This window comes from Sphaerisporangium siamense, from assembly GCF_014205275.1.
Classification (GTDB): Bacteria; Actinomycetota; Actinomycetes; order Streptosporangiales; family Streptosporangiaceae; genus Sphaerisporangium; species Sphaerisporangium siamense.
Map to the genome: position 1 here is coordinate 742,103 of NZ_JACHND010000001.1, position 57,671 is coordinate 799,773.

A 57,671-nucleotide genomic window follows, 5' to 3' on the forward strand; every position below is an offset into this window, starting at 1 on the left:
GAGCCCGGTCCCAGTACACCCGGGGAACTGGGATGTGGCCGAGCGGGCGGCGGCTGGACAGTTGGATCTGGTCGAGCCCGGATGGATGGTCTCGTACGGCGTGGGCACGCGGCGTTACTTCGCGATCGCGACGTGGCCTGCACCTGCTCCGCTGATCGTCGAGGCTCCCACCACCGACGAACTGCGCGCACGAATGCGCGAGGCCGAGCGCGAGGTCGTACATCACATCACCGAGCAGCGGTCGCCGGGCGCGTCGGCCGCAGGGTCATTTCGAGGAGCGGCCATGCCAGAGACGCCGGAGGACCTGCGTACCGTCTGCTGGGACGTGCCGCATGACCTGGCCGTGGTCGGGAGGGTCCGCGGCGAGGCCGCCGAGGTTCTCCGGACGTGGGTGCCGCCGGATCTGGCCGCTGACGTGGTGCTCGTCGTCGGGGAGTTGCTGGCCAACGCGATCGGTCATGGGCTGCCGCCGGTCAGGGTGTCTCTGTGGCTCACGGCCGGGGAGCTGTGCGTGCGGGTGACCGACCACGGGCCCGAACGGCCTCGTCAGCTGAACCTGGGGCTCGAAGCGGTCCACGGGCGTGGCCTGGCCATCGTCGATGCCCTCGCGCACGACTCCGGGACCAACCCGCTCCGCGACTCCCCGGGCAAGACGGTCTGGGCCCGCTGGCGCCTCGCCCGCCCGGAGACCCGCGTTCAGGTGGCCCGTCCGTGAGGGTTCGCGGTTCCGGTCGGGCATCCCCGCGTCGCTTTCACGCACTCGCGCGTCCCTGCGGCCGGTCGTTCACCGGAGTGTCGTCAGCAGGTAGTCCCAGTCGGTGAGGAAGCGTTTCAAGCCGTATCTGGACAGGGCGGCGGTGCGGGCCTGGTGGCCGGTGTGGTGGGCGTGGGCGGGGTCGGTGGTGAAGGTTTCGAGGGCGGTGCGCAGGGTGGTGGGGTTGGTGGAGAGGACGCCTGCGTCGGGGGGGACGGCCTCTACCGCCTCGGTGGTGGCGAGGGCGACCACGGGGAGGCCGAGGAGCATGGCCTCGATGAGGGACAGGCCGAGGGATGTCCAGCGGTAGGGGTGCAGGTAGACGCGGCGGCGGGCCAGTTCGGCGTGCATGGCGGCCTGCGGGAGGTCTTCGTGGACGGTGATCCGGCCGGGTGGCGTGGCCAGGTGGGACGGCAGATCGGTCACGCCCATGCCGAAGACGTCGAGGGGGACGACCTCGGCGAAGGCGGAGAGGAGGTCGGTGCCGGCGACGCGGGTGCGCCGGATCGGCTCGTTGACCACGACTCCGGCGCGGGGCAGCTCGCCCGTGTAGTGGTGCCCCGGGTCGACGACGCCGTGCTCGATGACGTGGACGGGCGCGCGGCCGGAGTCCCAGAAGAGGGCGTTGAAGTGGGTGACGTGGACGAGGGGGAGGTCGTCGCGGCTGGCCAGGGGGTGGCGGGTGCGGGGGACGTCGCCAGTGGGGGTGTTGTGCTCGACGTAGACGGCAGGGACGTCCCGGCCGGGGCGGCGGCCGGTCCAGCGGTGCGCCAGCTCGATCTCGTGGGGCCGCTGTAGGACGACGACGTCGATGTCTTCGGCCGCGAGCCGGTCCGCGGACACCTCGCGGACGCTCGCGGGCCATGGATACGTCCGCGCCCGTCCGCGCCCGTCGGGGCCGCGGTCCGGGACCACCGGAACCAGGTAGTCGTGGGCGCCCTGGACGAACGCCGTGGCCCATGACCCGTGCACATGCCAGAAGAGGATCCTCACGCGGGCCCCGGCGACCGGGAGGAGCGGAAGGTCGTACGGCGCCGTGAGGCTTCCGCGCGGATGGCCCGCCGCCGGGAACCGGATGCTGCCGGCCCCGTGGCGGGATCCACCTCATCGGCGATGCCCTCCGCACCTGGCCAGGCGGAACGACCGGCGACCTCCCTCTCGTCCGGGGAAGCAGCACGGCCCAAGACGGCCGCCACATCAGGGGGCGGGAGACGACCGGCGACATCCTTCTCGTCCGGGGAAGCAGCACGGCTCTGGACGGCCGCCACATCAGGGGACGGGAAACGACCGGCGACATCGCTCTCGTCCAGGGAGGAAGCATGGTCGAGGGCGGCCGCCGTATCAGGGGACGGGAGGTGGCCAGTGGCGTCCTTGCGGTCTGGGCAGGGAGGGCAGGTCGGTGGGGGCGGGGTCGGGCGGGGGGTCAAGGCCATTTCGACGGCGAGGGGGAGGTCGGCGGCGACCTCGGCGGCGGAGGTCACCTCGGGGGGGAGGGTTTCGGGGGTGGGGACGAGGATTCCGCGGGCGCCGGCGGCGTGGGCGGCGTTCATGTCGCGGGCGATGTCGCCGATGACCACGCAGTCGCGGGGGGCGACGCCGAGGACGGCCGCCGCGCGGAGGATCAGGCCGGGGGCGGGCTTGCGGCAGGGGCAGCCGTCGCCGTCGTCGTGGGGGCACACGGCCCAGATGGCGAACGGGCCGAGCAGGTCCTCCACGCGCCGGTTGACGGCGTCGAGCTGGGCGGGGGTGATGAGGCCCTTGGCGACGCCGGACTGGTTGGTGACGACGCCGACGGGCACGGACGCGGCGCGCAGCCGGTCGAGGGCGGCGCGGGCCCCGGGCATGGGTTCCACGCGGGCGGGGTCGGTGTTGTAGGGGACGTCCTTGACGAGCGTCCCGTCTCGGTCGAACAGCACGGCGGCCGGCAGATCGACTCCCATGGCCCTGGGCTACCCGGCCCCCCAGGCGACAAACACCCCCGTCCGCTACTTAGCGTGACAAAGCTCAAGATTACCGCCTCTCTACCTCGACGTATGCGCAAAGCCGCGTTTGCGAGCCGCTTCGCTCGGTAACCAGACTCCCGCGGCCCTACGGAGGTAAGCCGATGCGGTTTCTGGGGATCAACGCCATATTCCACGACCCTGCCGCGGCCCTGGTCGTGGACGGAGAGATCGTGGCGGCGGCCGAGGAGGAACGGTTCAGCCGCCGCAAGCACGGCAAGCGCCCGGTGCCGTTCTCGGCGTGGGAGCTGCCCGAGCAGGCCGCCGCCTGGTGCCTGGAGCAGGCGGGACTGCGGCCCGAGGACCTGGACGGCGTCGCGTACTCCTACGACCCGGAGCTGACCCGGGACGCCGTCCCCGCCGAGGACCCGCGCATGGCCGCGCGGGACCTCGGGGCGGCCTCCAAGGGGATGGCCGGCGAGGACCGCGACATGGCCGCGTACTGGGAGGACCTGCGCACCACGTACGCCAGGCGCGCCCCGTCCTTCCTGGCGACCGCGCTGCCCGGCCTGGACACCGCGCAGGTCAAGTTCGTGCCGCACCACATCGCGCACGCCGCCTCCGCGGGCCTCGCCGCGCCGTACCGCGACTCGGCGGTGCTGGTGTGCGACGGCCGGGGCGAGGCCGTCTCGCACCTGGCCGGGCACTACCGCGACGGCGAGCTGACCGTCCTCGCCACCCAGGAGCTGCCGCACTCGCTCGGCCTGATGTACGAGGAGGTCACCGAGCACCTGGGCTTCCTGCGCTCCAGCGACGAGTACAAGGTCATGGCCCTGGCCTCCTACGGCGAGCCGCGCCACCTCGGCGAGCTGCGCGAGCTCATCCGCACGACCGGCGACGGCGGCTTCCGCGTCGAGCCGATCGACTGGCGGGGGTACGCCAAGCCGCTGCGCCGCGGCGAGGCGTGGACGGCCGACCACGCCGACCTGGCGGCCAGCGTGCAGCGGCGTCTTGAGGAGGTGCTGCTGGAGCTGGCCGGGTGGCTGCACGAGCGCACCCGCGAGCGGTGCCTGACGATGGCGGGCGGGGTCGCGCTGAACTGCGTCGCCAACACCCGGCTGCTGGCCGAGGGCCCGTTCGACGGCATCTGGGTGCAGCCCGCCGCGGGCGACGCGGGGACGGCGCTCGGCGGCGCCCTGCACCTGGCCCGCGCGCACGGCGACACCGTGGCGCCGATGTCGGGCGCCGACCTCGGCAGGAGCTGGACGGACGCGGAGCTGGCCGCCTGGCTGACCACGGCCCGCGTGCCGTACACGCGTCCGGCCGACCTGGCGGACGCGGTGGCCGCCGAGCTGGCCGCCGACCGGATCGTGGCCTGGTTCCAGGGACGGTCGGAGTACGGGCCGCGCGCGCTCGGCCGCCGCTCGCTGCTGGCGCACCCGGGCCACGCCGCCAACACCGACCGGCTGAACGCCGTGAAGGGACGCGAGCGCTTCCGGCCGATCGCCCCCATGGTGCTCGCCGGGCGCGCGCACGAGGTCTTCACGCACGGCCCGCTGCCGAGCCCGTACATGACGTTCGTGCACGACGTGCGGGCCGAGTGGCGCGACAGGATCCCGGCCGTGGTGCACGTCGACGGGACGGCGCGCGCGCAGACCGTGGACCCGGTCAGGGAACCGCTGCTCGCCCGGATGCTGGAGGCGTTCGCGGCGCGCACCGGCCTGCCCGTGGTGGTCAACACGAGCCTGAACACGGCGGGACGTCCCATGGTGGACGACCCGCGCGACGCGCTCGAATGCTTCGGGTCCGCGCCGGTGGACGTGCTGGCCATCGGCCCGTACCTGGTGCGGCGGCAGGAGGTGCGCGCCTCATGATCACCGTGGTGATCCCGACCATCGGACGGCGCAGCCTGCACCGCCTGCTCGCCGCGCTCGGCACCGGCCTGGAGACGATCGTGGTGGACGACCGGCCGCGGTTCTGCCCCGCGCTGCGCGTCCCCGGGCACGTCCGGGTGCTGCGCACGGGCGGGCGCGGTCCCGCGGCGGCCAGGAACGCGGGCTGGCGGGCCGCGGGCACGCCGTGGATCGCGTTCCTCGACGACGACGTTCTGCCGCCGCCCGGATGGATGGACGCGCTGGTCACGGATCTGCGCGGGCTGGGCGCGGACGTCGCGGGCTCGCAGGGCCGCCTGGAGGTCCGCCTGCCCGCCGGGCGCAGGCCCACCGACGCCGAGCGGAACACCGCGGCGCTGACCCGCGCGGGCTGGGCGACCGCCGACATGGCCTACCGCCGGGCGGCGCTCGCGGCCGTCGGCGGGTTCGACGAGCGCTTCCCCCGCGCCTACCGGGAGGACGCCGACCTCGCGCTGCGCCTGATGAAGGCCGGGCACCGGCTGGTGAAGGGCCGGCGCGTCACCGAGCACCCGGTGCGGGACGACGGGTTCTGGGCGAGCGTGCGCGCCCAGCGCGGCAACGCCGACGACGCGCTGATGCGCCGGGTGCACGGCCCGCGATGGCGGGCGGCCGTCGGCGGCGTGCCGGGACGCCTGCCGCGCCACGCGGTGACGAGCACGCTCGGCCTGGCCTCGTGCCTGCTGCTCCTCCTGCACGGCGTCCGTCCGCCCGAGGGCGTGGCCCGGGGCCCGGGAGGGCTGATGGGGCTCGCCGCGGCGGCGGGGTGGCTGGCGATGACGGCCGAGTTCGCCTGGGCGCGGCTGGCTCCCGGCCCCCGCACGCCGGGTGAGATCCTTCGCATGGCCGTGACCAGCGTGTTCATCCCGCCGGTGGCCTGCGCGCACCGGCTGCGCGGCGAACTGCGAGCGCGCCGGTGACGCGCCGCACCACCGTGCTCGTGGCGCGGCTCGACAACGCCGGGGACGTGCTGCTGGCCGGGCCCGCCGTCCGGGCCGTCGCGGCGGGCGCCCGCAGGGTGGTGCTGCTGACCGGGCCGAACGGCGGGCAGGCGGCCAGGCTGCTGCCCGGCGTGGACGAAGTCCTGGAGTGGCACGCGCCGTGGATCGACCCCGACCCCCGCCGGCTCACCCGCGCCCACTCCGAGGAACTGATCTCCCTGGTGGAGGCCGCCGCTCCCGGCCAGGCCCTGATCCTCACCTCGTTCCACCAGTCGTCGCTGCCGCTGGCGCTGCTGCTGCGCCTGGCCGGCGTGCCGTGGATCGCCGCGATCAGCGAGGACTACCCCGGCTCGCTGCTGGACGTCCGGCACATCGTCGACGAGACCGAGGACGTGCCGGAGGCCGAACGCATGCTCGGCCTGGCCCGCGCCGCCGGGTTCGCGCTCCCGCGCCGCGACGACGGCGCGCTCGCGGTGCGCCGTCCGCTGCCCGACGTGGAGCGCTTCACCGGCCCGCCCGGGTACGTGGTGGTGCACCCGGGCGCGTCCGCGCCGGCGCGCGCCTGGCCGGCCGAGCTGCATGCACGGGCGGTGCGCGACCTCGTCCTGGCCGGGGTGCGCGTGGTCGTGACCGGGGGGCCCGACGAGCAGGCGCTCACCGCGCGCGTCGCCGGGGCCTACGGCCACGACCTCGGCGGGGTGACCACGTTCGCGGAGCTGGCCGCCGTGCTGGACGGCGCGGCGGCGGTCGTGGTCGGCAACACCGGCCCCGCGCACCTGGCCGCCGCGGTCGGCACGCCGGTGGTGAGCCTGTTCGCCCCGGTCGTGCCCGCGACGCGCTGGGCGCCGTACCGGGTGCCGGTGACGCTGCTGGGCGACCAGGAGGCGGCCTGCCGGGGCAGCCGGGCGCGGGTGTGCCCCGTGCCCGGGCATCCGTGCCTGTCGTCGGTGCCGAGCGAGGAGGTCGTGCGGACCGTGCTCGGCCTGGTGGAACCGCTCCCCGACGCGCCGCTGGACGACGTCGCCGGGGTGAGGGAGGGGGCGCGATGAGGATCGCCATGGTGTCCGAGCACGCCGACCCGCTCGCCGCGGTCGGCGGCGTCGACGCGGGCGGGCAGAACGTCCACGTCGCGGGGCTCGCCGCCGCGCTGGCCGCGCTCGGCCACGACGTGACCGTCTACACGCGGCGCGCCGCCGCCCACGACCCGGCGACGATCGCGATGGCGCCGGGCGTGACGGTCGAGCACGTGCCCGCGGGGCCGCCCGTCCCGCTGGCCAAGGACGACCTGCTCCCCCACATGCCCGCCTTCGCCGACCATCTGCGGCGCCGCTGGCGGGCGAGCCGCCCGGACGTCGCGCACGCGCACTTCTGGATGAGCGGCGTGGCCGCGCTCGCGGCGGCCGAGGACCTCGGGGTGCCGGTCGCGCAGACCTTCCACGCCCTCGGCACCGTGAAACGGCGCTGGCAGGGTTCGGCGGACACCAGCCCGCCCGAACGCCTGGCGATCGAGCGCGACGTCGGGCGCCGCGCCGCCGCGGTGATCGCCACCTGCTCCGACGAGGTGCGGGAGCTCACGGCCATGGACGTGCCGGTCGACCGGATCACGGTCGTGCCGTGCGGGGTGGACCTGGGGCTGTTCCGCCCGGACGAGGCGATCACGCACAGCGAGCCCGGCGTGAGGATCCTCAGCATCGGCAGGCTGGTGCCGCGCAAGGGCGTGGACACGGTCATCGAGGCGCTGTGCCACGTCCCCGGCGCGCGGCTCGTCATCGCGGGCGGCGAGCCGGGCGACGAGGACACGCCGAGGCTGCGGGCGCTCGCCGCGGCGCGGGGGCTGGCCACGCGGGTGCGGCTGGCCGGCGCGGTGGCGCGGGAGGACGTGCCGGCGCTGATGCGGTCGGCGCAGGTCGTCGTCACCGTCCCCTGGTACGAGCCGTTCGGGATGGTGCCGGTCGAGGCGATGGCCTGCGGGGTGCCGGTGGTGGCGTCCGCCGTCGGAGGACACCTGGACACGGTGTCCGGCTGCGGCATGCTCGTCCCGCCGCGCAGGCCCCGCCTCCTGGCCGCCGTGCTGCGCGACCTGCTGGCCCGGCCCGAGCTGCGCGCCGCGCTCGGGGCGAGCGGGGTGCGGCGCGCACGTTCCCGGTACGGCTGGCCGCGGGTGGCCGCGCAGACCGAGTCGGTGTACCGCAGCCTGATCGGCGACCGGCTCGGCCGGCTCGCCGCGGCGGGAGGGTGAGCCATGCATCCGCATCTGTCCCAGCTGCGCGCCGCGCTGACCGCCGTCGACCCCGACACCCCGAAGATCCACGCCTGGGGGCGCATGCTCGGGCGGGTGCTGCGTGCGGGAGGCCGGCTGCTGGCCTGCGGCAACGGCGGGTCCGCCGCCGAGGCGCAGCACCTGACGGCCGAGCTGGTGGGCCGCTTCCGCGCCGACCGCCGCCCGTACGCGGCGATCCCGCTGCACGCCGACACCTCGACCTCCACGGCGATCGTCAACGACTTCGGCGCCGAGGAGCTGTACGCGCGCCAGGTGCGGGCGCACGGGCGGCCCGGCGACATCCTGATCTGCCTGTCCACCAGCGGCGCGAGCAAGAACGTGCTGGCCGCGGTCGAGGTGGCGCGGGAGGCGGGCCTGGCGACCTGGGCGCTGACCGGGCCGGCGCCGAACCCGCTGGCCGGGCTGTGCGACGACGCGCTGGCCGTGCCCTCCGACGACCCCACCACCGTGCAGGAGGTCCACCTGGCGGTCATCCACATGCTGTGCGACGTGATCGAGGCCGCGGAGCCCGGGACATGACGGCCGGGCCGATCGTCGTCGTCGGCGACTCGCTGCTCGACGTGGACATCGAGGGCGACGCGGAGCGGCTGTGCCCGGACGCCCCGGTGCCGGTGGTGTGCGGGCGCGCCGAGCACCGCAGGCCGGGCGGCGCCGGGCTCGCCGCCCTGCTCGCCGCCCGCGAGGGCGCCGAGGTCGTGCTGATCACGGCGCTCGGCGAGGACGCGCCCGGGCGGGGGCTGCGTGCGCTGCTGTCGGGGTTCGCCGAGGTCGTGCGGCTGCCGCTGCGCGGCACGACCTCCCGCAAGACGCGGGTGCGCGCCCGCGACCAGACCCTGCTGCGGATCGACACCGGCGACGGGCGTGCCTGGCGCGGCCCCGAGGGGAACCGGGCGGCGCGGGCGCTGCGCGGCGCGGGCGCGGTGCTGGTGGCCGACTACGGCCGCGGCACGGCGGAGACCGTCCGCGACCTGCTGAACCGGCCGGCCGTGCCGCTGGTGTGGGACCCGCACCCGGCGGGGTCGATCCCGGTGCCGGGCTGCGCGCTGGTCACGCCGAGCCTGGTCGAGGCGGCCGTGCTGTGCGGGCAGGCCGACCCGCAGGGAGCCGGGAGCGAGCGGCCGGGCGCGACGCCGGAGGCCGCCGCGCGCCACCTGGCGCGCGCGTTGCACGCCGAGGCGGTCGCGGTGACGCTCGGCGGGCGCGGGGCCGTGCTGTGCGACGGGAACGGGCGCACCACCCGGGTGCCGCCGCCCGCGCGCGTGCTCGGCCGCGACTCCTGCGGGGCCGGGGACCGGTTCGCCTCGGCGGCGGCGCTCGCCCTGCGCGACGGCGCGCCGGCCGCGGAGGCGGTGGCGGCGGCCGTGCGGGCGGCGACCCGGTTCGTCGAGGCGGGCGGCGCCGCGGGCATCCGCCTTCCCGAGGCCCCGGCGGCGGACCGTCCCCGCACGGCCATCGAGCTGGCGGCGCTGGTGCGGGCGACCGGGGGCAGGCTCATCGCGACGGGCGGGTGCTTCGACCTGCTGCACGCCGGGCACGTCCGGCTGCTGCGGCAGGCCAGGGCGCTCGGCGACGCGCTGATCGTCTGCGTCAACGCCGACGAGTCGGTGCGCCGCCTGAAGGGGCCGGGACGCCCGGTCGTCCCGGAGGAGGACCGGATGGAGGTCCTGCGGGCGCTCGGCTGCGTGGACGCGGTCGTCCTGTTCGCCGAGGACACCCCGACCCGGCTGATCGAGCACCTGCGGCCGGACGTGTGGGTGAAGGGCGGCGACTACACCGGGCTGGACCTGCCCGAGGCCGAGGCGGTGCGCCGCACGGGCGGGGAGGTCGTGGTGCTGCCCACCTTCTCCGGCCACTCCACCACCGGTTTGATCGCCGCCGTCCAGGAAGTCAGGTGACCCGGGCTCCACGGCACTTCACGGCTCTTCACGGCCCTCAACGGATCGAAGCCCCCCTGGACCAGGAGGTACATCGATGCTTGGGAACATCCTGATCACCGGCGGGGCGTCGGGCCTGGGGAAGGCCACCGCGCGCGCCGTCGCCGAGGCGGGCGGCCGGCCACTGGTGATCGACGTCACGGCGCCGGACGCGGCGCCCGCGTACGCGGCGTACGAGCCGGGCCACGCGGCCGGCGGCGCCACGCGTCCGGGGTCCGGCGCAGGGCGCACGGCACGGTCCGGCGGCGGAGCGCGCCCGGGGTCCGAGGCAGGGCGCACGGCACGGTCCGCCGCGGACGGAGCCGCGCACGCCGCGTCGTCCAACGGCGCGCGCGGCGGCGTCAGGTCCGGCGACCACGCGGTGGCCGACCTGGCCGACCGGGGGCAGGCCGAGCGCGCCGTGCGCGAGCTGGCCGAGCGGGCGGGCGGCCTGGACGGCGTGGTGACCTCCGCCGGCATCGACCGGTGCGGCCCCCTGGCGCGGGTGGACGCAGAGGAATGGGAGCGGGTGGTCCGCGTCAACCTGCTGGGCACCGTGTCGGTGATCCGGGCGGCGCTGCCGTACCTGACCCGCTCGCACGGCCGGGTGGTGACGGTGGCCTCGACGCTCGGGCTGCGCCCGCTGAGCGACGCGACGGCGTACTGCGCGGCCAAGGCGGGCGTCGTCGGCTTCACCCGGGCGCTGGCGCTGGAGCTGCGCGGGCAGGTCGGGGTGACGCTGCTCGTGCCCGGCGGCATGCGGACGCCGTTCTTCGACGGCAGGGACGAGCAGTACACGCCCGGCCCGGAGGCCGACCTGAACGCGCCCGAGGACGTCGCGGCGACCGTGGTGTTCGCGCTGACCCGCCCGCCGGGCTGCGAGGTCCGCGAGCTGGTCGTGTGCCCCGCGCGGGAGACGTCATGGCCGTGAACGACCGCCCCCCGGACACCCCCGCCTCGCGCCGCTCCGCCGCCGGGCCGGTCGGCGAGGCGCAGACGGACCGGCGGGCGTACGGCAGGCGTCCCGCGCCGCGGCGCATCGTCCCGCGCGAGCCCGCGCCCGAGCGCCGCGTGCTCACCGGCCGCCGCCTCCCGGGCGGGCGGGCCGGGGCGCCGGTGCTGCTGGCGCTGCGCGGGCTCGGTTTCGGCGACCTGCTCACGGCGGTGCCGGCGCTGCGGGCGCTGCGGAGCGCCTACCCGGGCCACCGCCTGGTGCTGGCCGCGCCCGCCGCGCTGTCCGGCCTCGTCTCGCTGATCTCCGCGGTGGACGCGCAGCTCGACGTGTCCGGGCCGGGGCCCGTGCCGCTCGAACGCCCCGACATCGCGGTCAACCTGCACGGCAGCGGCCCGGAGAGCATCGTGGCGCTGTCGCGGATCCGCCCCGGGCGGCTGCTCAGCCACGCCCACCCGGAGTTCCCCGGGCTCGACGGCCCGATGTGGGACCCCAAGGCGCACGAGGTGCACCGCTGGTGCGACCTGCTGGCGTGGTACGGCGTCCCCGCCGACCCGGCCGACCTGCTGCTGCCCGCCACGGCCGTCACGCCCGTCACGCCCGGCGACGTCGTGGTCCACCCGGGCGCGGCCTCACGGGCCCGGTGCTGGCCGGTGGAGCGGTTCGCCGAGGTGGCCGCCGCGCTGGCCGAGCGGGGCCACCGCGTCGTGATCACCGGCAACGCCGCCGAGCGGTCGCTGGCGTTCCGGGTGGGCACGCTGGCCGGGCTGCCCGTGGAGTCGGTGCTGGCCGGGCGCACGGACCTGCGCGACCTCGCCGGGCTGGTCGCCGGGGCGCGCCTGGTGATCTGCGGGGACACCGGCGTCGCCCACCTCGCCACCGCCTGCGCCACCCCGTCGGTCGTGCTGTTCGGCCCGGTGTCGCCCGACCAGTGGGGGCCCCCGCCCGACCCCCGCCACATCGCCCTGTGGACGGGCCGTTCGGGCGACCCGCACGGCAACCGGCCCGACCCCGGGCTGCTGGAGATCGGCACCGAGGTCGTGCTGGACGCCGCGGCGAACCTGCTGCAGGCGGAGGCCGTCCGGTGACCGCGCGCCGGGTGGTCGTGACCGGGGGCGCCGGCTTCCTCGGCTCGCACCTGTGCGAACGCCTGCTGGCCGGCGGCGCGAGCGTCATCTGCATGGACAACTTCCTGACCGGCGCGCCCGCCAACGTGGAGCATCTCATGGGACGGCCCCGGTTCCGCCTGGTCGAGTGTGACCTGACCGGGTTCGTCCACGTGCCCGGCGAGGTGGACCTGGTGCTGCACTTCGCCTCGGCCGCCTCCCCCGCCGACTACCTGCGCCATCCGATCGCCACGCTCAAGGTGGGCAGCCTCGGCACCCTGCACGCCCTCGGCCTCGCCCGCGAGAAGGGGGCCCGGTTCGTGCTGGCCTCCACGAGCGAGGTGTACGGCGACCCGCTGGAGCACCCGCAGCGGGAGACGTACTGGGGCAACGTCAACCCGGTCGGGCCGCGCAGCGTGTACGACGAGGCCAAACGGTTCTCCGAGTCGCTGACCACGGCCTACCGCGACTCCCACGGCGTCGACACGGGCATCGTGCGCATCTTCAACACCTACGGCCCGCGCATGCGGCCCTTCGACGGCCGGGCCATCCCGACGTTCATCCGCCAGGCGCTCGGCGGCGAGCCGATCACCGTCACCGGGGACGGCTCGCAGACCCGGTCCATCTGCTACGTCGACGACACGGTGGAGGGGATTCTCGCCCTGGCCGACGCGGACTTCGAGGGGCCCGTCAACATCGGCAACCCGTCGGAGCTGTCGATGCTGCGGCTGGCCACGACGATCCGCGACCTCGCCGGCTCGTCCTCGCCGATCCGGTTCGTGGCCCGCCCGGTGGACGACCCGGCGGTGCGCCGCCCCGACACCTCGCTGGCCGCCCGGCGGCTCGCGTGGCGGGCCCGCGTGGACGTGGACTCGGGCCTGCGCCGCACGATCGCCTGGTTCCGCCGTGAGCTGCTGGAGAAGACCCGTCCGGCGTCCTGACGCGGTCAGCCGACGTGGACGCGGGGCCGGCGTTCCGGGTCGGGCTCGGCCCTGCGGAGGATCTCGCGGGTCATCGGGGCGACGTCCCCGCCGCCGAGGATCACGTAGCCGACCAGGGCGAGCATCGGGTTGCCCTCGGCCCAGTGGAAGTAGACGTCGGGGATCACGCCGGTCTCGTCGCGCAGGTGCAGCAGGATGGCGGCGACCGCGTTCGCGACGGACGGGCTGCGGGCGGTGAGCAACCGGCAGCCCTGCCTCTCCCGGCCCTTGACCTCGACGACGCTGAGGAACTCCGAGGCGTCGCCGATGGTGATCTCCAGGAACAGCATGGGCCGGTCCGGCGGCAGGTGGTGCAGCTCGCAGGCCTGCCGCTCCTTCTCGGGGAAGCCGACGCGCCGACGGTCGTCGGGGTTGGACGCGACCAGCGGGAGGTGGCCGGACTCCGCCACGTCCCGGACGAAGCGGCGGGCCCGCGCGTCGAGCCGCACCCCTTCCACGCGCAGCTCGAAGGAGCGGGTGGCGCGGGACACGAACGAGGTCACGATGATCGTGCCGATGAAGAACGAGGCGATCTTGATGCCTTCCGGGCGCTCGAAGATGTTGGCGATGGTGGTGTAGGTCAGCACCGCCGTGATGACGACGTAGAAGGGGAGCCTGCGCCGGGAGCGGGTGCGGTGGGCCGACAGGGTCACAGCCAGCGCCGCGGAGAGGATCACGACGAGCACGCCGGTCGCGTACGCGCCGCCCTGGGCGTCCACGTCGGCCCGGAACAGGATCGTGATGCCGAAGGCGACGGCGGTGAAGATCAGGACGAGCGGGCGGGTGGCCGCCGCCCAGTGCGGGGCCATGCCGTACCTGGGCGCCTCAAGGAACCACCGGGAGAACCCGCGCCACCAGGTCGCGCCCCCGCTGGCTCCGTCCCCGGCCGCGCCCGTCCCCACTGGCGTCGCTCCCGTCACCGCCCCCCGGACGTTCCGGGCCCCGTCTCCCCCTCATTCCCCGCCCGCGGGCCCGCCCGGTGGAACCGGTGATTCAATACGTTTCTTTACCGCCACGGCACGGAACCGACATTTCTTAGCGAGCGGAAATCTGCCACGCGTACTTCTTTGGAGTAATGGCGGGTCAGCGTGCCATCGCCGGGGAACCTCCCGTGAGGTAGAAAGTGGTGCCGTCGTCGCGGGCGTCGAGGGCGGCGTGCAGCCTCCTCACCAAGTAGGCGGGCATCAGGCGGGTGGCCTCCCGGAGGTCGAAGAACCCGTGCGCGTCCAGTTCCTCCTCCTGCAGGACGATGCCCGTGCCGTCCGGCAGCGTGCCGCAGTCGAACAGGAAGTGGATCAAGGGAATCGGGCGGTCGCCGAAGGGGGGGACCCAATGGACGCCGAGCAGGCGCCCCACCGGCAGGAAGAGCCCCAGTTCCTCGGTGATCTCGCGGGCGCATGCCTGGTCGGGCGTCTCGTCCTCGTCCACGTGACCGCCAGGCCAGAGCCAGTGATCGCGGTAGTTGGGCTTGACCAGCAGCACCCGGCGCGCCGGATCGGTGATCAGCGCGCCCGCGCCGGCCAGCGTCTTGTTGATCCGGGCGTAGAACTCATGGGACGAGAAAGTAGCCATGATCCGACCGTAGTCCGGGAGCCCGGCCCCTCACCCCCTAGGGGCCACCCCGTACATCTAAAGGCGGATACGTCTCATGCGATCTACCCCTCTCGCACTATCCAACAGGTAGATTTCATGGCCGATGTATTGGTTTACCCCAGCTTCTACCTTCGGAGAAAACGACTTTCGCTGGGGGAGACATACGATGAGACGCCGGAGGAATCTGGCCGCCTCGATCGGCGGGTGGAGCGCCCGCCACCGCTGGGCGGCGATCATGATCTGGGTCGCCTTCGTGGCGGTGGCGACGTTCGCGGGCAACGCCGTCGGGACCGCGAAGATGAAGGGCTACGAGAGCCAGAACGGCGACTCCCGCAAGGCCGGGCAGATCCTCGACGGCGCGAACTTCGAGAACGTCGCCAGTGAAGTGGTCCTGGTCCAGGCCAAGGACGGCGGGCCGACCGTACAGGACCAGCGGTTCCGCGACGCGGTGGCCAAGGTCAAGGAGGCGATCACCGCCACCGGCCAGGTCGAGAACGTCCGCACCCCGTACGACAAGGAACCCTCGCCGGTGACCGAGGACCGGCGCACGACGCTGGTCCAGTTCGACATGAAGGGCGACGGCAAGGACGCCGACAAGCGGGTGCAGCCCGTCCTCGACGCGGTCGCCGGGGTCCAGAAGAGCTTCCCCGACCTGCGCGTGGAGCAGGCGGGCGGCGCGAGCGCGGGCAAGATGATCGGCGAGGCGATCGACAAGGACTTCGTCCGCGCCGAGCAGCTCTCGCTGCCGATCACGTTCGGCATCCTGCTCGCCGCCTTCGGCGCACTGCTGGCCGCGCTGGTGCCCCTGGCGCTGGCCATGACCGCCATCGTCGGCGCCACCGGCCTGCTGGCGCTGACCAGCCACCTGCTGCACGTGGACGACGCGACGCCGAACCTCATGCTGCTCATCGGCCTGGCCGTCGGTGTGGACTACTCGCTGTTCTACATCCGCAGGGAGCGCGAGGAGCGGGCCAAGGGCCGCGACAAGCGGCGCGCCATCGAGATCGCGGCGGCCACCTCCGGACGTGCCGTGCTCATCTCCGGCATCACCGTCATGGTCGCCATGGCGGGCATGTTCCTCACCGGCAACGGCATCTTCATGGGCTTCGCCGAGGGCACGATCCTGGTCGTCCTCGTCGCCATGATCGGCTCGCTCACCGTACTTCCCGCGCTGCTCTCACTGATCGGCGACAAGATCGACGCGCGGCTGATCCACGGCACCGTGCGGGTGCTCACCCGTGGCCGTGTCACCTGGTCCCGCAAGCTCGGCGGCCGGAGCGTCGAAGGCGGGCGGGTCTGGAACGCCCTCCTCACCCCGGTCCTGCGCCACCCGCTCGTGTCCGCGCTCGTCGCCGGCGGCCTGCTGGTCGCCCTGGCCGCGCCCGCCTTCACGCTGCGCACCGGCCCGCAGGGCTTCGACGACCTGCAGGGCGACTACGCCATCGCCGAGACGTTCAAGCGCATCGACACGGCGTTCCCCGGCGGCAACGCGCCCGCCGTGGTCGTGCTCAAGGCGCCCGACGTCACCGCCCCGGCCGTCACCTCGGCCATCGAACGCTTCAAGCAGCAGGCGTTCGCGACCGGCCAGGCCAACGAACCGTTCGGCGTCGACGTCAACCCGGACAAGACGGTCGCCCGCATCTCCATCGGCCTCAAGGGCGAGAAGGAGGTCGCCGAGCAGGCCGTGCGCACGCTGCGCGAGAAGGTGATCCCCGCGACGCTGACCGGGGCCGGGGAGGCGCACGTCACCGGCGAGACCGCCGGGTCGATGGACTTCAACGAGCAGCTCGGCCGCTCGATCCCGCTGGTGTTCGGGTTCGTCCTGCTGCTGGCGTTCATCCTCCTGCTGACCTCGTTCCGCTCCCTGGTGGTCGCGGTCAAGGCGATCGTGCTGAACCTGCTGTCGGTCGCCGCCGCCTACGGCGTGCTCGTGCTGGTCTTCCAGCGCGGCTACGGCGAGGGGCTGCTGGGCTTCACCTCGACCGGGTTCATCACCGACTGGGTGCCGCTGTTCCTGTTCGTCATCCTCTTCGGCCTGTCGATGGACTACCACGTGTTCATCCTCAGCCGCGTCCGCGAGGCGTACGACCGGGGCATGCGCACCGAGGACGCCGTCGCCTTCGGCATCAGGACGACGGCCGGCGTGGTGACCAGCGCGGCGCTCATCATGGTCGCGGTCTTCGCCACCTTCGCCACGCTGTCGCTGCTGACCTTCATGGAGATGGGCGTCGGCCTGGCCGCCGCGATCCTGATCGACGCGACGATCGTCAGGGCGGTGCTGCTCCCGGCCACGATGAAGCTGCTCGGCGACTGGAACTGGTACCTGCCGCGCTGGCTGAACTGGCTGCCGCAGCTCTCGCACGGCGACGAGGACGACGACCCCAGCCCGCAGCCCCGCCACCGGATCCCCGCGGGCGTCTGACCAGGGCCGTACGGCCCACCGAAACGTGCACGGCCCGCGCCTCGCACGGCCCGCCTCTGGGGGGAGACGGCCGTCCGGCAGATCGCCTGAGGGGGACGATCCGCCGGGAGCACCGGGAGCCGCCGCCTCCGAGGGCAGGCGGCGGCCCCGGGAGAGACGCGGGCCGTGCACCCGTTCCCGTTCCGTTCGGCGTCCCCGCGATGAGGAGAACTCTCGATGACATCAGATCCCGGCCGGCGACCCGCCCGGCGGAAGGCGTGGGCCGCCGCCGCCGCGGTCCTCGTCCTCCTCGCCGGGGCGGCGGGGTTCGGCGCCTGGTACGGCAGCGATCAGGCGATCGGTGTCGTGCGCCACGGATCGGGTAACACGCGGGTGCTGGCCGTACAGGGCGACCTGGTGACGTTGGAGCGGTCGGCGCGGACCGGCAAGCCGGGCACGTACTGGCTGGAGTGGAGCGGCGCCTCCTCGATGCTCGGCGACGTCGTGTCCCGGACGAAGGGCGGCGTGACGCGCAGGCTCCTGCGCGGTCAGACCCCCTCCGTGGGCACCTCCGGCTACTTCGGCAACGTTCCCGCCGGCGATCCCAAGATCGCCTGGGGCATCGGCCACTCCGAGATCATGGTGCCCACGGAGCTCGGGCCCGCCCCCGCCTGGTACGTGCCCGGCGAGGGCCCGGTCTGGGTCGTCGCCGTCCACGGGCAGAACGGGCACCGCAAGGCGGAGCTCAAGATCCTTCCGGTCGTCCACGAGCTGAGGCTGCCGTTCCTGGACATCTCCTACCGCAACGACGAAGGGGCGCCGCCCTCGCCCGACGGGCTGCTACATCTGGGCGACTCGGAATGGCGCGACCTGGAGGCCGCCCTCCGCCAGGCGCAGAAGATGGGAGCGAAGAGGTTCGTCCTGTACGGCACGTCCATGGGCGGCCAGATCATCGGGCAGTTCCTCGCCAGGTCGCCGCTCGCCGCCGCGACCGACCGGGTCATCATGGACGCGCCCATGCTCGACGTGGGCATCACCGGGGAACAGGGCGCCAGGAACCACCACCTGCCCGGCTTCGCCGGGACGCTGGCGAACAAGGTCGTCGAATGGCGTACCGGGGTCGACGTGGACCGCCTGAGCCTGATCCGGCACCCACCGAAGATCAGGCCGCCCCTGCTCCTCCTCCACACCGTCCCCGACGAGGAGCATCCGATCGAGGAGTCGCGCGCCTTCGTGGCCGCCGCTGAACGCCTGGGGTGGAAGGTCCGGTTCGAGGAGTTCGCACAGGGCGAGCACACGGAGGCGTGGAACGTGGACCGGGTCCGCTACGAGGGTCTCGTGCGCGGCTTCCTCTCCCGGCCCTGGCCGGAGGCCATGCCACCGTCCGACCGGAGAACCGCGCGGCCTACGTCAGGTCGGTGAAAGGCTCGGGGAAGTGGCCGGTGCCGAGCAGGCCGCCCTCGGCGCGGACGCGCCGCAGAAGGTCCTGCCTGCTCGCCGCGGCCCGCTCGGCGTCCTCGTCGTAGGCGTACCGGACCGCGGGGTTGGCGAGCTGCACGGGGTGCAGGACGACGTCCCCGGTCAGGGTCAGGGAGCCGACCTGCACGACCTGGTGGCCGGGGGTGTGGCCGGGCGTGTGCGCGACGCGGACGCCCGGGACGACCACGGCGGCGCCGTCCACGGCGTCGATGAGGCCCGTCAGCGGGCGCAGCACGCGTTCCAGGATCGGGTTCGGCCCCGCCCCCTCGATCCAGTCGACCTCGGCGCGCTGGATGACGTGCCGCGCGTTCGGGAAGGCGGGGACGCCCTCGGTGACGGCGCCGCTCGCGTGGTCGCTGTGCAGGTGGGTCAGCACGACGGTGCCGACGTCCCCGGGCGCGACGCCCGCGGCGGCCAGCTCGCCGGCCAGGCCCCCGGGCACCGGCGCCCAGCTCGACGCCGGCGAGTCCGTGCCGCCGATGCCGGTGTCCACCAGGACCACGCGGCCGAAGGCGTCGCGCAGCAGGTAGCAGCGGAAGTGGAGGACCCACTCGGCCGGCGTGCCCGCCCAGTCGTCCGGCGAGGCGCCGGTGAAGAGCTCGGGGAGCGGACGCCTGATCGACTGGCCCATGGGGCCCACCGCGTCGCGCAGCGGCGTCACCTCGATTCCGGCGAACGTCCTGGGCGCGTACGACATCGGACTCCTCATCGGTCGGCGTCGCCCCAAGACTATGAGGCCACGGTGGCCGGGCGGAACCGGCGGGCTTGCGCGCCGGGCCGGGAGTGCTGTTATCGTAGAGGTGGCTGCTCAGGTTTCTCGGTTTTCTTGACGGCGCGATAGGGCTCGGTCCCCGCGTCCGCCCCGAGGCCCGTTTTCTCCAGATTCTGTTTTCTTCAGCGAATTCGCGCGATTTCTTTCGCAGCCGCGTTCCACCGGTCCCGGCCTACGCCCGGCCCGCACGCGTTCCCCGAGGCGCTCCGTTCACGGATGCGCGCCTCCCATCGGCAGCCGAATTTCCCATGCACGAAAAGCCCGGCATTTCCTCGCCATCCCCGCGAGAGCCGCGTTCCCATCGCCGTCCCCGGTTTCAGGACACGCGTTCTCTCCCGCGTTCCACCGCGAAAGGCATTTCCCATGACCGTGTCCACCAAGGCGCCCACTGAGGCACCCATCAGGCCCGCCGACCGCCCCGACCCCCCGATCCGGCACGTCACCGGCCTGGTCGACGTCCGCGACAAGACCGCCTTCGTCCGGACCGGCGGCTACGCCCCCGGCGCGGGCGACATCCGCCTCTCCCTGCCGGAGGTCCGGCGCCTGGGCCTGCGGCCCGGCGACCTGGTCACCGGCACCACGCGCGCCCCGTACACCCGGCTCGCCGGGCTGCTGTCCGTCAACGGGCGCGAGCCGGGGCACGACCGGCCGCACTTCGCCGACCTGACCCCGGTCCACCCCCACGACCGCCTGGTCCTGGGCGACGGCTCCCCGATCACCCGCCTGATCGACCTGGTCGCCCCCGTCGGCAAGGGGCAGCGCGGCCTGATCGTCGCGCCGCCCAAGGCCGGCAAGACCATCGTCCTCAAGGCCATCGCGGACGCCGTCGCGGCCTGCCACCCGGACGCCCACCTCATGGCCGTCCTGGTGGGCGAGCGGCCCGAGGAGGTCACCGACTTCCGCGAGTCCGTCCGCGGCGAGGTCGTCGCCTCCACCTTCGACCGTCCCGAGCGCGAGCACACCGCGCTTGCCGAGCTGGCCGTCGAGCGCGCCAAGCGCCTGGTCGAGCAGGGCGCGGACGTCGTCCTGCTGCTGGACTCCCTCACCCGCCTCGGCAGGGCGTACAACGTCATCGCGCCGAACGGCGGCAGGATTCTCACGGGCGGCATCGACGCGCAGGCCGTCCACCTGCCCAAACGCCTGTTCGGCGCCGCCCGCGCGGTTCGCGGGGGCGGCTCGCTGACCATCTTCGCGACCGCCCTCGCCGAGACCGGCTCGCGCATGGACGACAACTTCTACGAGGAGTTCAAGGGCACGGGCAACATGGAGCTGCGGCTCGACCGGGCCCTCGCCGAGCACCGGCTGTACCCGGCCGTCGACGTGGCGGCCTCCGGCACCCGGCGCGAGGAGATCCTGCTGGCCGGGGAGGAGCGTGCGCTGATGTGGCGGCTGCGCCGCGTGCTGTCCGGCCTCGACCGCGAGCAGGCGCTGCGCGTGCTGCTCGACCGGCTGCGCGAGACGCCGTCCAACGCCGCCTTCCTCCGCCAGGTGGCCGCCGCGGCCCCCTGAGTCCCTCAGTTGGCGACGCCGACGGCCTGCTTCAGCGTGGCGGGGTCGTCGAGCGCGGTGAGCATCGCGTGCGCGGTGTCGGCCCGCGAGATCGTGTAACCGTGCGGCACGGTGCCCCCGATGACCCGGCGGTAGGCCCCGGTGAGCGGCTTGCCGGTCAGGCGGGGCGGGCGCACGATCGTCCATTCGGTGGCGCTGCGCCGGACCTCTTCCTCCATCACCGCCAGGTCGGCGTAGACGTCCCGCAGGAACCTGCGGATCAGCGGCGTGAGCACCGCCCGGTGCAGGAATCCTTCGCCTTCGGGCGTGGGGCCGAGGGGGGCGGCGCTGATGACGACGAGGCGCCGCACGTCCATGGTCTCCATGGCGCGGATCACCGAGCGCAGCGCGAGCGCGGCGATGCCCGCGTCCTTCCTGGTCCTCGGCCCGAGCGCGGAGATCACGGCCTCGCGTCCCGCCATCGCGGGCCGCAGCGCCTCGGGGGCGGTGACGTCCGCGGTCACCACGTCGAGGGCCGAGTGGCTGATGGGCAGCCGGGCCGGGTCGCGGACGACGGCCGCGACCTGGTGCCCGGCGTCCAGCGCCTGCCGGACGACCTCCTTGCCGACCCCGCCGGTCGCTCCTATGACGGTGAGTCTCATGAGCTACCCCTCCCATAGGTTGGTGAGCACTCACTCACATCCTAGAATGAGCACCCCGCGGCGCGCGCACCCGCCCGTCCGCGGGCCAGAATCACTCTCAGGACCCGGAGAAAGGCGAACGATGCCCCAGCGGCCCACGGCCTCAGGCGCGCGCACGCGCCAGCGCATCCTCGACGCCGCGGAGCAGCTCATGCGCACGGCCGGCGTCGCCCGCGCGACCACCAAAGAGATCGCGCGCGCCGCCGGCATCAGCGAGGCGGCGCTGTACCGGCACTTCTCCGGCAAGGAGGAGATGTTCGTCAAGGTGCTCGAAGAGCGGCTCCCCGGTCTCGGCACGCTGATCGGGAACCTCGCCCAGGATCCGGGCGAGCGCACGACCGAGGAGTGCCTGGCCGAGATCGCCCGCACGGCCACCCTGTTCTACGAGGCCAGCACGCCGATCGCCGCGTCGCTGTTCGCCGAGCCCGCGCTGCTGGAACGCCACCGCGAGGGCCTGCGCAAGCTCGGCGCGGGCCCGCACCGGCCGCTGGACGCGCTCGCCGGCTACCTGCGCTCGCTGCGCGACGCCGGCCGCGTCCGCCGGGACGCCGACCCCGACGCGGCGGCGGCCCTGCTGCTCGGCGCCTGCTACCAGCGCGCCCAGCTCACCCTGTTCGCCCGCGAGGAGGAGCCGCCGGCCTCGCTCGACGACTTCGCGACGTCCCTGGCCCGCACCCTCCTCGACGGCATCCGCTGACGGTCATGGGCGCCGGGAAGGCCCGGCGCGGGTAGGACACCACCTGGACGCGGCGCCGCCGGGCCGTGGCATTATGTTACTCACGAGTAGCCTATGCGAGGAGCCAGCCGTGCCAACGTCACGTGACGTCGTGTTCGTCGACGGCGTGCGCACGCCTTTCGGCAGGTCGGGCCCGAAAGGCCTGTACGCCGAGACGCGTGCCGATGACCTGGTCGTCCGTGTCATCCGTGAGCTGATGCGCCGCAACCCGGGCCTGCCGCCCGAACGCGTCGACGAGGTCGCGATCGCGGCCACCACCCAGATCGGCGACCAGGGGCTGACCATCGGGCGGTCCGCCGCCGTGCTGGCCGGGCTGCCGAAGACCGTCCCCGGGTACGCCGTGGACCGCATGTGCGCGGGCGCGATGACCGCCGTCACGAACGTCGCCGGGGGCATCGCCTTCGGCGCCTACGACGTCGCCATCGCGGGCGGCGTGGAGCACATGGGCCGCCACCCGATGGGCGAAGGGGTGGACCCGAACCCCCGGTTTCTGTCGGAGAGCCTGGTGGACGGCTCGGCGCTGATCATGGGCATGACGGCGGAGAACCTGCACGACCGGTACCCCGAGATCACCAGGCGGCGCGCGGACGCCTACGCCGTGGCCTCGCAGGAGAAGGTCGCCAAGGCGTACGCCGACGGCAGGATCCAGCAGGACCTGGTGCCGACGGCGGCCCGCAAGGCCGCCGAGGGCTGGGGCCTGGCCACCGAGGACGAGCCGCCCAGGCCCGGCACCACCATGGAGGGCCTCGCCGGGCTGAAGACGCCGTTCCGCGCGCACGGCCGCGTCACGGCCGGCAACGCGGCGGGCCTCAACGACGGCGCCACCGGCTGCGTGGTCGCGGCGGCGGACGTCACGGCCGAGCTGGGCCTGACCGCCAAGATGCGCCTGGTCTCCTACGCCTTCGCCGGGGTGGACCCGGAGGTCATGGGCGTCGGCCCGATCCCGTCCACCGAGCGGGCGCTGCGCCTGGCGGGCCTCGGCATCGGCGACATCGGCCTGATCGAGATCAACGAGGCGTTCGCCGTGCAGGTGCTGGCCTTCCTCGGGCACTTCGGCATCGCCGACGACGACCCCCGGGTGAACCCCTACGGCGGCGCGATCGCGTTCGGCCACCCGCTCGCCTCGTCGGGCGTCCGCCTGATGACGCAGCTCGCCCGCCAGTTCGGCGAACGGCCCGACGTCCGGTACGGCATCACCACGATGTGCGTCGGCATGGGCATGGGCGGAACGGTCATCTGGGAGAACCCCGCCTGGGAGGGCGCCAAGTGAGCGACATCACCGAGATCTTCGACGACGAGGTCGTGACCCACGCCCTCGTCCGCGACGTGAGCCTCCCCGGCGGCGCGGGGACGATGGCCCTGATCACGCTGGACAACGGCTTCGACCACACCAAGCCGAACACCTTCGGGCCGCGCGGCCTGACCGAGCTGGACAAGGCCCTGGACGCGATCGCCGCCCGCGACGACCTGGCCGCCGTCGGCGTGACCGGCAAGCCGTTCATCTTCGCGGTCGGCGCCGACCTCAAGGGCGCGGCGCTGGTCAGGACCCGCGGGCAGGCCGAGGAGCTCGGCAGGCTCGGGCACGAGGTGTTCCGCAGGCTCGGCGAGCTGGAGGTGCCGTCGTTCGCGTTCGTGAACGGCGCGGCCATGGGCGGCGGCCTGGAGATCGCGCTGCACTGCACCTACCGGACGATCTCGTCGGGCGTGCCGGCGGTGGCGCTGCCGGAGTGCTTCCTCGGGCTGGTCCCCGGCTGGGGCGGCACGCAGCTACTCCCCCGGCTGATCGGCCCCGCGTCCGCGCTCAAGCTCATCATCGAGAACCCGCTGTCGCAGAACCGCATGATCAAGGGGCGGGAGGCGTTCCGGCTCGGCGTCGCCGACGCGATCTTCGAGCCCGCCGACTTCCTGGAGGAGTCGCTGCGCTGGGCCGCCCGGGTGCTGACCGGCGAGGCCGCGGTGTCCCGTCCGCCGTTCACCTCCGACGCCGCGGCCTGGGACTCGGCCGTCGCGGGCGCGCGGGCGCTGGTGGACCTGAAGCTGCGCGGCGCCTCGCCGGCGCCGTACCGCGCGCTCGACCTGGTCGCGCTCGCCCGCACGGCCGGGCGGGACGAGGGGTTCGAGGCCGAGACCCAGGCCCTGGCGGACCTGCTCATGGGCGACGAGCTGCGCGCCGGGCTCTACTCCTTCGACCTGGTGCAGCGCCGCGCCAAGCGGCCCGCGGGCGCGCCCGACAAGGCGCTCGCCCGCAAGGTGACCAAGGTGGGGGTGGTGGGCGCGGGCCTGATGGCCTCCCAGCTCGCGCTGCTGTTCGCGCGGCGGCTGGAGGTGCCCGTCGTCCTCACCGACCTGGACCAGGAGCGCCTGGACAAGGGCGTCGGCTACGTGCGCGCCGAGGTGGACAAGCTGCTCGCCAAGGGCCGGGTGAACGGCGACCAGGCCAACCGGCTGAAGGGCCTGGTCTCGGGGTCGCTGACCAAGGACGCCTTCGCCGACGCCGACTTCGTGATCGAGGCCGTCTTCGAGGACCTGAAGGTCAAGAAGCAGGTGTTCGCCGAGGTCGAGGCCGTCGTCGGCCCCGAGTGCGTGCTGGCGACCAACACCTCCTCGCTGTCGGTGAGCGCGATGGCGTCGGGGCTGCGCCACCCCGAGCGGGTGGTCGGCTTCCACTTCTTCAACCCGGTGGCCGTGCTGCCGCTGCTGGAGATCGTCCGCGGTGAGCGCACCGACGACGCCACGCTGGCCACGGCCTTCGCGACCGGCAAGGCGCTGAAGAAGTCGTGCGTGCTGGTGAAGGACGCCCCGGCGTTCGTGGTGAACCGCCTGCTGACCCGCTTCATGGGCGAGGTCATCGGGGCGGTGGACGAGGGCACCCCGGTCGAGACGGCCGACCACGCCCTGGACGGGCTCGGGCTGCCGATGTCGCCGTTCGCGCTGCTCCAGCTCGTCGGCCCGGCGGTGGCGCTGCACGTCGCCGAGACGCTGCACGAGGCGTTCCCCGCCCGGTACAAGGTCTCGGAGAACCTGGCGAACCTGGTGAAGGCCGGCAAGCCCGGCGTGTTCGCGCCCGACTTCTCGATCGACCCCGAGGCGCGCCAGATCTTCGAGGGCTCCGGCCTGACCGGGCCGTCCGCCGAGGAGGTGCGGGCGCGGGCGCTGCGCGCGCTGGCCGAGGAGGCGCGCCTGATGCTGGACGAGGGCGTCGTGGCCGCCGCCGAGGACGTGGACCTGTGCATGATCCTCGGCGCGGGCTGGCCGTTCCACACCGGCGGCATCACGCCGTACCTGGACAGGACGGGCGTGTCGGCCGAGGTGACCGGGCGCCGCTTCCTCGCGCCGGGCATGGCGTCGGTCCCCGCCTGACCGTCCCTGATCGCGCCGGCCTCCGGGGGCGTTCCTGGAGGCCGGCGTCAGGTCGCGTAGCTAAGAAATCACCACCTGTACGGACATATCCCGCCGATTACGTCCGTACCTGTACAGACCACTCCGTAGCCGGACGCCCCGTCCGAGGCCCCGCCGGAATTCGGGATGATGGAGTTCATGCTCGCCGACGCCATCAACGCCCTCGCCTGCCCCGTGTGCCGGGGCGACCTGTCCCTGCGCGGCGCGGCCGTCCGGTGCGCGGAGGGTCACGCGTTCGACGTGGCGCGGCAGGGCTACGTGAGCCTGCTGACCGGCTCCGCGGCCCCCGGCACCGCCGACACCCCGGCCATGGTGGCCGCGCGGGCGGAGTTCCTCGACGACGGACACTACACGCCGCTGGCCGAGCGGTTGCGCGCGCTGGTCGGTGAGGTCGCCGCGCCGGGCCCTGGAATCGTCCTGGACGCCGGAGCCGGCACGGGCCACTACCTGGCCCGTGCGCTGCGCCCGGACGACGTGGGGATCGCCCTGGACGTCTCCAAGCACGCGCTCAGGCGGGCCGCCCGCGCCCACCCGCGGGTCGCCGCGGTCGTCGCGGACGTGTGGCGCGCGCTGCCGGTGAAGGACGGCAGGGTGGAGGTCGTGCTCGACGTGTTCGCCCCCCGCAACGGGCCCGAGTTCGCCCGCGTGCTGCGGCCCGGGGGGACGCTCGTCGTGGTCACCCCCACCTCACGCCACCTGGCGCCGCTGGTCGAGACGCTCGGCCTGCTGTCGGTGGACGAGGCCAAGGCCCGCCGGGTCGAGGAGTCCCTCGGGGGCCACTTCACCGAGATCTCGCGGGAGGTCCTGGAGGGCCGTATGCTCCTCGACCACCGGGCGGTCGCCGCGGTCGCCGGGATGGGGCCGAGCGCATGGCATGTCGATTCCGGGGCACTGGAACAGGAGATTTCCCGCCTGCCTCTCCAGGTGGCCGTGGAAATGTCATGCCACATCTCACTCTTCCGTAAGATCGCCTAGAACAACCCGAATTACGAATTTCCCCGACTTTGTAGACCAACATCCGTTTAGAAGCGACATACTTAACGGCAACCCGCCGATGCCGGTCCGGGAGAGCGTGAGGGAGGGGCACGCCCATGAAGGCCGAGGAACGCTGGCAGGCCAGGTTCCGCGCGGCACGTATGACACTGCCCGTTTGGGCACGGCTCGCACCGTCCCGGGCCGTGTACCGCTGCAACATCTCCGGCATCTGGGAGATCCACGCCTGGGACCGGTCGAACGGCGCCACCCGGCAGGTCACCAGCCGTCCGCGCGGCACCTCGCACGCCGCGATCGACCCCACCGGTCAGTGGATCTGGTGGTTCTCCGACACCTACGGCGACGAGTTCGGCATCTGGACGCGCCAGCCGTTCAACGGCGGCCCCGAGATGCCGGCCCACCCCGACCTGGCGCCCGGGCACCCGACCGGCCTCGCGCTGTCCGCCGCGGGCACCGCCGCCGTCGGGCGCAGCAGCCGCCACGGCTTCCAGGTGCTGCACTTCCGCGTCGGCGGCGACGAGCGGCCCGCCGTCATCTACGAGTCTCGCGAGTTCGCGCAGGTCTCCGGCATGTCGCTGGACGGCTCGCTGATCGCGGTGAGCCACAGCGAGCACGGCGACTCCCGCCACCCCGCCCTGCGCGTGATCAGGCCGAACGGCCAGGTGGTCGGCGACCTGCACGACGGGCCCGGCAAGGGCTTCAGCGGCGTGCGGTTCGCCCCGACCATGACCGACCGGCGCATCCTCACCCTGCACGAGCGTCGCGGCCGTCGCGAGCCCCTGGTCTGGGACCCGCTGACCGGCGAGCAGCGCGAGATCTGGCTGCGCGTGCCCGGTGAGATCACCGCCGACTGGTACCACGACGGCAGGGCGCTGCTCATCGGCCACAACGACCGGGCCAGGACCGAGCTGTTCCGCTACGACCTCGGCGGCGGTGACCTCGCGCCGATCAAGACCCTGCACGGCGTCATCCACGACGCCATGCCCCGGCCGGACGGCACCGTCGAGTACTCGTGGTCCAGCGCGGCGCACCCTCCGGTGGTCCGCGCCAGCGACGGCCACGTCGTCATGAACCAGTCCGGCCCCTCCGCGCCGCCCTCGGTGCCGCTGGAGGACGTCTTCGTCGAAGGCCCCGGCGGGCGGATCCACGCCCTGGTGTCGCGCCCCGAGATCGGCACGAGCCCGTACCCGGCCGTCTTCCTGCTGCACGGCGGCCCGGCCGCGCAGGACGACGACTCGTTCCTGCCGAACGTCGCCGCCTGGGTCGACGCCGGCTTCGTGGTCGTGCGGGTCAACTACCGCGGCTCGACGGGGTACGGCTCGGCGTGGCGGGACGCGCTACGCGGCGACGTCGGCCACATCGAGCTGTCCGACGTCGCGGCGGTCCGCGACTGGGCCGTCACCACCGGCCTGGCCGACCCCGAGCGCCTGGTGCTCGCGGGCGCGTCCTGGGGCGGCTACCTCACGCTGCTCGGCCTCGGCACCCAGCCCAAGAGCTGGGCGGCCGGGATCGCCGCCGTGCCCATCGCCGACCACGCCGCCGCCTACCGCGACGAGACCGAGGGCCTGCGCGCCTACCACCGCGCCCTGTTCGGCGGCTCGCCGCAGGAGGTGCCGGAGCTGTACGCGGCGTCCTCGCCGATGTCGTACCTGGACGGCATACGGGCGCCGCTGCTCGTGCTGGCGGGCGAGAACGACCCGCGCTCGCCGATCCGGCAGATCGAGCAGTACCTGGGCAAGCTCGCCGAGCGGGACCACGCGTTCGAGGTCTACCGCTACAGCGCCGGACACGGCTCCCTGGTCGTCGAGGAGCGCATCCGCCAGATGGCGGCGCAGCTCGACTTCGCGCGCAAGCACGTCGGCCTCGCCCAGCCCGCCTCGGCGCGGTCCTGAGCCGGGAGGCGGGCCCGGTACGGACCGGTCCGCCGCCACCGGTCTAGACCACCGCGGGAGACGGCGCCCGCCCGGCCGTCTCCGCGACGGCCGGGAGCGGCGAGGCGGGGGTCAGTCGGCGCGCAGCACCAGGATCGCGAGGTCGTCGGCGCTGGGCTCGGCGGCGTACTCCTCCACGGCGCGGCGGATGCGCTCGGCGACGGCCCGCGCCGACAGCTCGGCGCACTCGGCCAGCAGCTTGGCCAGGCCGCCGTCGTCGTCGAGCAGCCGTTCTCCCGAGCGGCGTTCCGTGACGCCGTCGGTCACGCCCAGCAGCACGTCCCCGTGGGCCAGGTGGACGTGGTCGGCCTCGAACTCGGCCTCGGGGAACACGCCGAGCAGCGACTGGGAGGTCACCACGGCCTCGACCACGCCGCTCGGCCGCAGCCGCAGGGCCTCCGGGTGCCCGGCGGAGATCAGGGAGAGGTCGAGGCCGTCGCCGGTGCGGGTGATCTCGCCGTGCAGGAGCGTGAGGAACCGGGCGCGCTCGCCCTCCTCCAGGATCGCCCGGTTCAGCCGGGAGACGACCGAGGCGACGTCGTACCCCTCGCGGGCGAGCAGGCGCAGGGTGTGGCGGGCCAGGCCGGTGACCGCGGCGGCCTCGGGCCCGGTGCCGCAGACGTCGCCGATCGCGAAGCGCCACGAGCCCTCGCCGGTGGTGAAAAGGTCGTAGAAATCGCCCCCGACCTCGTTGTTCTCGCCCGCGGGCTCGTACACCACCCAGTAGTCCAGGCCCGGCGTCTCGGCCGGGGTGCCCGGCGGCAGCAGGCTGCGCTGCAGCGCCCGGTTGGCGTCGGCCTGCTGGGCGTACAGCCGGGCGTTGTCCATGGCCAGGGCGGCGCGCCGGGCGAGGTCCTCGGCGAGCCTGGCCACCTCGTCGGGGAAGCGGCCGGCGCGCCCGAGGCACATGAGGCCGAGGCTGCGCCCGCGCGCGGTCAGCGGGAAGGCCAGCGACTGCCAGTCGGCGAGCTGGATCGGCGTCGGGGTGAGGTTCTCCAGCGCGGGGATCTCGGTCTGTTCGAGCTGCTCGCGCAGGACGTCGATCTGCGACTCGTCGGCGTGCCAGAGGTAGGCCGGGGTGGGCGGCTCGGCGCCGGAGACGGCGGTGTACACCGCGCACCAGGTGGCGAGCCGGGGGACGACGATCTGGGCGATCAGCGCGGGCACCATGTTGAGGTCCAGCGTGCCCGCGAGCAGGTCGCTGGCGTCGGCGAGGAACCCCAGCCAGCCCGGCCCCTGGGAGGCGCCGCCGCCGGCCGTCCAGTCGTCGGGTTCCTCTCCCCCGGAGTTGCCGGGCAGGGGCAGGCGGGCCCAGCGGGTGCGCAGCGCGCCGGAGAAGCTGACGCCCCAGACCGTGACCGGCGCCGAGGGGGCCGAGGCCGTCGCCGCGTCGTGGTCCTTCTCCCGGACCTCGATCTGCAGCGAATCCCCCTGATGCATCCATACGATCTCGAACGGACCGTCCCGCACTTCGGCCACGAGCTCGCCGGTCAGCCGCTCCGCGTCGGGCCTGATCGAAGCCGCGGCCCACGCGGTCATGACCTCGCGCGTGAACCGGATGGCCGCGGGTAGGGCCGTATCGCCGGCCGCGAAGGAGGCGGCCAGCACACCCCGGGAAGAACTTGTCATCGCACCGTGCTTACCACACTCCGCAGTCACATGCGGTCAACCGACCGGGCGACCGCATAGCCGCCTTCATGCCAGACTGGCACTACTCCGAGTCCCGCCCGAACAGCGTGAAGGAGGCTTCATGAAGGGTACCCCGACCAAGGAGCCCGGTTCGGAGCGGTCATATACCGAGTCCGAACTTCGGCCCCTGCTGGAGACGCTCATCACCTGGCGTGACGGTGACTTCCGCCGCAGGGTGCCCCACGCCCCCCACGGCATACTCAGCGAGATCCGGCTCCTGGTGAACGAGGTCGCCGACCGCCGCGAACACCTCGCCAACGAGCTGCTGCGCGTCCGCAGAGAGGTGACCAAGGAGGGTCACTTCGGCGTGCGCCTCACCCCCGGCCCCGGCGTCGGCTCGTGGGCCGAGAGCGTCGACTCGGTCAACGCCCTGATCGACGCCCTGGTCGGCCCGGTCAGCAGCGCCGCCGACGTCCTCGACGCCGTCGCCCAGGGCGACCTGTCGCGGCGCATCGACATGGAGACCACCACCTCCCGCGGCGAGGTGCGCCGCCTCGGCAAGGCCATCAACGGCATGGTCGACCAGCTCTCGCTGTTCACCTCCGAGGTCACCCGGGTCGCCCGCGAGGTCGGCTCCGAGGGCCGGCTCGGCGGCAAGGCCAACCTCCGCGACATGTCCGGAAGCTGGCGCGACCTCACCGACGCCGTGAACACCATGTCCAGCCGGGTGTCCGCCCAGGTGCGCGACATCGCCGTCGTCACCACCGCCGTCGCGCGCGGCGACCTGTCCCGCAAGGTCACCGTCGACGCCGTCGGCGAGATGCTGGAGCTCAAGAACACCGTCAACACCATGGTCGACCAGCTCTCCGCCTTCGCGGAGGAGGTCACCCGCGTGGCCCGCGAGGTCGGCACCGAGGGCGAGCTCGGCGGCCAGGCCCGCGTCCGCGGCGTCTCGGGCGTCTGGAAGGACCTGACCGACAACGTCAACGTCATGGCGGGCAACCTCACCAGCCAGGTGCGCAACATCGCCACCGTGGCGACCGCCGTGGCCCAGGGCGACCTGTCCAAGAAGATCACCGCCGACGCTCAGGGCGAGATCCTCCAGCTCAAAGAGACCCTCAACACGATGGTCGACCAGCTCTCGATGTTCGCCGACGAGGTCACCCGCGTCGCCCGCGAGGTCGGCACCGAGGGCCAGCTCGGCGGGCGCGCCGACGTGAAGGGCGTCTCCGGCGTCTGGAAGGACCTCACCGACAACGTCAACTCGATGGCGTACAACCTGACCTACCAGGTGCGCAACATCGCCCAGGTCACCAAGGCCGTCGCCGGCGGCGACCTGTCCAAGAAGATCGACGTGGACGCCCAGGGCGAGATGCTGGAGCTGAAGTCCACCATCAACACGATGGTCGATCAGCTCTCGTCGGTCGCCTCCGAGGTGAGCCGCGTGGCCCGCGAGGTCGGCTCCGAGGGCCAGCTCGGCGGCCAGGCCCAGGTCCGCGGCGTGTCGGGCGTCTGGAAGGACCTCACCGACAACGTCAACTTCATGGCCAACAACCTGACCTCGCAGGTCCGGCAGATCGCGGCCGTCTCCAACGCCGTCGTGCAGGGCAACCTGTCCAGGAAGATCACCGTGGACGCGCAGGGCGAGATCCTGCAGCTCAAGGACACGGTGAACACCATGGTCGACCAGCTCTCGCTGTTCGCCGACGAGGTCACCCGCGTCGCCCGCGAGGTCGGCACCATGGGCCAGCTCGGCGGGCAGGCCCGCGTGCGCGGCGTGTCGGGCGTCTGGAAGGACCTCACCGACAACGTCAACTCCATGGCGACCAACCTGACCTACCAGGTCCGCAACATCGGCGAGGTCACCACCGCGGTCGCCAGGGGCGACCTGTCGCGCAAGATCGACGTGGACGCGCAGGGCGAGATCCTCGTCCTGAAGACCACCATCAACCGCATGGTCGACCAGCTCTCGTCCTTCGCCTCCGAGGTCACCCGCGTGGCCCGCGAGGTCGCCTCCGAGGGCCGGCTGGGCGGCCAGGCCCGCGTCGAGGGCGTCGAGGGCACCTGGAAGCAGCTCACCGAGAGCGTCAACGAGCTGGCGGGCAACCTGACCACCCAGGTCCGCGCCATCGCCGAGGTCACCAGCGCCGTCGCCCGCGGCGACCTCACCCGCTCGATCAGCGTCGAGGCGCAGGGCGAGCTGGCCGACCTGAAGGACAACATCAACACGATGGTGTCCAACCTGGTCGCCTCCACCAAGGCCAACCAGCAGCAGGACTGGCTCAAGAGCAACCTGGCCCGCGTCTCGCGCCTCATGCAGGGCCACCGCGACCTCCAGGAGGTCGGCAAGCTGATCATGAGCGAGCTGACCCCGCTGGTGCAGGCCCACTTCGGCGCCTTCTACATGGTGTCCAGCCCCAAGGACGCCGAGCTCGGGCTCATCGCCGGGTACGGCGTGCGGCCCGGCAACGGCGCGCGGGACCGGTTCGCGTTCGGGCAGGGCATCGTCGGGCAGGCGGCGGCCGAGGGCCGTCCCATCGTCCTCGACCGCGTCCCCTCCGACTACCTCACCATCGACACCGGGCTGAGCAGCTCCACCCCCGCGCAGATCGTCGTGCTCCCCGTCCTGTTCGAGGAGCAGGTCCTCGGCGTCATGGAGCTGGCCTCCTTCAGCGAGTTCGGCGAGGTCCACCTGGCCTTCCTCAACCAGCTCGTCGAGACCATCGGCGTCACGATGAACACGATCATCGCCAACTCGCGCACCGAGGGCCTGCTGGCCGAGTCGCAGCGGCTCACCACCGAGCTGCGCGAGCGCTCCGACGAGCTCCAGCGCCAGCAGGAGGAACTGCGCAGGTCCAACGCCGAGCTGGAGGACAAGGCCGCACTGCTCGCCAAGCAGAACCGCGCCATCGAGATCCAGAACTTCCAGATCGAGCAGGCCCGCCGCACGCTGGAGGAACGCGCCGAGCAGCTCGCGGTGTCCTCGCGGTACAAGACCGAGTTCCTGGCCAACATGTCCCACGAGCTGCGCACCCCGCTCAACAGCCTCCTGGTGCTGGCCAAGCTGCTCACCGAGAACAGCGAGGGCAACCTCACCCCGCAGCAGGTCGAGTTCGCCAGGACCATCCACGGCGCCGGGTCGGCGCTGCTGCAGCTCATCAACGACATCCTCGACCTGTCCAAGGTCGAGGCCGGGCGCATGGACATCCACCCCCAGCAGATCTCCATGCCCAAGCTGGTCGAGTACGTCGAGGCCACCTTCGGCCCGCTCGCCCTGGACAAGGGCCTGTCCTTCTCCGTCTACGTCGACTCGGCCGTGCCCGAGGAGGTGCGCAGCGACGAGCAGCGCCTGCAACAGGTCCTGCGCAACCTGCTGTCCAACGCGGTCAAGTTCACCCCCAAGGGCGAGGTGCGGCTCGACATCACGCGGGCGTCCGACGTGCCGTACGTGGACGAGACCCTGCGCGGCAGCGACGACATCCTCTCCTTCGCCGTCGTGGACACCGGCATCGGCATCGCGCCCGAGAAGCTGGACGTCATCTTCGAGCAGTTCCGCCAGGCCGACGGCACCACCAGCCGCAAGTACGGCGGCACGGGCCTCGGCCTGTCGATCTGCCGCGAGATCGCCCGCCTGCTCGGCGGCGAGATCCACGCCAAGAGCGAGCCGGGCAAGGGCAGCACGTTCACGCTGCACCTGCCGGTCAGCTACTCCGGGCCGCTCGCCAACGCCGACGGCGGCGCGGCGATCGCGCCGCTCGACACCCCGCAGGAACGCTCGCTGGAGCTCACCGCCTCCGACGTCCTGCCCGAACTGCCGCAGATCGCCGAGGAGCCTCCGCTTCCCGCGCCCGCGACCTGGCAGGGCGAGGATCCGCTGAACGATGCGAAGATTCTCATCGTGGACGACGACATCCGTAACGTCTTCGCGCTGACCAGCGTCCTGGAACGCCACGGTGCGACCGTCGTCTACGCTGAGAACGGCCTTGAGGGAATCGAGCAGCTCGAACGCAACGAGGATGTCGCGCTCGTTCTGATGGACATCATGATGCCCGAGATGGACGGCTGGGCGACCACCTCGGCGATCCGGCGCATGCCGCAGTTCGCCGACCTCCCGATCATCGCGCTGACCGCCAAGGTCATGCGCGGGGACCGCGAGAAGAGCATCGCCTCCGGCGCGTCCGACTACGTGCCGAAGCCGGTGGACGTCGACCGGCTCCTGGAACGCCTTCGTGGCTGGCTCACGCGCGGCCGGGTGGCCTCCGGCGACGGTAGAGAGGGACGCGATTGATGCCGGATCGAGCAAGGGTCCTCCTGGTCGACGACCGGGAGGAGAACCTCATCGCCCTGGAGGCCATCCTCAGCTCCCTGGACGTGACCGCCGTGCGGGCGCGGTCGGGGGAAGAGGCCCTCAAGGCGCTGCTCGGCACGGACTTCGCCCTGATCCTGCTGGACGTGCGCATGCCCGGCATGGACGGCTTCGAGACCGCCGCCCACATCAAGCGGCGCGAGCGCACCCGCAACATCCCGATCATCTTCCTCACCGTCGTCGACAGCGCCCCCGACTACGCCTTCCGCGGCTACGCCGCCGGCGCCGTCGACTACCTGACCAAGCCGTTCGACCCGTGGGTGCTGCGCGCCAAGGTGTCGGTCTTCGTCGAGCTCTACAACATGAACCGCCGCCTCACGGAGCAGGCCTCGCTGCTGCGTGAGCGGCTCAACGTCGAGCTGCCGGACGGCATGGGCGCGGAGGTCCTCCCCGAGCTCTCCCGCCGCCTGAGCGCCGTCGAGGAAGAGCTGGCCCGCATCACGGACCTGGCCCACCACGCCAACGGCAGCACCGCCCTCTCCGGCCCCCTCAACGACCTGTCCGAGCGGGTGACCCACCTCCGCGCCGGCTTCGACGCCCTCTCCTGACCCCGCGCGCCCCTTTCACCGGCGCCGGCGGGCGCCGCGGCCTGCCGAAGGGTCAGCGGCGGGCGCGTTCCAGGGCGTCCCAGAAGCCGCGGCGGAGCGCGTGGCGGACCTCGTCGTGGAGGAGGAAGTCGATGGGCAGCGAGGAACCCTGGAGGAGACGGGCCTCCAGGTCGGAGGGCATGCGGGGTTTGCGGGCCAGGACGGCTTCCAGCCAGAGGGCCGGGGCGTCGCGGGCGACGGACTCGCCGAAGTCGTGGCCCTCCTTGTGTGCGGCCTTGACGGCGTCCGCCAGAGTGGTCGTCCCCGGCATACCGCCGGTGACCGGCGCGGGCTGCGGGCCGGTGTACGGGCCGAGCTGGGAGGTCGGGTAGGCCGAGCCGGAGGAGCCCACGCCCGACGGGGCCGAGGAGCCCAGGGTGTACTGACCGCCGGCCTGGGGCGGCACGGGCGCGGCCATGGGCTGTGACGCGGGGGGCTGCGAGCCGCGGGAGGACGACGGGGCGTCCGAGTAGTTCGTGTACGCGGGGGGCAGGGCGGGCTGCGACGAGCGGGATGAGGAGTCGGAGCGGGGGCTGTTGGAGGAGACCGAGCCCGACCGCGTGCCTGACGGCGCCGAGGAGCCGAGGTCGGACGAGGCATGGGCGCCCGTTCCCGGGGAGGTTCCGGCTGGCGAGTTCGCCGTGAGGTTCCCCGAGGCGGGCCCGGCCGAGTTTCCGGCATGGGAGCCTGTGGGACTTCCGGCATGGGAGCCCGTGGAGGCACCGGCATGGGAGCCTGTGGGGCTACCGGCGTGGTTCGGGGTCCGGTTTCCCGCGTGAGAGCCCGCGTGGTTCGGGGTGTGGGCGCCTGTGCCGTAGGTGGAAGGGTTCTGGGAGATCAGGCCGCCGGTCTGCGAGCCCGGAGTGGCCGAGAGGCCGTGAGAGCCCGCGCCTGTCGAGGAGCCCGGCGCGCCGGTGCCCGTGGAGTTGTGGTTGCGGGAGCTCGTGCCCAGGAAGCCGAAGTTGTGGACGCCGGTGAGCCCCACCTGGTCGGCGGGAGAGGGCGTGGTGTGCGAGCCCGCCGGAACGTTCCCGGACAAGCCGGCTCCGACCGAGCCGCTCCCGGCCGCGTTCGCCCCAAGGCCGTCGGACCCGCCGGAGGCCGGCCCAAGGGGGCCGGACCCGCCAGTGGTCGAACCAAGAGGACCGGATCCGCCGGAGGCCGGACCATGGGAACCGGACCCGCCGGTGGTCGAGCCCGGCGAACCGGAAGCGCTGGAGGCCGAGCCCAAGGAACCTGAGCCACCGGCCGTGGGGCCGAGGGAAGCGGATCCCGGAGAGGTGGGACCGAGGGAAGCGGATCCCGGAGGAGTGGAGCCGAGGGAGCCGGACCGTGGAGAGCTGGGGCCGAGGGAGTTGGAGCCGGGGAGGTTGCCGGAGGCGCCGGGGGATCGGGAGGTGAGCGGGCCGCTGTGGGGGGAAGCCGGGCCGGTCTGGTCGCCTGGCGCGCCCGCGCCGGGTGATCCAGAGCCCTGGCCGCTCGCGCCGTGCGTCCCCGTGCCCGGCGATCCAGATGTGTAGCCGCCGGTGCCCTGCGCACCGAGGCCGTATGAGCCCGTGCCGTATGAGCCCGTGCCGTACGAGCCCGTGCCGTACGAGCCCGTGCCGTGCGCCCCGTCCCCATGGGCACCGGCGCCGTAGGACCTGACGCCGTGCGAGCCGTCGCCCGCGCCCTGCGAACCGTCCCCGTGGGAACCCGCGCCCTGCGCCCCATTCCCCTGGGGGCCTGCGCCGTGCGACCCGTCGCCGTAGGGGCCCGGGGCGTGGGAAGGGGTGCCCTGGGGGCCGTCGCCGTGCGGGCCCGAGGTGTGGGAACCAGCGGGAAGGCTGAAATTTCCAGTAAGAGCGCCCGTACCGGATACACCGGAACCCGCCGTGTACGAGCCCGCGCCGTGCGGTCCGGCTCCGAGAGAATCCGCCCCGAGAGAGCCGCCGCCTTGGGAACCGGCGGAAGGGCCCAGGCTTCCGGACGCGAGAGCGCTCTGGCTGTGGGCGTCCGAACCGGACGAACCCGCCCTTGTGCCACTGCTTCCGGACGCGACCCCGCCCGTGTTTCCGGACGCGACCCCGCCCGCTCCGTAGGACGGCGAGCCCGGCCCCGCCTGGCCCGGCGTTTCCGGGCCGAGGGACGCCGAAGGCCGGCCCCCGCCGCCGCGCAGGCCCGCGTCAGGAGAACCCGCGCCCTGGGAGCCCGAGCCGGCGGACGAGGCCGGGGAGCCGCCGTGGGCACCGGACGTGCCGGAGATCGGCGTGGCCGTGCCGCCGGGAGCGGAGGCGAAGGAGCCCGTGGCCGGGCCGGCGGAGGCCGAAGGCGGACCGGAGGAGAGAGAACCCGAGGCCGAACCCGTACCGAGAGAGCCCGAAGGCGGGCTGGAGGTGACGGAACCCGAGGCCGGGCCGGTGCCGAGGGGGCCGGAGGCCGGCGGGGAGGTGGTGAAAGGGCCTGTGGAGGGAGGGGAGGTGAAGGGGCCGGTGGGTGGCGGCGAGGCGTAGGGCGACGGGGGGCGGCCGTTGTAGGTGGCGTCGCGGGCGCGGCCGTTGCCGATCGGGGCCGGCAGGTGGAAGCCGTTGGACGGTCCGCCGTCCGGCCCGGCGGCGATGTTGCCCGTCACGAGGTTGACGTACGGGCGGAGGTGGCCGCTGCCGATCTCGATGAGGTCGTCGCATTCCTGCTGGAGGGTGCGGGACACCGCCCAGCCCCCCTCGGCCGCGATGTGGATCACGGTGACGCGGATGCCGAGGTCCTGCGCGTCGCTGACGACCTGGGCGAGGTCTTCGTCGCCGCTGACGACGACGGCGTCGCAGATGGCGTTGTTGCGGGCCAGCGTCATGAGGTCGCGGTGGACCTGGGCGTCCACGCCTTCCCTGCGGCCGGGACGGATGCGGGCGAGGCGGAGCTTGAGTCCGGGGATGTCGGCGAGCGCGTCGTGCTCGGGAGTGCGCCGCCCTTCGACGGTCGCCTCATACCAATAGCACCGCAACAACGGCAGATCGGTACGCTCGCGGGAAAGCGTGGAGAGGAGTTGCAGCAGGCCGGGATAGTCCCAGGCGACGGCCTCGCGATGGCGGGTCCCATGCACGGCCATCGCGCCGTCCGCCAGCAGATAGCCAGCGTCCACGAACAGCGCGCAGCGATCCACGCGACACCGCCCTCTCATACGTGGCCAAGGTCCGGTGGCAGCCGAAGCCCGGCCCTATCTCAGGGTAATGAAGGCACTGATCCTGCGAGGGTGAATCCCGGCGATTCGGCCCGCGCATGCCCATGTTCGGGAATGTTCCCGCCGACCGTACCAGTTTGCCGTTATTTTCAGCCCTTGGTGATAAAGGAGTGGCCCCGCAGGGGGTGCTCCGAAGGGGTCTCTAGGCTGGCCTCCATGGATGAGCGCGCGAAACTTCTCGACGAGATCAAGAAAAAGGGAGTGGTGCACGGGCGGGTCGTGCTGAGCTCGGGCCGCGAGGCCGACTGGTACGTGGACCTGCGCCGGATCACCTTGGACGGCGTGGCGGCCCCGCTGGTGGGCCAGGTCATGCTGGACCTCACCGAGGATCTCGGGTACGACGCCGTCGGCGGCCTCACCCTGGGCGCCGACCCGGTCGCCACGGCCATGCTGCACGCCGCCGCCGCGCGGGGACGGCACCTGGACGCGTTCGTGGTGCGCAAGGCGGGCAAGGCCCACGGCCTCCAGCGCAGGATCGAGGGCCCGGACGTCGCGGGCCGCCGCGTGCTGGCCGTGGAGGACACCTCGACGACGGGCGGCTCGGTGCTCACGGCCGTGGAGGCGCTGCGCGAGGCCGGCGCGGAGATCGTGGGCGTGGCCACCATCGTGGACCGCGGCGCGGTGTCCGCGATCGAGGCGACGGGCCTGCCCTATCGCACGGCCTACACCCTCACCGACCTCGGGCTGGACTGAGGCCGCCCGGGGCGCGGAAGGCCCCGGCGGGGGACGTCCTCACTGGACGCGCTCGGCGACGAAGCTCTGCCGTTCCCCCGGCTTGGCCGGGGGGCGGGCCCTGCCGTTGACCTCGACGTACATCGAAGAGGCGTCGGCGAGGACGACGTCCAGCCGGGGCTGGGAGTAGATGGCCTGCTGGCCGCGGGTGAGGTCGCGGTTCTCGATGATGTCGCCGCCGCTGACCCGGACGAAGATCGGGCAGCGGTCCGCGCGGCACTCGACGTACAGCGTGGGAAGCCCGTCGGCCGAGACCTCTTCCGACGGGGTGGGGGACGCCGTGGCCGGGGTGGGCGAGGCGGCGACGGGCGCGGCGCCGTCCCCGTCGGCGCTGAGCGAGCCGATCAGCGCGACGGCGCCGAGGACGACCAGGCCCAGCACCACGAGGATCGCGACGCCCACGAGCAGCAGGCGGGCGATTCCCATGGGGTCAGACCGGTGGCGTCCCACCCTTCGGAGGGTAGCCGCTGGACATCACGGTCACCGGCGGGACGCCGGGACTCCTCTGGCCGGCCGGCGGGTCAGCGGGGGCTGGCGTCCCTGTGGTGACGTCCGCGCGGCTCGGTGACCTGCCGCGGCGCCTTACGGTTCTTCAGGACCTCGCGGATGATCGGGATGACCGACAGCACGATGATGACCGCGGCGCCCGGCAGGATGTACCGGTCGACGTTGGGGATGGCGCTGCCCGCGAAGTAGCCGATGAGCAGCATCGACTCGGTCCAGAGGATGCCGCCGAGGACGTTCCACAGCAGGAAGGTGGTGCGGGGCATGCCGAGCATGCCGGCCACCGGGTTGAGGAACGTGCGGACGATCGGGATGAACCTCGCCAGGACGACGGCGCGCGCGGGCCCGAACCTCTGGAAATAGTGTTCGGCCTTCACCACGTACTCTTGCTTGAACAGCCGTGACTCGGGGCGCGCGAACAGCCGGGGGCCGGTCTTGGCTCCGATGTAGTGGCCGAGCTGGGCGCCGAGGATCGCGCACAGCGGGGCGCAGATCAGCAGGACGGCCAGGGGGAAGGGCGCGTCGAGGCCCACCGAGGAGGCGACCGCGGCGGACGCCCCCATGCCCGCGACCACCAGCAGCGAGTCACCGGGCAGGAAGAAGCCGATGAGCAACCCGGTCTCGGCGAAAATGATCACGAGAATGCCGATGAGCCCGAAGGTGACGATCCACCATTGGGCGTCCAGAAGATTTGTGAGGTCCATCACCGATGAGAGTACCGCCGCGGGGCGGGGTAGAGGTGCCAGTGGGGTGTACCCGTCGTGCCGGGAGGGCGGCGGGCCTCCTGAGGGAGGGAAAGACACAGGGAACGACGCGGGAGAATGGTGCGAGGCCCGCGCGCCGGGGGAGCGGACACATGCTGGACCCCTTCTTCCTCGCCCGCCGCTCCTTCGCAATACTTGCCCCGGGGATCCCGACCCCGGTCGTCCACACGTTCAGCCACATGTTCGTCTAGGGAGTTGACTTCCGATGCCCATCGCGACCCCAGAGGTCTACGCCGAAATGCTCGACCGGGCCAAGGCCAATGGTTTCGCTTATCCGGCGATCAACGTGACGTCCTCGCAGACGCTGAACGCCGCGCTGCGCGGCTTCGCCGAGGCCGAGAGCGACGGCATCATCCAGGTGTCGACCGGTGGCGCCGAGTACCTGTCGGGCCCGTCGGTGAAGGACATGGTGACCGGCTCCGTGGCGCTGGCGGAGTTCGCCCGCGTGGTCGCGGACAAGTACCCGGTGAACATCGCCCTGCACACCGACCACTGCCCCAAGGACAAGCTCGACGGCTTCGTCCGCCCGCTGCTGGAGATCTCCCGGCGCCGCGTGGCCGAGGGCAAGGACCCGCTGTTCCAGTCCCACATGTGGGACGGCTCGGCCTGCCCGCTGGACGAGAACCTGCAGATCGCCCGTGAGCTGCTGGAGAAGGCGGCGGCGGCGCGGGTCGTGCTGGAGGCCGAGATCGGCGTCGTCGGCGGCGAGGAGGACGGCGTCGTCGGCGAGATGAACGAGAAGCTGTACAGCACGCCCGAGGATGCCCTGGCCACCGCCGAGGCGCTCGGTCTCGGGGAGCGCGGCGAGTACCTGCTCGCCGCGACGTTCGGCAACGTGCACGGCGTCTACAAGCCGGGTCACGTCAAGCTGCGCCCGACCGTGCTGAAGGAGATCCAGGAGGCGGTGACCGCCAAGTACGGCACCGAGAAGCCGTTCAACCTGGTGTTCCACGGCGGCTCCGGCTCCTCCCTTGAGGAGATCCGCGAGGCGATCTCGTACGGCGTCGTGAAGATGAACATCGACACCGACACCCAGTACGCCTTCACCCGCCCGGTCGCCGACCACATGTTCCGCAAGTACGACGGCGTGCTGAAGGTCGACGGCGACGTGGGCAACAAGAAGGACTACGACCCGCGCGCGTGGGGCAAGTCGGCCGAGGCCGGCATGGCCGCCCGGGTGAAGGAGGCCTGCGAGCACCTGCTGTCGGCGGGCAACAAGCTGTCCTGACGCGCGGCGCGCGACACTCAGAGACACGGCAGAACGGGCGGGCCCTGCGGGTCCGCCCGTTCTTGTGAATCTGCTGAGAAAAACAGTAAAAACTAGTAGACGGGAGGCTGTTCTAACAAATATCTCGTTAGCATGAGCTAAATGTCCATCTCCTACCGATCGCGACCATATGTCTGCGGTGCCATCGGAAAGTGGGATGCGCGCATAGTGGAGCGGCTGGTGGCGGCCTCTCCACGGGGGCTTGACGAGGTGCACCGATCACCACTGGCCACGCTGTGGTCCACCGGAGAGCCGGAGAACTGGTCACGGGGACCACGCTCCGGCTACCTGTGGTGGCCCGCCGCCGGAGGCGCCCCGCAGCCGGGCTCGTGGCAGGAGGCCGCCGAGCGCCGCCTCGCCGCGGGGCTGGTGATCGAGCCGAACGGTGCCGTCCTGCACACCGACGCCCTCGGGTTGCACGAGCTGAACGTCCGCCGCCTCGGGGACGCCCTGTACTTCTCCCCCCGCCTCGCCCCCCTGACCACGCTGGACCGCGACCTCCTCCACGTCGACTGGTCGGCCTGGGCGAACCTGCTGGTCATGATGACCCCGCTCGGGGACGAGACGCCGTTCGCCGAGATCCGTCACATGGAACCCGCGACCGCCTGGCGCGCCGGGCGCGACGGCGGCCCGCGCCTCGACCGCTTCGCCCCCGACTGGCTCGCCGCGGACCCGGGCCGGCCCCCGGCGCCCGAGGACGTCGTCGATTTGATCGCCGCCCGGATCCCGCACCGCGCGGGCCCGGTGGCGGTCGGCCTGAGCGGCGGGTGGGACTCGCGGCTGCTCGCGGCGCTGGCCGCCCGCCGCGCGTCCGCCCGGATCGAGGCGTGGACGACCAGCACCGACGACGGGCTCGACCTCGACATCCCCCGCGCACGGACCGTCGCGGCGGCGCTCGGCGTCCCGCACCACGTGGTCAGGCCGGGCCCGGAGTCGTGGCTGGAGGAGCACGGGGAGGTGTGGCGGCGCACGCAGTACCAGACGCTGCACCACTCCTGGGCGATGCCGTACGCCCGGGCCGTCCACCGCCTGCGCGCCCCGCTGATCGACGGCTGCCTGGGGGACGGCCTGTTCCGCAGGGGCGCCCCCGCCGAGGTGACCGGGGCCAAGGACCCCGGCCGGGCGCGGGAGGCGATGTGGCGGGCCCTGTCCACGCACTTCCCCCGGCAGGACGAGGTGTGGGCGCGCGGCGCGGGCGAGACGATCGCCGAGCTCGGCCTGGCGGCGTTCCACCGGGTGACGCGCCCCTTCGACGGGCACCACGCCATGCCGGTCCTGGCCCGGCTGCTGACCCGGTACCGCGGCATCTTCACCTCGCCGTCCTGGCTGCTCGGCCCGGAGACGGAGGTGTGGCTGCCGTTCGCCGACCCCGATGTGATCGCCGCCGCCCTGAGCGTGCCGCTCCCGGCGCGCGAGGATCACGCGTATTACCGGGCGATGCTGGGGTACGGGGCGGCGCGTGTGGCGACGTTGCCCTCCACGAACGATCCGGGCGAGCGGCCGGCCCCCGGACCGCAGCGCAAGACCAGCCCGGCCGCCCTTTCAGCACTCGCCGGGAGCGTCGCCGCCGATGGGGACGTGCGCGCGCTCCTCGGCCCACGTATGCTCGCCACGCTGACGGACCCTGAGCTCCGCGCCCGGCAAACCCGCTGGTCAGGGCCGCTGTACGTCCTTCAGTGGGCGAGCATGCTGGCGCGCTGGCGCGCCCGGCACCGCTCCCGTCTCGCCTGGACGCCGCTCACGTGAACGCCCCCCGGACCCGCCCTCGCCGCCCCACCAAGAAAGGCCAGGAATTCGGATAATGCGGACACTCTCCCCACGCCTCCTGCTGATCGGCAGCGCCGCCTTCGCAGGCCTCGCGGTGGTGGTGCCGGTGCTGCTGTCCGTCCTAGGAGACGTGCCCCCCGTCGCGGCGGTCCAGCTCGCCGCCACGTTGCTCGTCCTCGCCGCCGCCGTCGCGATCGTCGCGGGCGTCCGCAGGACCGACGGCAAGGCCCTGCGCATCGACACCAGGACCAAGCGCCAGGACACCGCGCTGGCGCGGACGGAGGGCGACCTCGCCCGGCTCGCCGCGACCCTGGACGGGCTCGCCGGACGCCTGGAGGAGGCCGCGCGCCACCAGTCCGGCACCGTGCTGGCCGCGCTCGGCGAGGACCGCATGGCCCTCACCACGCAGGCGGGCCGCCTGGACGAGCTGGCGCTGTCGGTGGCGCGCATCGACGACGCGGTCCAGCGGAACTCGGCCGGCCTGCGCGAGCTGCGCGACCTGGTCAACGACCAGACGGCGGGCGGCGTCGCCCAGACCGTGCGCGAGATCGGCGAGCGGCTGGACGCGCTCGGCGGCGACGTCCGCGACGGGCACGCCGCGCTGTCGGGGGCCGTGCGGCAGAACTACGCGCAACTGGAGGCGCTGGTCGACGTGCGGGCGCTGCTCCAGCCGCGCGCCCCGCTGCCGCGGCTGCGCGGCTGGGCGGCCTCGCCGGACGTGCTGCGCCTGCTGGTCGAGCGGGTCGCGGTCGACCACCCGAAGATCATCGTGGAGTGCGGCAGCGGCGCGTCCAGCGTGTGGCTGGGCTACGCCGTCCAGCGCTTCGGCGGCGGCCGGGTGATCGCCCTGGAGCACGACGAGCGGTTCGCCGGGTCCTCCCGCGATCTCGTGATCGCCCACGGCCTGCAGGACGTCGTGGAGATCCGCCACGCGCCGCTGACCTCGTGGCGCGACGGCGACGAAGTGATCCCCTGGTACGACACCCGCGCGCTGGACGACCTCACCGACATCGGGCTGGTCTTCGTGGACGGCCCGCCGGGGGCCACCGCTCCGCTGGCGCGCTACCCGGCGCTGCCGGCGCTGCTGCCGCGCTGCGCGCCGGACGCGTGGTTCGTCCTGGACGACGGCGCGCGTGCCGCCGAGCGGGAGATCGCCGACCGGTGGCTCGCGGAGTTCCCCGAGATCACCGGCTCCTCCTTCCCCGCCGAGAAGGGAGCGACGGTGCTGAGGCGGACCGGCCGATGACCCGCCCGGGACGGAGGGTGCCCCCGGGGTCGCCCGGCGCGGGACGGACGGTGACCCGGGACCTTCACCGCGAGGAACGGGCATGACGGCCGCGGTGATGCCGGCCGCGATGGCCGCGCGGCTGACCAGGAAGGGCGCGAAGATCGCCGTGGCGGTGGCCGGCGTGGACCCGGCCGACCTGGACGGCCTGCTGCCCGGCATTGCGTACGAGGCGGCGGACGTGGACGCGATGGGCCCCGACCCCTGGGTGGCCGCCGACCCGGCCGCCTTCGTGCTCCTGGCCCGCACCCCCACCGACCTGCGCCGCGCCGTCACCCTCGGGACGGCGTTCCCGGCCGCCGCGTTCGCCTGCGTCGTCATCGCCGAGGCGCCGCCGTGGTGCGACGCCCCCGGCCTCCCCCTGTCGCCGGGCCTCGGCCGCCGCCTGCTGCGCGAGCTCGCCGTCACCCGGTACGGCGGCACCGGCTGGCGGCTCACGGCCCGCTTCTCCGAGCCGGTGCCCGCGGGCGAGGTCGCGGCGGCCGTCGCCAGGAGCCTCGGCGGCCACCACCTCGCCGCCTACCCCCTGCCCACGGCGGACCTCGCCGGGACGGGCCTGGCCGCCTGGCGTCCCGGCGACCCGAACGCGGCCTTCTCCGACGCCCGCGGCCCCGCGCCCGACCGCTCCGACGTGCCCACCGCCGACCTGGCCGTACGGGCCGAGGAAGGCCACGAGGACGGCGACAGGGACGGCGAGGACGGCTGGATCGACCCGCGCGTCCCCGCCGTGGACGTGGCGCCCGCCGTGAGCTGGGAGCGGCTCGGCGCCCCCGGCGGCTACGCGGCGCTGCGCGCCCTCACCATCGAGCCCGACGCCGTGCCGCCCGTGGACGAGCGGTCGGTCAACCCGCGCGGCTTCCTCAAAAGGCCGTCGCGGCCGATCGCCGACCTCGTGCAGCACGACGGCCGTTGGGAGATCCGGCAGGAGGGGGCGACGCTCGTCCGCCTGGCCCGCTTCGGAGGGGTGACCGACGCCGACGTGGGCCGCCTGCGCCGCGCGCGCGGCGTCCGGCTGAGCTGGCATCCCGCCCACACCGGGCCGATCGCCGCCGTCCACGCCGTCGCGGGGCTCGCCGCCGCGGGCGTCCCGCTGCTGTCGGACCCGCCGCCCGGGTGGGCCGCGGGCGGCCTCGGACCCGAGCTGTCCGCGCTCCTCACCGCCGCCACCGAGGAGGACCTGGCCGACGACCTGCGGCGCGAGGAGCACAGCGTCCTGCTGCGCAGGACCGCACTCACCCACCACGGCACCACCGCCCGCTGGCGGGCCCTGGCCGCCCGCGCCGGGGTGCCGGTCCCGGACCCGCCCACGATCTCGGTGATCATGTGTACCCGGCGTGCCGCGCTCGTCCCGTTCGCACTCGGCCAGATCGCCCGGCAGCGCGGCGTGGACCTGGAGGTGATCCTCACCCTGCACGGTGTGCCCGCCGGCGCGCCCGAGGTGGCGGCGGCCGTGCGGAACTTCCCCTGGCCGGTCACGATCGTCGAGGCCGGCGCGGACCTGCCCTTCGGCGCCGTGCTCAACCGCGCGGCGAGCCGGGCCGGCGGCGCCTACCTCAGCAAGTGGGACGACGACGACTGGTACGGGCCCGACCACCTGGCCGACATGGCGCTCGCCCGGGCGTACTCGGGGGCCGAGCTGGTCGGCGCCGCCTCGGAGTTCTTCTACCTGCGGCAGATCGACGTCACGATCCGCCGCGACTGGACCAGCGAGACCATGTCCAACCACGTGGCGGGCGGCACCTTCGTGGTGTCGCGCTCGGCGTTCGAGGCCCTTGGCGGCTTCCGGCCCGTGGCCCGCGCGGTGGACGTCCATCTCTTCCAGGACCTGCTCAGGGCCGGGGGCGCGATCTACCGCACCCACGGCTTGGGCTTCGTCGCGCGCAGGGCGGCGCGGGGCGGGCACACCTGGCGGGAGCCCGTGGGCTACTTCCTGGCCCGCGCGAAGGAGCAGTGGCGGGGATTCCGGCCGAGCCGACTGATGGAGTGGGAGCAGTGACAGGACACGACCGGCCCGCGCAGCCGAGGATCCGGCACAACGACTACGGCGTCCTGCGGCCCCACGAGCCCGGCTCGTGGACCCCGCGCATGCCGGTGAGCGTGGTGATCGCCGCGTACGGCCACCAGGACAAACTCGACCTGACCCTCGCCGCGCTGGCCGCCCAGACCTACCCGAGCCACCTCATGGAGGTCGTCGTCGTCGACGACGGCACCCTCCCCGCCCTGCACCTGCCGGAGATCGTCCCGGAGAACACCCGCCTGGTCACCACCGAGCCCGGCGCGCGGGGCCGCTCCGCCGCGCGCAACACCGGGCTCGCCCTGGCGGACGGCGACGTCGTCCACTGGCTCGACGCCGACATGGTCGCCTTCCACGACGAGGTCGAGGCGCACATGCGCTGGCACCATCTGGCCGGCTACCTCGTGGTCATGGGCTACGTCCGCTTCGTCGACCACGAGCCGGGGACGCACACCCCCGCGCGGGTGCGCGACGCCGTCGCCGCGCACGCCACCGAGACCCTGTTCGACGAGGCCGCCAGCGAGCCGCACGCCTGGATCGTGGACCTGGCCGCGCGCACGGACGGCCTGCGCACCGAGCGCGAGCTGGCCTACCGGGTGCACGTCACCAACGCGGCCTCGGTGAACGCCGCGCTCCTGCGGGCCGCCGGGCCGCTGGACACCGGGCTCGTGCTCGGCGAGGACAGCGAGCTCGGCTACCGGCTCGCGCAGGCCGGGGCGGCGTTCGTGCTGGCCCCCGAGGCCCGCACCCGCCACCTCGGCACGTCGATGATGATGCGCGACGGCGAGCAGGTGCGGCGCTACAACGACGCCTTCGTGCCCGACCACATCCCGGTCATGCGGTGGCGGCGCACCCACCCGCGCCGCCAGTGGCTCGTGCCGTACGTCGAGGTCGTGATCGACGTGTCCTCGGCGCCGTACGAGGACGTCAGGGCCACCGTGGACGGTTTCCTGGCGAGCTCGCTCAACGACCTGCGGATCACGCTCGTCGCGCCGTGGGGGTCGGTGCGCGAGGAGCGGCGCGACCCGCTCGCCAGCCCCCACCTCGACCTGCTGCTCGCCCGCGGCCTCTACCGGGCCGAGCCACGCGTACGCCTCGCCGAGCGCGCCCCGGACTCGGCCGCGCCCGCGCCGTACCGGCTGCTGTGCCCGGCCGGCTGGGTGCCGGGGCCCGAGACCGTCCGGCGGTTGGTCGAGGAGGCGGCCGAGCACGGCTACGGGCTGGTCAGCGTGGCCCTGGACGAGACCGACGAGGTGATCGCCGCCCGGCTGGAGCACACCGGGGCGTTCGCCAGGGCCGCCCTGGTCCGGACCGCGGGGGAGCCGCTGGACTCCGCCGTGGACGACGTCGCCGGCACCCGCTGGACGGACGGCGCGACGCTGGGCTTCCTGCCCGCCGCCGAGGCCGAGCCGCCCAAGCGGGGCAAGGCCGACGACCCGGCGCTCAGGCGCGAGGTGGCGCGGCTCAAGGCCGAGAACGCGCGCCTGACAGAGAAGCTCGCCGGGCGCGCCGACGCGCCCGAGGCCGCCGAGAAGGCCCCCGCCCCGCGCGGCCGGGGGACGGCGCCGCGCGGGCCGGGAGCCCTGCTGCGGCGCCTGCGCTGAACGTTTTCCGGATATCGGCGCGGATCACAGAAGCCGGTATGACCAGAGAGGGGGAACGCGGTTAATACTGTGCTCATGGAATCGCACGAGAACCTCCTCGCCGGCCCGCCGCCCACCCTCCTGCCGGACACCCCGGAAGCGAGGCAAGCGCTGGAGTCCGGTGTCAAGGCCAGCGATGTCGCCGCGCGCTTTCCGGCTTACTCCGGAGCCTGGGGGGCGCTGGCCGACGAATACTTCGCCGCCGGTCACGCCGTCACGTCCTACGCCTTCGCGCGTACCGGGTACCACCGGGGCCTGGATCAGCTCCGGCGCGCCGGGTGGAAGGGACACGGGCCCATCCCGTGGGACCACGCGCCGAACCAGGGGTTCCTGCGCTGCCTGCACGCGCTCGCCCGCTCCGCCCAGGCGATCGGCGAGAAGGACGAGGCCGAGCGGTGCTCCCAGTTCCTGCGTGACAGCAGCCCGGAGGCCGTCAAGGCCCTCAACTCGGCGTAAGCCGCGCTTGGGCGGCATCAGCCTGCTCGGGTAGTCTCTCAACGCAAGAGCCCCTGTCGCGCTTGCGCCAGGGGTTTACTTTTTGGTGCGCGGGAGTTAACCATGCCGGCTGTCGTTCTCGTGGGCGCCCAGTGGGGCGATGAGGGCAAGGGTAAGGCGACCGACCTGCTGGGCGGCGACGTCGACTACGTCGTCCGCTACCAGGGCGGCAACAACGCGGGGCACACGGTCGTGATCGGCGACCAGAAGTACGCCCTGCACCTTCTGCCGACCGGCGTGCTGTCCCCGGAGGTCATCCCCGTGATCGGCAACGGCGTGGTGATCGACCCCGGGGTCCTGCTGTCGGAGATCGACGGCCTGGTCGAGCGCGGCATCTCGTGCGACCGCCTGCTGATCTCCTCCAACGCGCATTTGATCATGCCGCACCACAAGGCGCTCGACAAGGTGACCGAGCGGTACCTGGGCAAGTCCCGCATCGGCACCACCGGGCGCGGCATCGGCCCCGCCTACGGCGACAAGATCGCCCGTATGGGCGTGCGGGTGCAGGACCTGCTGGACCCGGGCATCCTCAGCAAGAAGATCGAGGTCGCGCTCAACGAGAAGAACCAGGTGCTCACCAAGGTCTACAACCGCAGGGGCATCGACCCGGCCAAGGTCCTGGAGGAGTACCTCGGGTACGCCGAGCGGCTCACCCCGCACATCGCCGACACCTCGCTGGTGCTCAACAAGGCGCTGGACGAGGGCAAGGTCGTGCTGCTGGAGGGCGGCCAGGGCAACCTGCTCGACATCGACCACGGCACCTACCCGTTCGTGACCTCCTCCTCGCCGACGTCCGGAGGCGCGTGCATCGGCTCGGGCATCCCGCCCACCCGGCTCACCCGCGTGATCGGCATCCTGAAGGCGTACACCACCCGCGTCGGCTCCGGGCCGTTCCCGACCGAGCTGACCGACGAGATGGGCGAGTGGCTGCGCACCACCGGCGGCGAGTACGGCGTCACCACCGGCCGCGACCGCCGCTGCGGCTGGTTCGACGCGATCATCGCCAGGTACGCCACGCGGATCAACGGCGTCACCGACTTCTTCCTCACCAAGCTGGACGTCCTGTCCGGCCTGGAGCGCATCCCGGTCTGCGTCGCGTACGACGTCGACGGCGTGCGCCACGAGGAGATCCCGATGACGCAGACCGGCTTCCACCACGCCAAGCCGATCTACGAGGAGTTCCCCGGCTGGGACGAGGACATCACCGAGGCCGAGTCCTTCGACGACCTGCCGAAGAACGCGCAGGACTACGTCCGCGCCCTGGAGGAGCTGAGCGGCGCTCGGATCTCCGCCATCGGCGTCGGCCCCGGCCGCACGCAGACCCTGTCCCTGCGCTCGCTGATCTGACACGGCGGGGCGTCACGGCGGCGGGCTCGCTCGGGTCCGGGAAGGCACGCGCCGATCCACGGGCTCGCCGGGCCGCCGCCTTCACGGCCCCGCCTGACGGGGGTCAGGACGGGCGGACGATAGGGTGCGCCGTGTGCAGGTGGAGATACCGGAGATTCTGCCGGAGATACACGGCCATCGGGGGGCACGGGGCCTGCGCCCGGAGAACACCCTTCCCGGCATGGCCTTCACGCTGGAGCTCGGCGTCCACGCCATCGAGTTCGACGTCGCCCTCAGCGCCGACCGGCGGCTGGTGCTGACCCACGACCTGACGGTGTCGGCGGTGACCGGCGCCGACACCGCTCCCCTCGTCGAGGGCGACCCGGACTTCCCCTACGTCGGCAAGCCCATCCGCTCGCTGTCGCTCGCCCAGCTCCGCACGCTCGACGTCGGCGTCCGCCGTCCTAAGTCGGCGAAGGACCGCTACGCCGCCACTCAGGCGCCGGTCCCCGGCGCGCGCATGCCCACGCTCGGCGCCGTCCTCGGCCTCGCCTCCGCCTACGGGGCCGACGACGTCCGCATGCACGTCGAGATCAAGTCCGACCCCACCCGGCCCGACCTGTCCGGCGACCCGCGCGAGCTGACCGAGCTGGTGGTGGCCGAGCTGACCCGGCACGGGCGGCTGGACGGCGCGGCGATCCTCAGCTTCGACTGGCGGGTGCTGCGCGCGGCAGAACACCTGGTGTCCCGGCGGTACGCCCTGGTCGAGAAGGCCACCATCGACCCGGCCTGGCTCGGCCTGGACCCGCGCGCGTTCGACGGCGACCTCGCGGCGGCCGCGGCCTCGATCGGCGCGACCACCCTGTCGCCCGACCGCGTGCTGGTGGACGACGACCTGGTGGCGCGGGCCGGCAAGGCGGGGCTGCCGCTGACGGTGTGGACCGTCAACGATCCCGAGGAGGCCGCGCGCCTGCTCGACCTCGGCGTGGCCGGCATCGTCACCGACTACCCGGACCGCATGCGCGAGGTGTGGGCGCGCCGCGGCCTGCCTCTGCCCCCCGCCGTCGTCGCCCCGCGCCCCGAACGCCCCTGACCCGTCCCCGGCCGGGCGTCGCGCCGTCCCCCCGGCGCGTCACAACATCAACTGGAGTGCGCGCGGGAGTATCGTGCGGAGAACTAAAGTGGCGGGACCGTCCCCCGACGCCACCGACCGGAGGTCACCCATGCAGGTCGAGCCGCGCATGTCCACCTGGGCCGCCGAGCGCTTCGGCGCGCGCGCCGCGGACGTGAGACAGCGGCTGGCCACCTCCCTCCGCGAGGCCGCGGAGAACGCTCAGGACGCCCAGAAGTGGTCCAGGAGCGACAAGCGATATGCCTACGGGTCCACGCTCATGGCGCGCCGCTACGAAGCCCTCGTCGCCGGATTCAGGGACGAACCCGGCTTCCAGGTCATCCGCCCCTACCGCTCGCCGCACCACCTCGTCGTCCTGGACGGCAACCTGTTCCTCCCCTTCCGCTTCGCCGAGGACGATTTCACCCCGGTCAGCGAGGCCCGCGTCAGCGACGGCCGCGTCTCGGCCCTGGCCCGCGAGCTGTTCACGCGCTACGGCCCGCGGACGATCTACCAGCAGCAGGAGCTCGACCTCGGCGTCCTGGAGGACGAGGACGAGGCCGAGGACGTGCTCCCCCTGCTGCGGCGGCTGCCCGCCGACACCCGGCTGATCCCGGTCGCCTACGCCGCCAACGCGCGCGCCGGGCTGTTGCGGCTCTACTGGGGCGAGGCCGAGCTGATCGACGACCGAGGGCACATCTACTGGCTGCACTGCGAGCCGATCCCGCTGCGCGAGTCTTCCCCCTGGGTGCCGCAGGCCCTTCCGCTGGGCTCCCCGGCGGCCCGCTTCGACGCCGCCGCCGAGCCCGGCCTCGACCTCGCCCACCGCTCCGCCCTGGACCGCGCCCTGTCCGCCGTGGACACCGAGCCCCCGAACACGCGCCCCGCCGCCGCCGATGACCACGCGTGACCTCGACTCCGCCCCGCCCCACGACCAGGCCCCCGGCTCCCGGCCCGCGACAGGCCCACCTGCGGGATCCTGGAGCGACGGGCACGGTCAGATCCGTCTCTTCGACCAGGTGGACGAGCAGGCGGCACCCACCCCGCAGGCCGTCGCCGTCGCGTTCGACCAGGCACGGCTCACGCAGGCGCGGCGGCTGGCCGGGCTGACCAAGAAGGACCTCGCCGAGCGCGTCGGCGTGACCCCCGCGGCGGTCGGGCAGTACGAGACGGGCGCCACCCACCCGCGTCCCGACCTGGTCCCGCGCCTGGCCGAGGTCCTCGGCGTGCCCATGGCGTTCTTCCTGCCGGGCCGCCCGCACGCGAAGCTGGACGGCTCGATGGCGCACTTCCGCAGCCTGCGCTCCACCCGCGCCCACCAGCGGGCCAAGGCGGTCGCGTTCGTCGAGCAGGTCTGGGAGCTCACCCACGCCCTGGAGAAGCGGGTTCGGCTGCCGCAGGTCGACCTGCCGGGCTTCTCCGGCGGAGAGGTCCACTCCGGCGTCGAACTGCCCCGCGACCCGGCCGCCGCCGCCCGCGAGCTGCGCCGCCACTGGGGCCTCGGCACCGGCCCCATCCCCCACCTGGTCCGCCAGATGGAGGCCCACGGCATCGTCGTCGTCCTCCCGCCCCCGGACGAGGACGCCACCACGGTGGACGCCTTCTCGACCTCCCAGCTCCCCCGCCCGATCGTCGTCCTCACCGCCAACCGCTTCGACGACATCCACCGCTACCGCTTCACCGCCGCCCACGAGCTCGGCCACCTGGTCCTGCACGGCGACACCGCCGCCGGCGACGTCCAGCAGGAACGCGAGGCCGACACCTTCGCCGCCGAGTTCCTGACCCCGCGCGAGAGCATCCTCCCCGCCCTCCCCCGCCGCCTGGACCTGCGCCGCCTCGCCGAGCTGAAGAACATCTGGGGCGTCTCGGTCGACTCACTGCTCTACCGCTGCCGCGAGCTCGGCCTGCTCTCCGACTCCGCCGCCGGCCGCGCCTACCAGCGCCTCGCCGCCCTCCGCGACCAGCCCGGCTTCGCCGGCGAGCCCATCACCGGCTACCCCGGCGAACACCCCGTCCTCCTGGCCCAAGCCTTCGACCTCGCCACCACCCGCACCAGCCTGACCCTCCCCACCCTCGCCACCCAGTTGGCCTGGCCCATAAAAAGAACCCGCCAACTCCTCTCCCTCCCCGACCCCCGCCCCGAACTCCGCCTCGTCCCTTGAATCGGGCCTCGCCTCCGCGCCCGGGGGCGCTCCGGCTCGGGCTGTGTTTCCCAGGAGGGGCTCCGCCCCCCTTCGACCCCCAGTCGAAGGCTCCGCCCTCGAACTCCCGCCCCACCTCGTTCGGGTCGCCCCTCAATGATCGTGTGAAGACACCGCTCCGGTACGGCTCATGGAATGCCTGAAAAACGGCGCCCTGGGATATCGAGTGGTGAGTATTCGGCTGCTGGTTGCCGGTGACGCTCAGGCGGCGAGTTGGGTCCTGAGGTGATCCCGGAACTCGCGGACCAGGACGGTGTCGCCGTACGGCTCCAGATCTGCGGCGAAGCCCCGGATACGCTCATTGAGGCGTGGCGAGGACAGTGACCTGGCCGAAGGTATCGCCGCGCGGGCGTGGCTGATCGCCTGCTCCAGTTCCCCGGCGCCGAGATACGCGTCCGCCGCGTTGACGCGCGCGAGCTGTGCGGATCGTGTCTGACTTTCCTTATGCGCACTCAGCGCGGCTTCGGCACAGGTGATCGCTCGCTGATCCTGCCCCAGCAGGTGCCAGGTCCGTGCCGCCTCCGAGACCGTCCGGGACGGATCGTACGGCGGCAGCCACGCGGGCTCTCGATCAGTAGGCCCCTGTTCGTACGCCCATTCCGCCTCGGCGAGCAATCGTTCGGCCGCCTTGACGCTGTAGGCGTCTCGCGTCTCGGAGAACTTCACCTGTAGAGCCGTGGCGAAGGCTCGGTTGCTGAAGGCCAGTCGGCCCATCAGGCGTGGGGGCGCCTGAGCCTTCTGAGCGGCGTTGACAGCGGCGCTGGTCAGCCGAAGCGCCTCGACCGGCCGATCGAGGTAGACGGCCTGGTGAGCCATCACGCCGAGCACCCAGCCTGCCATGATCGGATCGTTGGCTGCCTTGGACAGCCGGAGCGCCTGCGCGAAGTACCGCTGCGCCTGGCCGTTCTGACCAATGTCGAAGGCCATCCAGCCCACCAGACATGTCATGTCGGCGGCGGCCGTCATGAGTGCGGCCCCGACACGATCGTCGTACCGGCCCTGCAGAAGCGGGGCCACCGTACCGTTCAGGTACCTCACCACGACCGGCCGCACGACCCCCGCGCCGAACTGGTGATCGATCTGAGCGAACGCCCGCTTGGCCTGGCTGATCCGCGCCACGTCCGTCATGCCCACCTGAGGAGTTGAGCCACGACCGGCCGGCGAATCAGGTGCCGGATCGTAGTTCCAGGCCGCTAGCAGCTCACTCACGGCGGCGGGAACGAAGGGCAGCGTGGCCAGCATGTGACGTCGGGACGGATCCACTTCAGACCTCCACAGCTCCTGGACCGCCTTCACGGTAAGCGGCACGGCCCCGCCCCAGTAGTCCGCCGACGGAGACAACGCACTCTCGCCGTCGATCCACCGGGCGACCTCGCCCGGATCCTCGTGGAAGGCGACCGCCATGCGGGTCCGATGTGCGGCCCGGACCGCTTGGACGCCACGCTCCCATCGCCCCCAGGTGGTCGGGGACACACGGATCGCCTCCGCCGCCTGTTCCTGGCTGAGTCCGCGCCGCTTGCGCGCCTCGACCAGTCCCGGACGCCCGGTCGTGCCGTTGCCCTCGCCCATTGCCCTTACCCCCTTGGTGCTCCTTCTATCGTCAATCAATGACCAACAGTGACGCATGAATCACCGTGAGTGTCCATCGGGAAATCGAAACGACCGCCAAACGACCTGTCGCCATCCTTCGACCGGCATGACTCCGAACGGCGAACACAACGACCTTCACTCCAGGTCGGCGGAGGAATTTCCTGCTGTCCCGGGTTCCCGTCGACGAACGGAGTCTTCCATGCCGCTTCACGAGAGCGTCGCGCCAGAGCCCTACCCGGGGATATGGCCACTGATCGCCCTCCACCTCGCCCCCCAGGACGAGGACATGCCCGCCAAGGCGTCCGGCCGCCTTCAGACCACCGTCGAATCTCTGACCCCGGGGTTCGCGGCACGCCGCGCGCGGGCGGTGTTGAGAAGCCATCTGCTGAAGGCACAGGTGAACGAGGACGACGCCGCCGAGATGGAGATCGTCGTGGCGGAACTCGTGGCCAACGCGGAGCGGTACGCCGCTGAGCCATACGAACTGCGCATCGTCAGCGACAGGGACGTCCCCATCTGGTGTGACGTGGTAGACGGAAGTCCCGGCCTCCGGGTGGTGGGGCAACTGCTCGGCCGCCTTCGTGCTTCAAAGGCCGCCGACCTCCCTTCGTTGGAAGAGAACGGTCGCGGCCTGTTCCTGGTCCACCGGTTGTCAGGAGGACGGTGTGCCGTCTATCCCGCAGCCACGTCTCGCAGCCGAGCCGCAGGTAAGGCAGTCGGGTTCGCTCTGCCTGTGGGCGACGGAATCGTTTGCGGCAGTACGTGAACAACCGCATCAGATGCTGCACCCCGCGTCGCGAGCCGCCAGGAGGGCGAAGCCCCGAATCGGGGGGTCGAAGGGGGGCGGAGCCCCTCCTGGGAAACACAGCCCGAGCCGGAGCGCCCCCCGGGCGCGGAGGCGAGGACCTTTTCGGGGATGCGGGGTTTGTGGGGTGTCGTATCGGATGGGCTGTACGGGGCCAGGGGCGGAGTATGCTCTGGCGTTCAGCGGATTTTTCGGTATTGCGGGATCACATCGTGTTTGGGAGGGGTCGGCGCGTATTCTGCGGTCAATACGTGCAGGAAAACGGAGACAAGGATGTCGTCTCGTCATATCCTCCACTTCGAGGGAGTGATGATTCATGAGTGATATTCAGGTCCTGGCGCGGCGGGTGATGAGCGTGCGGGAGGCGGCGCGGCAGCTTCGCATACCGCCGACCACCCTGCTCCACTGGCTGGAAGGGGAGGAACGGCAGGGCCGGTTCTATCCGCCGGTGCTGCGCGAGCAGCCCACGGGCGCCACGGACGTCACCTGGGGGGAGATCGTGGAAGCCCGCTATTTGCGCGCGTATCGGCAGCGCAACGTGTCCATGCAGAAGCTGCGCCCCTTCATCGCCCTGCTTCGTAGCGAATTCGGGGTTCCTTACCCGCTCGCGCATTTCAAGCCGTTCGTCGATAATCGACGACGGTTCCTGCTGGAAGTTCAGGATCGGTTGCATATTCCGGGTTCCCTGCGCATGGTGTATCAGGTGGACGACGATCAACTCGTCCTCGATCACCGGGTCGTCGATTTTCTGGATCGGGTCGACTTCAACGAGACCGGCGAGCGTGAGGCTCAGCGCATCCACCCCCTCGGAAGGAGTAATCCCGTGGTGATCGATCCGCTGCTCTCCTCGGCAGCGGCGACCGTTCAGGGCGTGCGTACCGAGGTACTGGCGGAGCTCGCGGACGCCCAGGTGCCCGTCGAGGAGATCGCCGACGACTTCGACCTGCCCGTCGCCGCCGTCAAGGCCGCCCTGGCCTTCGAGTGGTCCGCGGACGCCGCCTGAGATGCCGAAGCCGGTCACCCCCCGCTGGTACGTGGATGCCGACACCCTTGGGCTCGCCCACATTCTCGTCCGGGCTCGTCGCGACGTGACGTTCTGCGGCGACGACGGCCGACGCCACAGCAAGCAGTGGACGACGAGCCCTTGCGTCATCCAGGACACCGCGACGGCCGACGACGTCTGGATCCCGAAGGTCACCGCGGCGGGCCTCGCCATCCTCACCCGGGACAAGCACATCGAGAGAAGGACGGCGGAGAAGGACGCCGTGCTCACCGCCCGCGCCCGGATGTTCGCCATCACCTCGGAGGAAGTCCTCGACGGCTGGGGGCTGCTGGAGGTCGTGGTGACACAGTGGCGTCACGTGGAACAGGCCGCGGAGAAGCCGGGCCCCTACATCTACGCGGTCACCCGGTCGGGCATGCGCGAGATCTCCCTGACGTCCTGACCGTTCCGGGGATTCTCATGTTCGTCCGCTCACGCCACGGTCCGCACCCGCGGGTGATGGCTTGCGGGGTGGGCGCTGGGGCGGGGTACGCTTCGGGTGGACGGAACGCGGGAGCCTGGCGCACCGGGCTGAGAGTGTGGCTGTTCGGCCGCAGACCGCTCGAACCTGACCGGGTCATGCCGGCGTAGGGAGCTTTTCCATGGAGACATCCGGGTCCATCACCGGTACGTACCAGTCGTCGCGGTCGTTCAGTGAGGAACTCTGGGAGGCCATCACCCCCATCTACACGGCCATACTCGACCACCCGTTCATCACGGGGCTCACCGACGGCACGCTGCCGCACGACGCCTTCCGCCACTTCATCGTGCAGGACTCGCACTACCTGCGGGAGTACGCCCGCGCGCTGGCGCTGTGCGCGGCGAAGTCGCCCACCGAGGACGACGTGCGGGCCTTCGCGCAGGACGCGGTGGGCGCCATCGCGGCCGAGCAGGAGATGCACGCCGAGTTCATGTTCCAGCTCGGCGGGTCGGCCGAGGAGGCCGAGAAGGCTCCGGTGGGGCCGACCACCCGCGCGTACACGAGCTACCTGCTGGCCACGGTGTACGGCGGGTCGTTCCTGGACGGTCTCGCCGCGGTGCTCCCCTGCTACTGGA

45 protein-coding genes, 1 pseudogene and 1 riboswitch (2 of these 47 running past the window's edge) are annotated in these 57,671 nt (G+C 72.9%); of the genes and pseudogenes, 35 read left to right on the forward strand and 11 right to left on the reverse strand.

All coding sequences use genetic code 11. The features are described from left to right. Positions 1–715 carry the 3' portion of an ATP-binding protein gene (locus BJ982_RS03405; protein ID WP_184876459.1) on the forward strand. Its footprint begins 77 nt before the window's first position, so the window shows 715 of its 792 coding nt (coding positions 78–792); its start codon lies beyond the left edge, outside the window; its stop codon occupies positions 713–715. 69 nt (positions 716–784) lie between these two features. Here the strand turns inward: BJ982_RS03405 and BJ982_RS03410 are convergent, their stop codons facing one another. Continuing rightward, positions 785–1,747 carry a glycosyltransferase gene (locus tag BJ982_RS03410; protein WP_184876461.1) on the reverse strand — a complete coding sequence of 321 codons (963 nt, stop codon included), beginning with the start codon at positions 1,745–1,747 and terminating at the stop codon, positions 785–787. Beyond that, complete coding sequence (locus tag BJ982_RS03415; RefSeq protein WP_184876463.1) at positions 1,744–2,694, reverse strand: D-glycero-alpha-D-manno-heptose-1,7-bisphosphate 7-phosphatase; 951 nt, start codon at positions 2,692–2,694, stop codon at positions 1,744–1,746. Before BJ982_RS03415 ends, BJ982_RS03410 begins: the two co-directional genes overlap by 4 nt. Positions 2,695–2,858: 164 nt before the next feature. Here BJ982_RS03415 and BJ982_RS03420 point away from each other — a divergent pair, with 164 nt between their 5' ends. From BJ982_RS03420 to BJ982_RS03460, 9 genes are all read left to right on the forward strand, one after another. Then, positions 2,859–4,568, forward strand: coding sequence for a carbamoyltransferase family protein (locus tag BJ982_RS03420; protein ID WP_184876465.1), 1,710 nt, complete (start codon positions 2,859–2,861; stop codon positions 4,566–4,568). Continuing rightward, positions 4,565–5,524 carry a glycosyltransferase family 2 protein gene (locus BJ982_RS03425; protein ID WP_184876467.1) on the forward strand — a complete coding sequence of 320 codons (960 nt, stop codon included), beginning with the start codon at positions 4,565–4,567 and terminating at the stop codon, positions 5,522–5,524. Before BJ982_RS03420 ends, BJ982_RS03425 begins: the two co-directional genes overlap by 4 nt. Beyond that, complete coding sequence (locus BJ982_RS03430) at positions 5,521–6,594, forward strand: glycosyltransferase family 9 protein (protein ID WP_203959262.1); 1,074 nt, start codon at positions 5,521–5,523, stop codon at positions 6,592–6,594. Before BJ982_RS03425 ends, BJ982_RS03430 begins: the two co-directional genes overlap by 4 nt. Beyond that, on the forward strand, positions 6,591–7,784 hold the full coding sequence (locus BJ982_RS03435; protein WP_184876469.1) for a glycosyltransferase: 1,194 nt from the start codon (positions 6,591–6,593) through the stop codon (positions 7,782–7,784). Before BJ982_RS03430 ends, BJ982_RS03435 begins: the two co-directional genes overlap by 4 nt. Positions 7,785–7,787: 3 nt before the next feature. Beyond that, entirely contained in the window at positions 7,788–8,345 is a 558-nt protein-coding gene (locus BJ982_RS03440; RefSeq protein WP_184876471.1) for a D-sedoheptulose-7-phosphate isomerase, read from the forward strand. Further along, entirely contained in the window at positions 8,342–9,721 is a 1,380-nt protein-coding gene (gene rfaE2 / locus BJ982_RS03445; protein WP_184876473.1) for a D-glycero-beta-D-manno-heptose 1-phosphate adenylyltransferase, read from the forward strand. Before BJ982_RS03440 ends, rfaE2 begins: the two co-directional genes overlap by 4 nt. Before the next feature lie 76 nt (positions 9,722–9,797). Beyond that, a complete protein-coding gene (locus tag BJ982_RS03450; RefSeq protein ID WP_184876475.1) occupies positions 9,798–10,670 on the forward strand; it encodes an SDR family oxidoreductase in 873 nt (290 codons plus the stop codon). Further along, complete coding sequence (locus BJ982_RS03455) at positions 10,661–11,779, forward strand: glycosyltransferase family 9 protein (protein ID WP_184876477.1); 1,119 nt, start codon at positions 10,661–10,663, stop codon at positions 11,777–11,779. The genes BJ982_RS03450 and BJ982_RS03455 overlap by 10 nt, the downstream gene beginning before the upstream one ends. Then, positions 11,776–12,738 carry a UDP-glucuronic acid decarboxylase family protein gene (locus tag BJ982_RS03460; protein WP_184876479.1) on the forward strand — a complete coding sequence of 321 codons (963 nt, stop codon included), beginning with the start codon at positions 11,776–11,778 and terminating at the stop codon, positions 12,736–12,738. The genes BJ982_RS03455 and BJ982_RS03460 overlap by 4 nt, the downstream gene beginning before the upstream one ends. Positions 12,739–12,743: 5 nt before the next feature. Here the strand turns inward: BJ982_RS03460 and BJ982_RS03465 are convergent, their stop codons facing one another. Continuing rightward, positions 12,744–13,679 carry a hypothetical protein gene (locus BJ982_RS03465; RefSeq protein WP_184876481.1) on the reverse strand — a complete coding sequence of 312 codons (936 nt, stop codon included), beginning with the start codon at positions 13,677–13,679 and terminating at the stop codon, positions 12,744–12,746. Between the two features lie 181 nt (positions 13,680–13,860). Then, a complete protein-coding gene (locus BJ982_RS03470; protein ID WP_184876483.1) occupies positions 13,861–14,349 on the reverse strand; it encodes an NUDIX domain-containing protein in 489 nt (162 codons plus the stop codon). A 187-nt stretch (positions 14,350–14,536) separates the two neighbouring features. Here BJ982_RS03470 and BJ982_RS03475 point away from each other — a divergent pair, with 187 nt between their 5' ends. After that, positions 14,537–16,792 (forward strand): MMPL family transporter, encoded by a 2,256-nt coding sequence (locus BJ982_RS03475; RefSeq protein ID WP_184876485.1) that lies wholly within the window; start codon positions 14,537–14,539, stop codon positions 16,790–16,792. A 216-nt stretch (positions 16,793–17,008) separates the two neighbouring features. Next, a complete protein-coding gene (locus BJ982_RS03480; RefSeq protein WP_184876487.1) occupies positions 17,009–18,193 on the forward strand; it encodes a DUF8805 domain-containing protein in 1,185 nt (394 codons plus the stop codon). On the opposite strand, the gene BJ982_RS03485 is transcribed toward BJ982_RS03480, so the two are convergent. After that, positions 18,177–18,947, reverse strand: coding sequence for an MBL fold metallo-hydrolase (locus tag BJ982_RS03485; RefSeq protein ID WP_184876490.1), 771 nt, complete (start codon positions 18,945–18,947; stop codon positions 18,177–18,179). The two genes, BJ982_RS03480 and BJ982_RS03485, sit on opposite strands and share 17 nt — an antisense overlap. Before the next feature lie 438 nt (positions 18,948–19,385). On the opposite strand from BJ982_RS03485, the gene rho reads away from it, so the two are divergent. Next, entirely contained in the window at positions 19,386–20,531 is a 1,146-nt protein-coding gene (gene rho, locus BJ982_RS03490) for a transcription termination factor Rho (RefSeq protein ID WP_184876492.1), read from the forward strand. A gap of 5 nt (positions 20,532–20,536) precedes the next feature. Here the strand turns inward: rho and BJ982_RS03495 are convergent, their stop codons facing one another. After that, entirely contained in the window at positions 20,537–21,172 is a 636-nt protein-coding gene (locus BJ982_RS03495; RefSeq protein WP_184876494.1) for an NAD(P)-dependent oxidoreductase, read from the reverse strand. Between the two features lie 121 nt (positions 21,173–21,293). Between BJ982_RS03495 and BJ982_RS03500 the strand changes: the two genes are divergently transcribed. From BJ982_RS03500 to BJ982_RS03520, 5 genes are all read left to right on the forward strand, one after another. After that, positions 21,294–21,908 (forward strand): TetR/AcrR family transcriptional regulator, encoded by a 615-nt coding sequence (locus BJ982_RS03500; protein WP_184876496.1) that lies wholly within the window; start codon positions 21,294–21,296, stop codon positions 21,906–21,908. A 130-nt stretch (positions 21,909–22,038) separates the two neighbouring features. Further along, positions 22,039–23,217 carry a thiolase family protein gene (locus BJ982_RS03505; protein ID WP_311772304.1) on the forward strand — a complete coding sequence of 393 codons (1,179 nt, stop codon included), beginning with the start codon at positions 22,039–22,041 and terminating at the stop codon, positions 23,215–23,217. After that, the gene (locus BJ982_RS03510) at positions 23,214–25,307 is read left to right on the forward strand and encodes a 3-hydroxyacyl-CoA dehydrogenase NAD-binding domain-containing protein (protein WP_184876500.1); all 2,094 of its coding nucleotides are present in this window, start codon (positions 23,214–23,216) and stop codon (positions 25,305–25,307) included. The genes BJ982_RS03505 and BJ982_RS03510 overlap by 4 nt, the downstream gene beginning before the upstream one ends. Positions 25,308–25,484: 177 nt before the next feature. Further along, entirely contained in the window at positions 25,485–26,321 is an 837-nt protein-coding gene (locus BJ982_RS03515) for a putative RNA methyltransferase (protein WP_184876502.1), read from the forward strand. 116 nt (positions 26,322–26,437) lie between these two features. After that, on the forward strand, positions 26,438–28,231 hold the full coding sequence (locus tag BJ982_RS03520) for a S9 family peptidase (RefSeq protein ID WP_184876504.1): 1,794 nt from the start codon (positions 26,438–26,440) through the stop codon (positions 28,229–28,231). A gap of 111 nt (positions 28,232–28,342) precedes the next feature. On the opposite strand, the gene BJ982_RS40240 is transcribed toward BJ982_RS03520, so the two are convergent. Next, the gene (locus BJ982_RS40240) at positions 28,343–29,899 is read right to left on the reverse strand and encodes a PP2C family protein-serine/threonine phosphatase (RefSeq protein ID WP_184876506.1); all 1,557 of its coding nucleotides are present in this window, start codon (positions 29,897–29,899) and stop codon (positions 28,343–28,345) included. A 121-nt stretch (positions 29,900–30,020) separates the two neighbouring features. On the opposite strand from BJ982_RS40240, the gene BJ982_RS03530 reads away from it, so the two are divergent. Both BJ982_RS03530 and BJ982_RS03535 read left to right on the forward strand, forming a co-directional pair. Next, positions 30,021–34,187, forward strand: coding sequence for a HAMP domain-containing protein (locus BJ982_RS03530; protein WP_184876508.1), 4,167 nt, complete (start codon positions 30,021–30,023; stop codon positions 34,185–34,187). After that, a complete protein-coding gene (locus tag BJ982_RS03535; RefSeq protein WP_184876510.1) occupies positions 34,187–34,813 on the forward strand; it encodes a response regulator in 627 nt (208 codons plus the stop codon). The genes BJ982_RS03530 and BJ982_RS03535 overlap by 1 nt, the downstream gene beginning before the upstream one ends. A 2,536-nt stretch (positions 34,814–37,349) precedes the next feature. Here BJ982_RS03535 and BJ982_RS41080 read toward each other — a convergent pair. Further along, positions 37,350–37,991 (reverse strand): annotated as a pseudogene (locus tag BJ982_RS41080) (NYN domain-containing protein); the annotation flags it as partial. Between the two features lie 234 nt (positions 37,992–38,225). On the opposite strand from BJ982_RS41080, the gene pyrE reads away from it, so the two are divergent. Continuing rightward, positions 38,226–38,762, forward strand: a complete 537-nt coding sequence (gene pyrE / locus BJ982_RS03550; protein ID WP_184876512.1) for an orotate phosphoribosyltransferase — start codon at positions 38,226–38,228, stop codon at positions 38,760–38,762. Between the two features lie 39 nt (positions 38,763–38,801). Here pyrE and BJ982_RS03555 read toward each other — a convergent pair whose 3' ends face one another. After that, on the reverse strand, positions 38,802–39,227 hold the full coding sequence (locus BJ982_RS03555; RefSeq protein WP_184876514.1) for a hypothetical protein: 426 nt from the start codon (positions 39,225–39,227) through the stop codon (positions 38,802–38,804). 95 nt (positions 39,228–39,322) lie between these two features. After that, entirely contained in the window at positions 39,323–40,009 is a 687-nt protein-coding gene (locus BJ982_RS03560; protein WP_184876516.1) for a DedA family protein, read from the reverse strand. A gap of 265 nt (positions 40,010–40,274) precedes the next feature. On the opposite strand from BJ982_RS03560, the gene fbaA reads away from it, so the two are divergent. From fbaA to BJ982_RS03610, 10 genes are all read left to right on the forward strand, one after another. Next, entirely contained in the window at positions 40,275–41,297 is a 1,023-nt protein-coding gene (gene fbaA, locus BJ982_RS03565) for a class II fructose-bisphosphate aldolase (protein ID WP_184876518.1), read from the forward strand. Between the two features lie 219 nt (positions 41,298–41,516). Continuing rightward, a complete protein-coding gene (locus tag BJ982_RS03570; RefSeq protein ID WP_184876520.1) occupies positions 41,517–43,082 on the forward strand; it encodes an asparagine synthase-related protein in 1,566 nt (521 codons plus the stop codon). A gap of 55 nt (positions 43,083–43,137) precedes the next feature. After that, positions 43,138–44,349, forward strand: coding sequence for a class I SAM-dependent methyltransferase (locus tag BJ982_RS03575; RefSeq protein WP_239123257.1), 1,212 nt, complete (start codon positions 43,138–43,140; stop codon positions 44,347–44,349). 82 nt (positions 44,350–44,431) lie between these two features. Continuing rightward, complete coding sequence (locus tag BJ982_RS03580) at positions 44,432–46,384, forward strand: glycosyltransferase family 2 protein (RefSeq protein ID WP_184876522.1); 1,953 nt, start codon at positions 44,432–44,434, stop codon at positions 46,382–46,384. After that, positions 46,381–48,006 carry a glycosyltransferase family 2 protein gene (locus BJ982_RS03585; protein ID WP_184876524.1) on the forward strand — a complete coding sequence of 542 codons (1,626 nt, stop codon included), beginning with the start codon at positions 46,381–46,383 and terminating at the stop codon, positions 48,004–48,006. Before BJ982_RS03580 ends, BJ982_RS03585 begins: the two co-directional genes overlap by 4 nt. A gap of 75 nt (positions 48,007–48,081) precedes the next feature. Beyond that, positions 48,082–48,501 carry a DUF3151 domain-containing protein gene (locus BJ982_RS03590; RefSeq protein WP_184876526.1) on the forward strand — a complete coding sequence of 140 codons (420 nt, stop codon included), beginning with the start codon at positions 48,082–48,084 and terminating at the stop codon, positions 48,499–48,501. A 102-nt stretch (positions 48,502–48,603) separates the two neighbouring features. Next, positions 48,604–49,887, forward strand: a complete 1,284-nt coding sequence (locus BJ982_RS03595) for an adenylosuccinate synthase (protein WP_184876528.1) — start codon at positions 48,604–48,606, stop codon at positions 49,885–49,887. Between the two features lie 139 nt (positions 49,888–50,026). Next, a complete protein-coding gene (locus tag BJ982_RS03600) occupies positions 50,027–50,959 on the forward strand; it encodes a glycerophosphodiester phosphodiesterase family protein (protein ID WP_275411728.1) in 933 nt (310 codons plus the stop codon). A gap of 88 nt (positions 50,960–51,047) precedes the next feature. Next, on the forward strand, positions 51,048–51,887 hold the full coding sequence (locus BJ982_RS03605; RefSeq protein WP_184876530.1) for a hypothetical protein: 840 nt from the start codon (positions 51,048–51,050) through the stop codon (positions 51,885–51,887). Next, a complete protein-coding gene (locus BJ982_RS03610; protein ID WP_184876532.1) occupies positions 51,874–53,139 on the forward strand; it encodes a helix-turn-helix domain-containing protein in 1,266 nt (421 codons plus the stop codon). The genes BJ982_RS03605 and BJ982_RS03610 overlap by 14 nt, the downstream gene beginning before the upstream one ends. A 240-nt stretch (positions 53,140–53,379) precedes the next feature. On the opposite strand, the gene BJ982_RS03615 is transcribed toward BJ982_RS03610, so the two are convergent. Beyond that, positions 53,380–54,747: a helix-turn-helix transcriptional regulator gene (locus tag BJ982_RS03615; RefSeq protein ID WP_184876534.1), complete on the reverse strand. Its 1,368-nt coding sequence runs from the start codon at positions 54,745–54,747 to the stop codon at positions 53,380–53,382. 220 nt (positions 54,748–54,967) lie between these two features. Here BJ982_RS03615 and BJ982_RS03620 point away from each other — a divergent pair, with 220 nt between their 5' ends. The 4 genes from BJ982_RS03620 to tenA all read left to right on the forward strand — a co-directional run. Further along, positions 54,968–55,534, forward strand: a complete 567-nt coding sequence (locus BJ982_RS03620; protein WP_184876536.1) for an ATP-binding protein — start codon at positions 54,968–54,970, stop codon at positions 55,532–55,534. Between the two features lie 355 nt (positions 55,535–55,889). Continuing rightward, on the forward strand, positions 55,890–56,576 hold the full coding sequence (locus BJ982_RS03625) for a MerR family transcriptional regulator (RefSeq protein WP_184876539.1): 687 nt from the start codon (positions 55,890–55,892) through the stop codon (positions 56,574–56,576). A 1-nt stretch (position 56,577) separates the two neighbouring features. Continuing rightward, positions 56,578–57,018, forward strand: coding sequence for a PIN-like domain-containing protein (locus BJ982_RS03630; RefSeq protein ID WP_184876541.1), 441 nt, complete (start codon positions 56,578–56,580; stop codon positions 57,016–57,018). Positions 57,019–57,115: 97 nt separating this feature from the next. Then, a riboswitch (TPP riboswitch) is annotated at positions 57,116–57,226 on the forward strand. Continuing rightward, a protein-coding gene (gene tenA / locus BJ982_RS03635; RefSeq protein ID WP_184876543.1) for a thiaminase II crosses the window boundary here: on the forward strand, positions 57,218–57,671 show its 5' portion. 251 nt of this gene lie beyond the right edge of the window; only the first 454 of its 705 coding nucleotides appear in the window; its start codon is at positions 57,218–57,220; its stop codon lies beyond the right edge, outside the window. It overlaps the preceding riboswitch by 9 nt.

Excerpts from the sequence above, each read along its gene's own strand:
- rfaE2 (WP_184876473.1), top strand. The coding sequence starts at position 8,342 with ATGACGGCCGGGCCGATCGTCGTCGTCGGCGACTCGCTGCTCGACGTG.
- BJ982_RS03425 (WP_184876467.1), top strand. The coding sequence starts at position 4,565 with ATGATCACCGTGGTGATCCCGACCATCGGACGGCGCAGCCTGCACCGC.
- BJ982_RS03435 (WP_184876469.1), top strand. The coding sequence starts at position 6,591 with ATGAGGATCGCCATGGTGTCCGAGCACGCCGACCCGCTCGCCGCGGTC.
- BJ982_RS03610 (WP_184876532.1), top strand. The coding sequence starts at position 51,874 with ATGACCACGCGTGACCTCGACTCCGCCCCGCCCCACGACCAGGCCCCC.
- BJ982_RS03440 (WP_184876471.1), top strand. The coding sequence starts at position 7,788 with ATGCATCCGCATCTGTCCCAGCTGCGCGCCGCGCTGACCGCCGTCGAC.
- fbaA (WP_184876518.1), top strand. The coding sequence starts at position 40,275 with ATGCCCATCGCGACCCCAGAGGTCTACGCCGAAATGCTCGACCGGGCC.
- BJ982_RS03420 (WP_184876465.1), top strand. The coding sequence starts at position 2,859 with ATGCGGTTTCTGGGGATCAACGCCATATTCCACGACCCTGCCGCGGCC.
- BJ982_RS03535 (WP_184876510.1), top strand. The coding sequence starts at position 34,187 with ATGCCGGATCGAGCAAGGGTCCTCCTGGTCGACGACCGGGAGGAGAAC.
- BJ982_RS03500 (WP_184876496.1), top strand. The coding sequence starts at position 21,294 with ATGCCCCAGCGGCCCACGGCCTCAGGCGCGCGCACGCGCCAGCGCATC.
- BJ982_RS03625 (WP_184876539.1), top strand. The coding sequence starts at position 55,890 with ATGAGTGATATTCAGGTCCTGGCGCGGCGGGTGATGAGCGTGCGGGAG.
- pyrE (WP_184876512.1), top strand. The coding sequence starts at position 38,226 with ATGGATGAGCGCGCGAAACTTCTCGACGAGATCAAGAAAAAGGGAGTG.
- BJ982_RS03515 (WP_184876502.1), top strand. The coding sequence starts at position 25,485 with ATGCTCGCCGACGCCATCAACGCCCTCGCCTGCCCCGTGTGCCGGGGC.
- BJ982_RS03595 (WP_184876528.1), top strand. The coding sequence starts at position 48,604 with ATGCCGGCTGTCGTTCTCGTGGGCGCCCAGTGGGGCGATGAGGGCAAG.
- BJ982_RS03555 (WP_184876514.1), bottom strand. The coding sequence starts at position 39,227 with ATGGGAATCGCCCGCCTGCTGCTCGTGGGCGTCGCGATCCTCGTGGTG.
- BJ982_RS03620 (WP_184876536.1), top strand. The coding sequence starts at position 54,968 with ATGCCGCTTCACGAGAGCGTCGCGCCAGAGCCCTACCCGGGGATATGG.
- BJ982_RS03415 (WP_184876463.1), bottom strand. The coding sequence starts at position 2,694 with ATGGGAGTCGATCTGCCGGCCGCCGTGCTGTTCGACCGAGACGGGACG.
- rho (WP_184876492.1), top strand. The coding sequence starts at position 19,386 with ATGACCGTGTCCACCAAGGCGCCCACTGAGGCACCCATCAGGCCCGCC.
- BJ982_RS03615 (WP_184876534.1), bottom strand. The coding sequence starts at position 54,747 with ATGGGCGAGGGCAACGGCACGACCGGGCGTCCGGGACTGGTCGAGGCG.
- BJ982_RS03520 (WP_184876504.1), top strand. The coding sequence starts at position 26,438 with ATGAAGGCCGAGGAACGCTGGCAGGCCAGGTTCCGCGCGGCACGTATG.
- BJ982_RS03485 (WP_184876490.1), bottom strand. The coding sequence starts at position 18,947 with ATGTCGTACGCGCCCAGGACGTTCGCCGGAATCGAGGTGACGCCGCTG.
- BJ982_RS03495 (WP_184876494.1), bottom strand. The coding sequence starts at position 21,172 with ATGAGACTCACCGTCATAGGAGCGACCGGCGGGGTCGGCAAGGAGGTC.
- BJ982_RS03630 (WP_184876541.1), top strand. The coding sequence starts at position 56,578 with ATGCCGAAGCCGGTCACCCCCCGCTGGTACGTGGATGCCGACACCCTT.
- BJ982_RS03530 (WP_184876508.1), top strand. The coding sequence starts at position 30,021 with ATGAAGGGTACCCCGACCAAGGAGCCCGGTTCGGAGCGGTCATATACC.
- BJ982_RS03590 (WP_184876526.1), top strand. The coding sequence starts at position 48,082 with ATGGAATCGCACGAGAACCTCCTCGCCGGCCCGCCGCCCACCCTCCTG.
- BJ982_RS03560 (WP_184876516.1), bottom strand. The coding sequence starts at position 40,009 with ATGGACCTCACAAATCTTCTGGACGCCCAATGGTGGATCGTCACCTTC.
- BJ982_RS03575 (WP_239123257.1), top strand. The coding sequence starts at position 43,138 with ATGCGGACACTCTCCCCACGCCTCCTGCTGATCGGCAGCGCCGCCTTC.
- BJ982_RS03480 (WP_184876487.1), top strand. The coding sequence starts at position 17,009 with ATGACATCAGATCCCGGCCGGCGACCCGCCCGGCGGAAGGCGTGGGCC.
- BJ982_RS03450 (WP_184876475.1), top strand. The coding sequence starts at position 9,798 with ATGCTTGGGAACATCCTGATCACCGGCGGGGCGTCGGGCCTGGGGAAG.
- BJ982_RS03470 (WP_184876483.1), bottom strand. The coding sequence starts at position 14,349 with ATGGCTACTTTCTCGTCCCATGAGTTCTACGCCCGGATCAACAAGACG.
- BJ982_RS03455 (WP_184876477.1), top strand. The coding sequence starts at position 10,661 with ATGGCCGTGAACGACCGCCCCCCGGACACCCCCGCCTCGCGCCGCTCC.
- BJ982_RS40240 (WP_184876506.1), bottom strand. The coding sequence starts at position 29,899 with ATGACAAGTTCTTCCCGGGGTGTGCTGGCCGCCTCCTTCGCGGCCGGC.
- BJ982_RS03580 (WP_184876522.1), top strand. The coding sequence starts at position 44,432 with ATGACGGCCGCGGTGATGCCGGCCGCGATGGCCGCGCGGCTGACCAGG.
- BJ982_RS03475 (WP_184876485.1), top strand. The coding sequence starts at position 14,537 with ATGAGACGCCGGAGGAATCTGGCCGCCTCGATCGGCGGGTGGAGCGCC.